We start from the raw sequence: 57,671 nt of genomic DNA on the forward strand, positions 1-57,671 counted from the left end.
GGGCTTCGACGGCTCGCGCCGCGGGGCCGGCGCCCGGGCCGGGCGGGGGGGGCGCGCCCTCGGCCCCGCGGGCGCCCGGACCGCCGCCCCCGGCGGGGGCCCCGTGGGCCCCCGCCGGCCCCACCAACCCCCCGCCCCCCGAGCAGCCGGGCGCCGCCGGCAACCCCGCCGATCCGCCGCAGGCGCAACCGAATCCGCAGACCACCAAGGAAACGCCGCCCGTCAGCGTGCCGATCGATCGGCAAGAACCCGCACCCGCCCCGCCGCCGCCACCGGCGAACCAGCCACCCAACGGCAGCGGCAACGGCTTGTGCTTCGACTCGAATTCCCAGCTGGCCCGCAATGCGGTGGGCCGGCTGGCGCCGAACGCGGGCGGATACCCGTGGGTCATCCTGGAGGCCAGCAACGACCCGATCGCGGCGGGCTGCGCCGGTGTCCTGTCCTGGATGCTGGTGAACTGGAACGGTAGTCATCCCGGCTACCACGTCTTGTTCTTCACCAACGGCACGTACCTGGGCACCGCCACGTCCAAGTACTACGGCTACACCACGGTGCTCGGTAAGACCAAGAACACTGTCTCGGTGCAGTACCGGTGGGTGAAGCCGGAAGACGCGCTGTGCTGCCCGTCCGGCGGACCCACCGTCGTGACCTACACCTTGAACGGCACCGCCGTGACGGCGCAGGGACAGTTCCCGCCGGACCCGGACAAGTAGACCCGTAGCACGAAAAGGCCCTTGTACCTTCGGAATCGAAGGTACAGGGGCCTCTTCTGCCAGCTGGTTGCCGACGGGTCGGGTCAGCGTGCGAGCAATGCGGCGACCGCTTTGGGAGCGGCGAGCCATTCACGGATATTGTTGCGTACCAGCGTTATTCGCCGACAGTCGCAGTAGGCGGTGACACCGTCGGCGTCGATACCTTCGGCGCGGCACAGCGCGACGGCTCGTGGCACGTGCCGGTACTGGGTGACGATGATCGCGCGATCGATGCCGAACAGCTGCTTGGCACGCTCGCAGGTGGCGCGGGTCGACAAGCCCTCGCCGTCGGCGCGCACGAGCGCCGGATCGACACCGTGGCCGACGAGATACTTTGTCATCGAAGCGATTTCGTCCCCCGAGGTCCCGGCCGCATCACCGGACACCAAGATCTCGCCAACCTTGCCCGCTTGCAGCAGTTCGATCGCGACATCGAGCCGCCCGCGCAGGTAGGCCATCGGCGCGCCGTCCGGGCCGACCTTCGCTCCCGGCACGATCACCACCGGAGCCGTGGGCGCCGCATCAGGGCCGAACCGGTGGCCGGAAGAGACCAGCCACAGCCGGACATTCGCGCCGACCACGATCAGCATCAGCCCCGCCACCATGGCGACAGTCGCTCGGAGCAACCCGCGAACCCATCGCCGCTTGCGCTTGCCATCAAGCCGTGGCTTCCTGTCGTCTGCCACGGCAACCTCTTCCAGTCGGTCCGACAGTGCACGTGCCGACAACGCCTGCGGCGCTGGTTTGCCGGCCGCGACAATCGTAGGTGAGGCGGCCTGCAAGTCACCGCAGACGGCCGCCGTGCCACCGTGAACTCAGCGCACCGCCGCTTGCGCACGAGGCAGCGGCGGGCTGCTACTTCGGGTTCGCTACCGGTTGTGCCGCAACACCTTCCGCGTCTCCTGGCTCGTCCCGCTCCACCTGCTCGACCGGCACACCCGACTCGCCCCCTACGACCGAGGCGACCGGCTTCTCCGCGCGGGACCGCGTAATCGCCACACCGGACAGACACAGCAACCCGCCGACCACCGCCAGCGGCCCGGGAACTTCGTCGAGCGCGATCCACGCCATCAGCACCACCAGGGCCGGCACCGCATAGGTGGTCACGCCCATCTTGCCCGCCGTGGTGCGCGACAGCGCGTAAGCCCACGTGGTGAACGCCAAAGCGGTCGGAAACACACCCAGATACACCACACTCAACGTCGCGGACAGCGGCGCAGCGGCAACCTCACTGACCAACTGCCCCGAGAACGGCAAGCAAGCGACCGTACCGATGACACACCCACCCGTGGTCACCTGCAACGCCGACGCATGGGCGAGCGCGGGTTTCTGCGCGACCACCGCCACCGCCCACGCCGCCGCGGCGGTGATACACAGCAGCACGCCGAGCGCAGCCGCACTACCACCGCCCGAATTCGACAGCCCGACAACCACCGCGCCCGCGAAAGCCACCGCGATCCCGGCCATCAGCCGCGCCGGAAACCCCTCCCGCAGCACCAGTCCACTCAGCACCGCGATCATGACCGGCCCGATATTGATCACCATCGCCGCGGTGCCCGCGTCGACGTACTGCTCACCCCAGTTCAACGCCACCATGTACACCCCGAACCAGAGCACCCCGGACACCAGAATGCCGCGCCAGGCGGCCCGCGCAGGCATCCCCTCCCCCATGGCAACCAGGATCAGCACCAGCGCGATGGCCCCGGTCGCCAACCGGCCCAAAGCCAGCGCACCCGGCGAAAAGTCTTCTCCCGCAGCTCGAATGAATACGAAGGCCGAGGCCCACAGCACCACGGTGACCGCAGCTGCGAGTACGGCCTTCCGATCGCTGGATCGAACGACTAGCTCCATTTACCGAACGCTAGATCAACGGCCGCGCGAACTCACGCGGTTTTCGGACGTCGCGCATTACGCGATGCGGGCGCTGGCGAGGTCGCCGTCCAGTAGCGCGGCGCCGAGCGTGGTCACCTCGTGGCGCATGGAATTGCGGTGCCGCCAGCTCTCGATGAGCCCCGCCTCGCGCAGGATCGACGCGTGCTCGCTGGCCGTCGCCGGTGAAACACCCAGGCGGCGGGCGAGTTCGGTGGTGCTGCACCCTTCCGCGATCACCTGCAGGGCGGCGGCCCTGGTCCGGCCGAGCAGGGCGGTGAGCGCCTCGTTGGGCGCGCGCGGACCCCAGACGGCCGCGAAGTCGCCGATGTCGCGCAGCACCGGGACGATCACCGTCATCGGTGCGTCCTTGTCCACCAACGAGTACAGCGTGAGCGGTTCCGGCCAGGCGAACATGGAGGGGATGATGATCAGCCCGCGGCCGTCCAGGTGCTCGTCGTGGCAGGGATGCGTCCTGTGCACTTCGAGCACGGGCGCGCGCCAGCTGACGTAGGGGTGCAGTCCGGCGAACAACCGCTCGACGCCCTCGGTCGCGAGGGGGCGCGCCATCCGTTCGGCCGCCACTTCCAGATAGGACTGGATGTGCGCCCAGCGGCCGGCGAACGCCACCGAGTGGAAGGCCTCGACGGCGTCGGCGACATTGCGACGCGCGGTGCCGTCGCGGTCGGCCAGCTCCGCCGTCCACGAGGGCAGCGGCCGTTGCCCTTTCCCGGCCCGGCGGCGGAGCACGCTCTCCACTTCCATCCGGAGTTCGTCGCGTGAGGCCAGGTGCAATGCTTCGATACCCGCGGACATCGTGCGAGCCCCGCGGGTGGGCGTGATCAGATCGAGGAACGAATCGTCGGCGGGCAGAATATCGGTGAGCACCCCGAAGTTGGCCGGGATCGCGCCGCGTATCTGGCTGCGCCAGCCGGCGAAACCGGCGACGTTGCGGCGCTGCACCACCCGGGTGGCCAGCATCGTCTCCGCGATGGCGCCGAGCGGGGCGCCGATGCGCACCCGCATCAAATCGTCCGGCGTGCAGATGATCCGTTTCATTCGCGGCTACCTCGCCGCCACCCGGCCGAGCCGTCGCAGGCCGCGCCCGATCCCCCGCTGCGCACCACGTCCACCCGATACCGCACCACGGCACCTCCGATCACCAGGAACCCCGCCACCGTACCGCGACGAGCGGATCCATCCGCACCAAAAGCTCCTCGGCGTTCGGCGGCAGCAGCGACTCCTGCGCTACCGGCTCGTCCCGGCGCGCCCCTCTCGACTGCCACCGCTGCCGTCCGCGTTGCCACTCGGCCAGCACGCTGTCGGTCATCCGGGCCACCGCCAACGCGACACCACTCTCGCCCTGCACTGCTACGTCTTTCACCATCTCGAACTCCTCGTTGTCGCTGTTCAGCAGCCTAGGAACGAGCGGGGGGCGCGGTCACCATGATTCGGCCCAGGCCGAAACACCAAGCAACCCGCGGGCGCGGCCAGTCGTTCCCGCCCTCGGCGGGTAGCGCGGGCCATAGTGGTCATATGGGCGACAAGACGACGGTTGCGGCCGTGCTCGAACCCCTGGCGCGGGCCGCGCTGGGGCCCCATTCGCCGGTGCGCTTCGAATTCTGGGACGGCAGCGCCGTCGAACCCTCGGGCGCGTGCGCCGGAACTATTCGCATTCGATCGAAAGACGCGGTGCGCCACATGGTCTGGGCGCCGGGCGAACTCGGTATCGGCCGGGCTTACGTGACCGGTCTGGTGGACCTCGACGGGAACATCTTCGCGATTCTGCGAGCGCTGGCCTCGACCGCGCCGAGCGACGCCGCGCTGGGGCTCGGTGCGGCATGGCAGGCCATCGGCGCGGCGCGGCAGCTCGGCGCGCTGGGGCGGCGGCCGGTGCCACCGCCCGAGGAGGTGCGCCCACTGCGCGGGCCGCTGCACACGAAACGCCGTGACGCGGCGGCGATCAGCCACCACTACGACGTCGGCAACGACTTCTATCGGCTGGTGCTCGGCCCGAGCATGACCTACTCGTGCGCACGATTCGCCGCGGCCGACGACGACGGTAGCGGTGGTGCGAACGCGAGTGTGTCGCTGGAAGACGCCCAGCGCGCCAAACACGATCTGATCTGCCGCAAGCTCGGCTTACGGCCCGGGATGCGGTTGCTCGATGTGGGGTGCGGCTGGGGCTCGATGGCGATGCACGCGGCGGCTACCTATGGCGTGCGGGTGGTCGGCGTGACGATCAGCAGTGCGCAGGTCGAGCTGGCGCGTGCGCGAGTGGCCGAGGCGGGGCTGGCCGCGGCGGTCGAGATCCGCCTGGCCGACTACCGCGATCTGCGTGGCGAGCAGTTCGACGCCATCTCCTCGATCGGCATGTTCGAGCACGTCGGCACGAAACGCGCCGCGGAGTACTTCGAAACGCTGCGCGCGTTGCTCCGTCCCGAAGGCCGACTACTCAATCACGCGATTTCGTCTGCGGGCGGCTCGGTCATGGGCAAGAACTCGTTTGTCGGCCGCTACGTCTTCCCGGACGGTGAGCTGGTGGATGTCGGTGAAGTCGCGTTGGCCATGCAGCGCGCGGGCTTCGAGGTACGCGATGTCGAAGCACTGCGCGAGCATTACGCGCTGACATTGCGCGCCTGGGTGGCCAATCTGGAAAACGCTTGGGACCAAGCGGTTTCGCTCACCAGTGCCGGACGCGCCCGGATCTGGCGGCTCTACATGGCGGCGTCGGCGTTGGGTTTCGAGGACGGCGGGCTAGGGCTGCACCAGGTGCTCGGTGTGCTGCCGGACGCGCAGGGGCGCACCGGAATGCCGGGGACTCGGCGCGCCTGGGGGTGAGCGCCGAGTCCCGCGCGGTCAGGAGCGGGTACGCACCGGTTCGCCGCGGTACCTGGACTGTCCGCCGTTGATCCGCAGCAGCCGCCAGGTCAGCTTCGCCGCCGGGTTCATCAGGTCGATGTCGGCCGCGAGCATTCTGGCCTCGCCGAAGAAGTCGCGCCGGCGCGCGCGGGCTTCGGGGCTGCGCCAGAACAACTCCCGGCGAATGCTCAGCGGAATGTCGAACTCGCGGAACAGCGAGCGCGGCGGCTTCACGATCAGGTCGCAGGCGATGAACATGATGATCGGGTAGGCCAGCGACAGCGTGGCACGCTGCATGCGCCCCAGCTTCGGCACCCGGTGGCGCAGGTACTCGTGCGCGAAGGCGATGTGGCGGGCCTCCTCGGCGATGTGGATCCGCATCACGTCACGCATGATCGGGTGCACGTCGCGGCCCGTGCGCAGCACCTGCTTCTGCACGTGGTCGATGGGCTCCTCGCCCGCGAGCACGGCGACGAAGAACGTGGTCGGGAAGAACCGGCCGAGCAGCGGCACCAGCGGTCCGAGCACCTTCATGATCCGGCCCATGCCCGGCACGTCCGCGCCGATCCGGTTCACCATCTCCTGGAACATCAGGGTGTGGTTGATCTCCTCGGCGACCTCGTGGTTGAGGTACCGGAACTCGGCCGATCCGTTGGGCACCACGGCGAACAGATAGTTCATCACGCCGCCGATCAGCACCTCCTCGAACTGCAGGCCGACCTTGGCGATGTTGGCCTGCCGCCACATGCCGATCTCGATCTTGCGCTCTTCGGGCAGCGCGAGATACCACGGGTGCGCACCGAGCGGGTCGCTGTCCGGCGGCAGGATCCAGCGCGGGTCGTTCGGGGTGACCGCCCACTCGGGCGCATCCCAATCGATCTCGGTGTACGGATCGAAGTGCTTGTTCACCGAACCTTCGGAGAGCGTCGTCAGGATCCCCGCATACGCGCTGCGCGCCGCGGTCCGAGACGGCGCCGTTGCCGACTTTGTAGCCATGACGTCTACCTCATATCCAGTCGAGGTTAATGTGACACAGATTAACCGTAACAGTCTGTCTCATACATTTCTAGACCGAAGCTGGGCGGCCGGAACAAGCAACGGGACACGGTGGCGGTAGCCCTTGGGCGTCCGCCACCATGTCCCGTCGGTCTTGGTTCAGGTGTTTATGCGCAGTTACTCGGCGCTGGTCTGCCGTCGAAGCGGCCGTCGAGCCAGTTGAGCATCGAGGGGAAGCCGAGGACGGCGGCGGTCAGATGGTCGGGGCTGGGGAAGATCTCCGACTCCACTCGCACGCCGGCGCGGCAGTACCGGTGCATCGTGTTCGCAATGGCATCCAGCGGGATGACGTTGTCCTGCGGGGAGTGCCACTCGAAGATCGGCGTCTCGGGCACGCCGTCGTAGAGCTCGACGCTGTTCTCGTCGGCCACCGCCCAAGCCTTCGGGTCGTGCGCGAGGACAAGGTCTTTCGCGTACTCCGGCAGACTGTGGCCGACACCGCGGGCCAGCAGATCGTTGGTGCAGCTGTTGGCGATCGACCTGGCCGCCGCGAGCCCCTTCTCGTTCAACGCGCTGCTGATCGGGATCCGGTCCGGGTATTCACGCTCCATACCGAGCACGGCGGCCATGCCGAGCCCGAACGCCGGGTGCTGGTTGTGCCCGATGGCCCAGCCCATCGTCGTCAGGTTCATCGGGACACCACCCTCGGCGGCGCCGACGATGTTCAGCTCGGGCGCGTACTTCGGCGCCAGCGCGGCGGCCCAGGCGGTCGCCATGCCGCCGCCGGAGTAGCCGGACAGCGCCACCGGGCTCTTGCCGAGGGTGAGCTGCGGCAGCCGCTGCGCGGCGCGGATGCCGTCGAGGGTGATCTGGCCGCCCAATTTCGCTGCGCCGTAAGCACTGTTCGGGCCCAGGTGGTCGGGCAGCGCGACGGACCAGCCGCGCAGCAGCGCGACGTTCAGCATCGGCGCGAACGGGACGATGAAGTTCGGGTCGTTGGCGTAGAGCGAGTGCGAGATCGCGCACTGGGTGCCGAGCCCGTTGATGATGTGCTGGAAGGACAGCAGCGGCGCGTCCGGCCGGTGCCCGATCGGGGTCACCACCGTGGTGGTCGCCGCGATCGGCTTGCCGAGGGAGTTGGTCGAGCGGAACTTGATCAGGGTGACCGAGGCGCCGGGGAAGAAGAACAGCGGCGGCATCGGACGGGCGTCCAGCACGTCGCCGGGGGACTTGGCCGCGATGTCGGCCGGGGCGGCGTAGAACGGATCGGGGTCCGGATTCGGATAGATCGGCTGGGCGTTGGCGGTGCCGGTGCCCGCGGAGGCCATGACCGCGCTGATCGTCAGCGCGCCGAGGGCCGCGAGAATCGGTCTCGGTTTCGGGCCACCGGTTGCCTGCCGGAAAAGTCGTCTACCCACTGGGTTGTACCTCCACTGCATCGCGTTAATTTTCAGATGTCCGGCGAACTGCATTTCACGGGCGCGAAACGACAATAGTCATCGGCTCGCTTCTTGTCGCGGGCGAGCCGGGGCGGAAGTGTCGCAGATTACATAACGCTCTTACATCCGATTTCAGTTGTACTCAAAGTGCCTGGCCCGCAATGGCGAGCGGGTCGCCACCAGCGGCAATGAGCTTGCTGGCCAGGCGATTTGGTCAGCATAGTGGCTCATGGACGGGCCGGTGCAAATGGAACCGCGCAGCGTTTCAGAGCGACTTAAAAGCGTGTTCAGTTTTCCTTGAAACGTTTTTCTGCGTTTACCGTTTATTATCCGAACAGGCGGGAACAACGAACACTCCCCCACGATTGGACCCGATCATGACCAGCGCTGACTTGTTGATCGATGCCTTCGGCCGAGTCCAGGAGCACGTGCACGCGGCGGTGTCCGGCCTGACCCACGACGAGCTCGCCGCCCGGCTCGATCCGGGTGCCAACTCCATCGCCTGGCTGATCTGGCATCTCACCCGCGTCCAAGACGATCACATCGCCGACGTCGCGGACATCGAGCAGGTGTGGACGGCGGCGGGCTGGGCCGAGCGCTTCGGCTTGCCGTTCGACGACACGGCGACCGGCTACGGCGACAGCCCGGATGAGGTGGCCCAGCTCGGCGCCGCGTCGGCGGATCTGCTGCTCGGCTACTACGACGCGGTGCACGCTCAGACGATCGAATACGTCTCGGAGCTCACCGACGCCGACCTGCCCCGCGTCGTCGACACCCAGTGGGATCCGCCCGTGACGCTCGGTGTCCGGCTGATCAGTGTCGTCGACGACGACATCCAGCACGCCGGCCAGGCGGCCTTCATCCGGGGAGTGCTGTTGCGCCGCAGGTGAATCGGCGGCCCGAATTCAGGGTGATCCCTGATGGCCGACGGGGTGCGCGGCTACATACTCATATAGTCGATATCGACTATATGAGTCATGCGGAGACGCCTTATGTCAGTCCAGACCCGTCCCTTGCCGAATCACGCACGGACACCCCACCTTCCGCCGCGCAGTGCGCGAATCATGCTGGCCTGCTTCATGCTGCTCGCGATCGCCGCCGCCATGCTGCCGTCGGTTTTCCCGCCGAGCATGCCCGCGGCCCGAGTTCCGATGTGGTGCTTGCTCGCCGTGCTCAGTGGCTGCCTCGCCGTGCTCCTCACCGTGCGGCCGACCACGCCTCGTGCGGTGGTACTCGGACTCGGTTGGCTGCTGGTCACCACCACCGTGTTGCAGGCGTTCGTCGTCGGCGACCTGACCGCGATGTTCTCGACGTGGCTGGTGGTGCCGATCCTGGCGCTGCTGGCCGGCCAGTTGCCGCCCGAGCCGCGTAAGGCACTGGTCGCCGCGCACGTCATCGCCTCGGCCTGCTGGGTCGGTATCGCCCTCACCGTCGCGGCGATGTCGGTGGTCGCGATGACGACCGGCGACATCGACACCAGCCGGGTGACCTATGAGCTGATGGCGATCTTCGACCTGACGCTGCTGCCGTGGGCGAACTTCGCCACCTTCCTCACCGGCCTCGCCCTCGGCCTCACCACCAGCTGGGGCCTGTTCCGCTACTACTGGGTGGCCGTCAAGCTCACCATCGCGGTGGGAATCCTGTTCGTGGCCTTCGGCTTTCTGCACGACGCACTGGAACGTGCGGCCGCCGAAGCCGAGCATCTGGCCGCCGTCGGCGGCACGACCGCGGATCTCAGCGCGGCCGCCGAGGTGGCGTTCTGGGGTTTCGGCGGTGCGATGCTCAGCCTCGTTGCGGCAGTGCTGCTTTCGCTGTACAAGCCCGGTGGTAAGACCAGGCGCGGTCGTCGGGTGCTGACCGGCGGTCGCGGCGGACAGCCACAGATCCGGGCGACCATCGTCGACACGCGACCGATCGCCGAAGGGACCGTTGCCCTCACCCTTGCCGCCGATGGCGCTGCGACGCTGCCGGATTGGGCACCGGGCGCGCACATCGACCTGGTGCTGCCGTCCGGCCTGGTGCGCCAGTACTCGTTGTACGGTGACCCGGCGGAGACCGGCACTTACCGAGTGGCCGTCCTGCGCGAGCCCAACGGACGTGGCGGCTCCGCCGAGATACACACCTTGCGGGCGGGCACGAGCATCGGTATTCGCGGCCCGCGCAACAACTTTCCGCTCGTCGACGCCGACACCTACCTGTTCATCGCGGGCGGCATCGGCATCACGCCTTTCCTGCTCATGATCGACCGACTGCACCGATCGGGTGCCGACTGGCGGTTGATCTATCGCGGGCGATCCCTGCCGACCATGGCTTTCGCCACCGCACTGACCAAGCAATACCCGGGCCGCGTGACGTTGCTGCCCGCCGACACCCATCCGCGACCGGACCTCGACGATCTGCTCCGCAACACACCCGAGGGTGTCGCGGTGTACTGCTGCGGACCCGAAAGACTCATCAGCGCAGTGGAATCGGCCATGGGCGCGCAAGCAACCCTGCACACCGAACGATTCGCCGCGAGCAATCGCGCCACCGATCGGACGAACGCCCCGTTCGAGGCGGAGCTGCGGCGTTCCGGCGTAGTGGTTCCGGTGCCCGCGAACCGGACCCTGCTCTCGGCCATCCAGGACATCGATCCCACGGTCGACCTGTCCTGCGAGGACGGCGTGTGCGGCAGTTGCGCCACCCGCGTGCTGGCCGGGCTGCCCGACCACCGGGACGATGTCCTGCAAGCCGGCGAGCGCGATCGCGTCGATATCATCTACCCCTGCGTATCTCGCGCACGCGGCGAGCGCATCGTGCTCGACGTGTAGGAGCCGAAGGAGGGGCCGGTGGCCGCCAGGCGCGACCCGCTGCACAATGCGCTGGCCCTCGCCGTGCTCGCGTACCTCATCGAACGACCCATGCACCCTTACGAACTGGGCAAATTACTCAAGGAGCGCAACGCCGGTCGCAGCATCGACTACAAGCACGCCTCGCTCTACATGGTCGTCGAGCAGCTCACCCGGGCCGGATACATCGCGCCGCAGCACACCGAACGCGAGGGTCAGCGCCCGGAGCGCACGGTGTACCGGCCCACCGAATCCGGAACGTCCCGCTTGCACGAGCGGATGCGGGAGCTGGTTTCGGTGCCCGCCAAGGAATATCGGCAGTTCGAGGCGGCCCTGTCGTTGATCGTGGTGCTGCCGCCGCAGGACGTGGCGGACCTACTCGACCGGCGACAACGCGCACTCGCGGAGCAGATCGACCAGCAGCGTGCGTTCGTGCGGGCCGCCGACGACGTCGAACCGCTGTTCCAGATCGAATACCACTACCGGATCGAATTGCTCGAAGCCGAACTACGTTTCATCGAACGCTTCCGCGATCGCATCCGGGCCGATCCCGCGGCCCTCGGCCAGTTCTGGCAGCAACTGCACGCCCGCTAGTCGCGATCAGGCCGGCGGCCAGTTCCGCAGGACCGCGTCGAGGGCGTCCAAGGCGCGCGACCAGGAGTCCTCGACATTGCGCGGGTGACTGTCGTAGCGGCCGGTGGTTTCCAGGCTGACGTAGCCGTAGAAGGTGCCGTGCAGCAGGCGGATCGCGTCGGTCTGGTCGGGCTCGGCCAGGTCGTAGCCGCGCAGGATCGCGCGGGTCATCTCCGAGTGCCGCATGGCCGCGCTGGCGGCGGCCGTCGCCGGGTCGAGATCGAGCTGGGCCGCGGCGTACCGGCCCGGATGCTGCTTCGCGTAGTCGCGGTAGGCGTTGGCGAAGGCGACCAGCGCGTCCTTGCCCGCGCGGCCGGCCAGCGCGTCCGCGACCCGGTCGGCGAGTTCGGCCAGCGCCAGCACCGCCACCTTCACTCGCAGGTCACGCGCGTTCTCCAGGCGGGAGTACAGGCTCGCGTCCTTCACGCCGAGCTTGCGGGCCAGCGCCGAGACGGTCACGTTGTCGAAGCCGATCTCGTCGGCCAGTTCCGCTGCCGCCTGGATCAAGCTCTCGTCGGTCATCCGTGCGCGTGCCAAATTGTTCTCCTCATCGACCAAGGACCTAAAACATTTGCCTAATGTCTCTAGGTAGTTTAGCGTACCTACTTGTTAAATCAGCTAGCGAGTGCGAACGAGAGGAGACCTCCACCATGAATGCTCAGGTTTCCCATTCGACGCGCCCGTCAAAGTTCGGCCGGATCTACCCGCCGGACGAAAGCTGGCTCGCGCGGCAGCGGCCGGAGCAGATCCTGCTGCCCGACCTGCCGATCATCGATCCGCACCATCACCTCTGGTACCACCCCGGATTCCGTTATCTCCTGGAGGAGTTCACGGCCGACACCGGCAGCGGCCACAACGTGATCGGCACCGTGCACGTCGAATGCATGTCGGCGTACCGCACCGATGGGCCGACCGAGTTGCGACCGGTCGGCGAGACCGAGTGCATCGCCACATTGGCCGCGGCCCACGACGCTGCCGGCGGTCCCACCAGGGTCGCCGCCGGAATCGTCGGGCGGGCCGACTTCGCGCTCGGGGCCGACATCGTCGACAACGTCATCGAGCATCACCTCGCCGCCGCGCAAGGCCGATTCCGTGGTCTGCGCTTCGCGGCGAGCTGGGACGCGAGCCCGGACCTCGAGCTCAGCCATCCCGGCAGCCGGCCGCACATGCTCGCCGAACCGGCGGTGCGGGAGTGCGCCCGCGTGGTCGCCGACCGCGCACTGACACTCGACCTGTGGATCCTGTCCCCCCAACTCGCCGACGCCGCCGAGTTCGCCGAGGCGATTCCCGAGCTGCGCCTGGTGCTCGATCACTGCGGCGCACCTCTCGGCTTCGGACCCTATGCCACCGACCGGGCGGCGCACTTCGCCACCTGGGCACGTGGCATCCGCGAGGTGGCGCGACGACCGAACGTCGTCTGCAAACTCGGCGGCCTGCTCGCCACCGCGGCCGCCTTCGACTATCGCACCGCTGCGACGCCGCCGACCTCGGAAGAGCTTGCCGCACTGTGGCGTCCGTGGTTCGACACCTGCGTCGAGGCCTTCGGCCCGGACCGGTGCATGTTCGAAAGCAACTTTCCCGTCGACAAAATGGGAACCCGATACGCGACGCTGTGGAACGCCTTCAAACGGCTTGCCGCCGGCGCCTCGGATACCGAACTGGCCGCGCTGTTCGCGGGGACCGCCCGCCGAACGTACCGGCTGGCGTTGTAGCCGCCGCGACCTCCCTAAGGAACACTTCCATGATCACCATCCCCCTTCGACCCGAAATCATCCGTGGCGCACTCGATTTCGATCGCACCGCCAAAGGGCTGCTGCCGCACCGCCTTCCGGCGAGCGCACGCAAGCAGTTCCCCGACGACTATCTGGCAATGGTCGAGGCCCAGCCCGCCGGTGTGCGGCTGGCCTTCCAGACCAGCGCGACCGTTATCGAGCTGGACACGCTGCCGGTCCGGACCGTTTACCGAGGCGCCCCGGCGCCGCCGGACGGCGTGTACGAGCTGCTCGTGGACGGTCATCCGGCCGGTCGCGGCAGCGTGCCCGGCGGCACCCGCCACCTCGTCGACATGGCCACCCAGGCCAAGGTCACCGAGACCGGCTCGGCGGGCACCCTCCGCTTCGACGGACTGCCCGCCGACCCGAAGGACATCGAAATCTGGTTGCCCCACACCGAAATCACCGAGTTGATCGCCCTGCGCACCGACGCACCGGTCGAGGTGACACCGGACCGTGGCCGCAAAACGTGGCTGCACCACGGCAGTTCGATCAGTCACGGTGCCAACGCCGACCGCCCGACCGGCACCTGGCCCGCCCTCGCCGCCGCTCGCGGCGGGGTCGAGCTGATCAACCTGAGCCTGCGCGGCAACTGCCTGCTCGACCCGTTCGTCGCGCGCGCCATCCGCGATACCCCCGCGGATCTGATCAGTCTCAAGATCGGCATCAACGTGGTCAACTCGGATGTGATGCGGCTGCGCGCCTTCGGACCCGCGGTGCACGGTTTCCTCGACACCATCCGAGACGGGCACCCGAGCACGCCACTGCTGGTCGTCTCCCCCATTCTCTGTCCGATCCACGAGGACACACCCGGTCTGGGCGCCCTCGAATTCGACGGCACGCGAGTAACTTTCCGCGCCACCGGCGACCCGGCGGACCGCGCCACCGGCCGACTGACCCTCAACATCATCCGCGACGAACTCGCCCGCATCACCAAGCAGCGCGCCGCCGACGACCCGAACCTGCACTACCTCGACGGCCGTTCGCTCTACGGCGAGCAGGATATCCAGGAGCTCCCCCTCCCCGATCACCTGCACCCCGACCCNCCACCGCTCCCCTGCTCACCGGGCTCAGCGCGGCGCTGACCGGCTTCGAAAACCACCGGGGCGGCACAGGTTTGTTCGCCGGCTGAGTCCGATCCGATGGATAGTGCCCGTCAGGCGTCGGCGACGAGGTGGCGGGCGCGGGGTTGGTGGTGCCAGGCACCGGACGGGGCGTGGCGGAGGAATTCGGCGCGTAGGTGGGCGATGAAGGTGGTGCCGCGGGCGGTGGCCAAGGGGCGTAGCGGGCCGGAGGTGGTGTGGGTGTCGAAAAACGTTGCCGCGTCGGGGTGGGACATCGGGTAGGAGATGTGCTCGTCGCGTTCGATGCGGGTGCCCTGGGTGGTCAGCGCGGGGGCCAGGCGTTGTTCCCAGGATCTGTCGCCTGCGGGGACCTCGGCGCGTAAGACCTTGGAGAGTAGGGCGAACGGGCCTTCGGTCTCAGTTGCGCTGGGCCAATAGACAACTGACAGTCGGCCGCCGGGGCGTAGCGCGGCGGCCCAGAATCGGATCGCCTGGTCGGGCTCGGGTAGTTGCTGTAAGCCGAAGACCGATACCACCGCCGCGCACTGCTGTGTCCATCGGGAATCCAGGGTCGAGGCGTCCCCTTGTACGACGCTCACCTGGGGGTAGGGGGCGGCGCGTTCGCGAGCCCTGCGCACCATGCCCGGGGACAGGTCGAGGCCGACCAGCTCACGGTGCGGGAAATGCTCGATCAGCGCGTCCAGCTCTGGAAATGTCCCGCAGCACGGGACGAGAACCGGCCCGGCAGGCAGGGCGTCGACGGTGACCGCACGCACGGCCGCAGCCACCCACGGGGCGAAGCGCGGGACGTAGTACGCCTCATACCCGGTCACCGCCTCGTCCCAGCCCCTGGCGCGGCGGGCGAGTTCTTCATCACGGTCGGTCACGTTGTACCCCTTGCCTTTTCACTCGTGCCGGGGCCGGACGTGCACGCGCTCACCCTGCAAGCCGAACAGAATGAGCAGCTCCACCGCCTGCCCGTCGGCCGAACCGAGCCAGTGCGGCAGCGAGGTATCGAACTCCGCGGCCTCACCGGGCGGCAGCGTGATGTCCTGCTCGCCGACTATCAAACGCAGTTTCCCATTGAGCACGTACAGCCACTCGAAACCGCTGTGCGTTTTCAGCGTCACCTCGGCCGGCTGCTTCCTGGCCGGGATGAGCATCTTGTAGGCCTGGGTGCCGCCGGGCCTGCGGCTCAGCGGAATGAACGTCATGCCGTGGCGATGGATCGGGTGCAGGTGGATCCGCAGGTCGCCGGTGCGTGGCGCGCCGACCATGTCATCGATCGGGACGTCGTAGGCGCGGGCCAGCGGCAGCAGCAACTCCAGGGTGGCCCGCCGCCGCCCGCTCTCCAGGCGGGACAGCGTGCTCTCCGAGATGGCGGTCTTCGCCGCGAGCTCGGCCAGGGTGATGCCGCGCTGCCTGCGCAGCGCGCGCAGCCGCGGCCCGACCGCATCCAGTACGTCGTCGATGTCATCGGCCATGCCCCCATCTTGCCGAGACGGCAAGTTCGCGTGCAATCACGAGCGGCCCGCAGCCACAGTGAACGCATGGCCACGCACTCCACCGATACCGTCGCCGCCCGCTTCTGGGACGAGCATTACCGCACGCCACGACCCATCCGCACCGGGCGGGTGAACCCCGTGCTCACCGAGATCGCGGACGCACTGACCCCCGGCACCGTGCTCGACCTCGGCTGCGGGCCCGGCGACGACGCGCTGTGGCTCGCCGCGCGCGGCTGGCAGGTCACCGCGGTCGACATCGCGGCCACCGCGGTCCGGCGCCTCGCCGAAAAGGCCCGGGCGCTGGACTTGCACACCAGGATTTCCGCGCAGTGCGTCGACCTGGCCGAGGACTTTCCCGCGGGCACGTTCGACCTGGTGTCCGCGCAGTACTTCCACACACCGTTCGCGCTGCGCCGGGCGCGCGTCCTGCGCACCGCGGCACACGCACTGGCCCCCGGCGGCCGCCTCCTGGTCGTCGACCACGGCTCCACCGCACCGTGGTCCTGGAATCAGGATCCCGACGTCCACTACCCCACCCCGGACGAGGTGTGCGCCGAGCTGGCCCTCGATCCCACGCAATGGTCCATCGAGCGCGCGGATACGCCGCGGCGGCGGGCGACCGGCCCCGGTGGCCAGACCGCAACCGTCGTCGATCACGTCCTGGTCATCCGCCGCACCACACCTTGACCCCCAACGACTTTCACCCTGAACGGAGGGGCCGACCATGCCCACACCACGACGCCGCCGCGACGCGGGCCCGCCGCAGACCGGCCCCGGCGAAAAGGAGGTGCTGCTCGGCTTTCTCGGCTACCTGCGCGACGCGGTAGTCGCCAAAACCGACGGCGTGCCGGAACCGCAGATCCGCACCCCCGGTGTCGACTCCGGGACGAATCTGCTCGGCTTGATCAAGCACCTCACCCAGGTCGAGCGCTACTGGCTGCTCGAGCACCCGGTCACCGACTGGGCGGCCACCTTTCATCCGACGGCCGACGAGCGCGCCGAGCAACTCCTCGATGCCTACCGGCAGACCAACGCCGCGGCGAACGAGGCCATCGCCACCTGCACCGACCTCACCGCACCCGGCCCACGACCGGGTGGACGCCGCGCCGCACCGGCCTGGCGCTGGACGCTGACCCACATGATCGAGGAGACGGGCAGGCACGCCGGGCACGCCGACATCCTGCGTGAACTCATCGACGGCGCCACCGGGCGCTGAATCCCCTTGTAGCAGAGAGACACCCATGCGTTATCCGAAACGTCCTGCCCGCCTGATCGCTGCCGCCGCGGCCGCGCTCGTGCTGATCACCGGGTGTGGATCCACCACCGACGCGGCAAGACCGGCGGACCCGGTGGCCGCACAGCAGGCCTCCGGTTTCGACGCCGCCACCCGCGACGACGCGGAGTTCAACCGCACCTTCCGGCACGAGTTCGCCGACGTCGACGGCGTGCGCATGCACTACGTCACCGGCGGCTCCGGCCCTGCCCTGGTGCTGCTGCACGGCTGGCCGCAGACCTGGTTCGAGTGGCGCGCGATCATGCCCGCCCTGGCCGAGCACTACACCGTGTACGCGCTCGACCTGCCCGGTCTCGGTGACAGCACCGGGTCCCCGACGTCCTACGACAAAGCGACCCTGGCCCGCTACGTGCACACCCTCGTCGCCGAGCAGCTCGGACTGCGCGAGGCCAGGGTCGTCGGGCACGATCTGGGCGCGGCGGTGGCGTTCCAGTACGCCGCTCAATTCCCGCGAGACATCAGCAAACTCGGCTATTTGGATCTGCCGCTACCGGGGCCTGCGGTCAGCGGTGCGCAGTATCGGAATATGAGCTGGCACATCGCGTTCCACGCGCAACGGCAAGTCCCCGAGGCCGTGGTCGGCGACGATGTGCGCGAGTACCTCAGCCTGTTCTATCCGCAGGTCGCCTTCGGCGGCACCGCATTCGGCGGTTCGGGCGCGGCGTCACCGTTCAGCGACGCCGAAATCGATGAGTACACCCGCACTTACCGGCGTCCCGAGGTGCTGCACGGCGGGTTCGAGTTGTATCGCACCCTCGACCAGGATGTCGCCGCCAATATCGCGGCGTCGCCCATCAGTACACCGACGTTGGTGCTGACCGCCGCCGGACTGGTCGACTCGACCATGGCGACCGTCGCGCCGCGCATTGCCACGGTGACCCGCGCGGTCGAGGTGCCGCGGGCAGGGCATTGGCTCGCCGAGGAGAACCCGAAGTTCGTCACCGACGAACTACTCGCCTTCCTCGGTTCCTGACCGCGCACGCTGTGCTGTTTGCGCTCAAACGTGTTGTCGCGCTTAACCATCTGAAGCCACGGTGATGTTCGTCGACAAGCGGAGACAAACACAACAAGATGTCCACCGAGGTGTTCTGTTGTCGTCACTTCGCGGATAGCTGGTGGGTCTGGACTGATTCGCAGAAAGGGGCCCAGGTCATGCGCCGTAATCCGATTGTCTCGATGACTATTGCCGCGATTGCCGCCGGGGTGGTGGCCGCACCCGCCGCCGCCGGCGAGCCGAACGGTCCGGCCGGGTCGCGACCGCCGTACCCCGTCTCCTACCTGTTCAGCGACGCGGTAGACGCCGAGATGGACCACCCCGGCGCCCCGCCGGTCGGCGCCAACGACTGGAGCTGCAAACCCACTGCGCTGCATCCTAATCCGATTGTGCTGGTGCACGGCGGGCCGGAGACGGTGCGCCTGGATTGGGGTGCGCTCGCGCCGTTGCTGGCGAACAACGGCTACTGCGTCTACGCCCTGAGCTACGGCGCGCTCCCGGGAATGCCCGGGCCGCTCGGCGCGCTCGGCGGGCTGCTGCCGATCGAGCAGAGCGCACAGCAGTTGCGCGACTTCATCATCAAGGTGCGGGCGGCGACTGGCGCGCAGAGCGTCGATATCGTCGCGCACTCGGAAGGCAGCCTGGTCACCGACTACTACGCCAAGTTCCTCGGCGGCGCGAACAAGATCGACCGCTTCATCTCGATCGGGCCGGGCTGGAACGGCACCAGCTCGCTCGGGTTCGGCGCCCTGTTCACCGCACTGGCCGCCCGGCTGCGGCTGACGCCCGCACTCACTGCCGTCGTGGACCCGGTCTGTGCCGCCTGCTTGCAGATTCAGACCGGCTCGGACTTCCTACGCAAGCTCGCCAGCGCGGGCAGCACGGTGCCCGGCGTCACCTACACCAACATCGTCACCGAGCACGATGAGTTCGTGGTGCCGTACTCCAGCGGAATCGTGCAGGGGCCGAACGTTTCCAACCACGTCGTCCAGGATTACTGCACCGGCGACTTGACCGACCATCTGCTGCTGCCCTACGACAAGGTGGTCGCTCAGCTCGTATTGAACGCGCTGGACCCGGACAACACCGCCCACCCGACCTGCACCACCACCCCGCCCAACAGCTGAGCGCGCACGAACAAAAAAGTGCCGCCGGACTCCTCGTCGAGTCCGGCGGCACCGCTGGGGGTGGGGGGTTACCAGGCGCCCTTACCTACGAGCTTTCCGAAGATCTCGTCGAAGCCGTTGCTCCACGGGTCCCAGGTCGCATTGTTCGCCGGCTTGTCGAAGCCGTTGCTCCAGGGATCCCAGGAGGACTCGCCGGTATTGGCCTCGGCGTTAGCCCACGGGTCCCATGACGAATCACCCCAGGGGTTCCAGGACGCTTCGCCACTATCCGGCGTGGTCTCGGAGCCGTCGCCCCACGGGTCCCAAGACGAATTGTCACCATTGTCCGAATTATTGTCGGAGCCGTCGCCCCACGGATCCCAGGACGAATTGTCGCCATTGTCCGAACCGTCACCCCAGGGATTCCACTGATCGCAGGGCGGATTACCGTCGCCGCCGGAAGGGGTATCGGGCTTGTCCCCGCCGGGTGTATCCCCGCCGCCGGGCTTGTCCCCACCGCCGGGCTTATCCCCGCCCGGCTTATCGCCCCCGCCGGGCTTATCCCCGCCCGGCTTATCGCCCCCGCCGGGCTTGTCCCCGCCCGGCTTACCCGGCTTGTCCCCACCGGCCGGCTTCTCGTCCGGCGATCCGTTCGAAGTGCCGAAGTTCTGCGTCCAGTAGGGCGTGCCGTTGCCACTCTTGGCATAGCCGACGCCTATATCCCGCAGGCCGCAGTTGAGGATATTGGCCCGGTGGCCCGCACTGTTCATCCACGCGTTGACCACCTCGGTCGCGCTGCGCTGACCGGCGGCGATGTTCTCCGCCCAGGTCTGCGCTCGATAACCGGTCGCCCTGATCCGATCCCCCGGATCGCCTTTCGACGAGTTGTGATCCATGAAGCCGCCCGCGGCCATATCCTCCGAATGGCCTTGCGCTGCTTGGGTAAGACGGCTTTCAACTTTGAGAGCGGGACAACCCGCTTTGGCACGTTCATTATTGGTCAGACTGACCACCGCGTCGGCGGGCGCCTGCGATTCGGGCGCCGCCTGTGCGGCGGGTGCTCCGGCAACGGCGCAGAAAGCGACCGCAGAGAAGCCGACAGCGGTGGAAAAAGACAGCATTGTAGCGGGGGAGAAACGCACAATTTCCTTCGAGAGTTGTCGAACTTTTAGAACAAATATCAGCCGACCGGGCTCGGCTCGAGCGCGAGCGGTTTCCAGTCGGCATCGGCGTCGGCAGCGTCGACGACGTCGGCGTAATCAGCGACGCTTGTGTCGTCGCCGTCTTCGGTGTAACCGGTGTCATCACCGTCGTCCGCGTAACCGGCGGCGTCAGGCTCCTCGGAGTAATCGGTGATCTCCGGGTCGTCGGCGTAACCGGCGGCATCGGCGTCATCAGTGGCTTCGGCCGTCTCGGCGTCCCCGGAATCTCCTGCCGCGCCGGAGTAGATGCCGACGCTGGTCTCATCGGAGCCGTCGCCGGCATCGGGGTCGCCGGTCTCCTCGGTGTCGCCCCCGGCATCAGAGTTGTCGACGACATCGGAGTCGGCGTCGGCATCCTCGGCGTAATCGGCGGCAGGCGCGGCAGGCGCGGGCGCCGCGTGCCGCCCCTTCGGGCTCGGCGGATTGGCACTGGTGATCAACTGGATCAACCCTTTCGCCAGCACCGGCCCGACCTCCTTGGCCAGCGCCTCCAGCACGGTGCGCAGCGGCGCGGGCAATGCCGCACTGCCCGTGGCGAGCGAGTCCACGAGGGTGCCCAGCGGCGACCCGTCACCCTTCGGCGCGGGTCCCGGCTTCGCGGTGCCGCCCGGCTTGGGCGCCGGACGCTCGCTGCGCGGCGCCGGTCGTTCGGCCCGGACGGGCGCGGCGACGTTCGGTCGTGCGTGCTGCTGATAGGCCGCGGGCACCACCGCCGGGGACACCACCTGCTTCGGCGGGGCGATCCATACGTCGTCACCCGCGCCCGAGGTGGAGTTCGTCCCCTCCGCGATGGCCTGCCCGGCGCCGCCCTGGGTCGAGACCGCCAGGCCGATCAGTGTCGCCGTCGAGAGCACCGCCAGTCGCGCGGGAACGACATTATTTCGCGGCGCGCTGTGCTTCCCCATCAGATGCCTTCCTTCGAAATGCTGGATCGCTGGCGAAGCCGACAGCCCACCGCTGGGTACGACCTGATCCGAACTGCCGGTCGGGAGCCGTTCGACCGCCGCTCTGCGGTCATCTACGCGGTACTGCGGGCTGTCGGCTTCCATTTCGGAGCGTAGAACTCGGCGGGTGTGACCAACAAGCAGAACGGACATTCTTACATCGAATCAAGGGCCGATTAACAGTCGCACCGATGCCCGATCACAGCCATATCACAGGAACTGCCTTTGCAGATCACCACCGGATCACAGCACGGCTCGCAGCAACCCCGTTCGACGCCTACTGTCGAATCATCGAGACGCTCCGACCGGGTGTCGATAACTGCCCCCAGCAGGGCATTGTTAGGCGGGCTAATATCCGTTGAGATTTTCCTTGAATCAGCACCTAACCAAGGCCATTCGTGGTCAAAATGGTTCCGTGACGCGCATCCTGCGAGCCCGAAGGAAGGTCGTACGCCATCAGTTGCAGACGGAACGTTCGTCCGCAATCGACCCAGGTCGGGGCGTGGCCGAGTCATGCAATTGAAGCAACAATGTGATCTGGGTTACACGGAGGTTTAGCTTGGCGTAACGTTTGACGTAGCAGTCGTCGCAGTAGATACTGCTTGCACACAAGTCGGCGCAACACCTCGATGGCAGCCATTCCGGCTTCGCCACAATTCGCGGATGAACGCACAGTTAACGAAAGATGTGATGTGATTGCCGGTCCATGTCGACCGGCGCGTGCCATGACTCGGTGACGGAATGCCACTTAATTTTCAGTGATGGACCGAAGGTGCTGCGGATGAGCCGACGGCTCGATACAAAGGTTGCCGATGTCTGATTACCCCTTGCTTACTTCCAATACGATCACGCTCCGACAGTTCGATTACTTTGTGAACGCAGTGCAGCTGGGTTCACTGTCCGCCGCCGCGCGGCGGTTCGGAATAACTCCCTCGGCGATGTCGCAACAGATCGACGCGCTGGAGACCTCGCTCGGCCGGAAGGTGTTCGATCCCCGGTCGCGCCGGTCGAGGCTCACCAAGTTCGGCAGAGAGTTCTTCGCCCAGGCCTCCGATGTCGTCGAGTCCGCCCGGCAGGCCATGGCCATGGGGCAGACGTTCGGCGACGGCGTGATGACGGTCGGCACGACGCCGACGATCGCCCAGAAGCTGCTGCCACCGTTGATCTATCGGATGCGCCACGAACGAAATATCGACAGCATCGAGGTCAGGGCGTTCACCGACCTGCGCGAGCTGAACGCGACGCTCGAAGAGGGCGCCCTGGATCTCGCCGTGGGACCGCTGGAGCAGACCAGCTCGCGGGTCGTGCACTGCTTCGGCGAGGAAGAACTCGTCGTCGTCTGCCATCCCAGTCAGCGCAGCAGTTTCGACGGCTCGTGGAAACAACTGGTCGAGGCGCCGTGGATTCGGTGCGGTGCGAACTCCGATCTCACCGATACGGTGTCGCGCGAGGCTGGCCGGGCGGGCGTGCATGTGCGATTCGCCGTCCGCGCCCCCGATGTGACCACCGCACTGAGCCTGGTGGAACACGGCGTCGGCGTCGCGCTGGTGCCGAAGATGGCACTGCACGGATCGGCCCGGCTGCTGTCCATCATTCGGCTGTCCCGTCCGATTCGCCGGGAATTGACGGTGCACGCGCGCGACAAGTCGATGCATGTGGAGAAGTTCCTCGAGGTCATCAGCGACTCGGAACTCGTCCGGAAGTTCGGCGCGGCGGGACTGTTGGAGATCCGGCGCCCGGAACCCGAAGTGTCGCACCGCACTCCGGTGCCGGTCGGCCCGCTGCCTTCGTAATAACCAGCCGCACTCCTGTTTCCGGCAACAGCACGACATCCGTTGCGCGAAGGCACTACCCGGAGAACAAGTCAGGCCCCGCCGAAGCGGGGCCTGACCTATATATGTGGAGCTGAGCCGAGACTACTTGGCCGGAGCCGGCGGGTTGAACGGCTGGTTGATCGTGGTGAAGTACTGGATCACCGCGCCGATCGCCACCGGAGCGGTGATGAAGATCTGGCCCGCGATCGTGCCGAGCGCGCCCATGGCGGCCGCACCGGCGAGGCAACCCGCGGCGATACCACCGAGGAACGGACCGAACAGGCCGACGATGGTGCCACCGATCACGGCACCGCCGACGACGCCGCCGAGGACACAGCCGACGGCCGCGCCGCCGAGGCCGCCGACCAGGGTCGCGATGCTGGCGCCGAGGCTGATGGTGGCCGTCATCCGGCTCCAGGCCGCCTGCTCACGGTCGTACTCGGTCTTCCAGGGGGCCTTGTCCTCGAAGGGCAGGGCGACCGGGGTGTAAACGGCCTTGCCCATGTCCAGCTGCGGGGTCAGCTTCGCGGTGCGGCCGGAGATGTCCGCGGCGATCGGGAAGGTGAAGTCGTCGAGCCGGAACTGCAGCGGGGTGCCCGCGACGACGTTGCCGTTGGCGGCCTTGATCTTCAGCGCGCCGTCCTCGACGACGAGCGAGCCCGCGTCCAGGGAGACGATCGCCTGGGTGTCGGTGGTCTCGGCGGTGAAATTGATCGGCGCGTCGACTTCCGCCGCCGGTGCCGCGTTGACCGTGCCGGCCGTGACGCCTAGCGCGGCGATCAGCAGCGAGGCCGTCGCGGCAAAGTTCCTCATCAACATTCTTAGTTCCTTCTCAGGTGTGGTCGGGATGCGTTGAGCTTAGGTTAGGCAGACCTAAACCTGTCAACAGGTACGTTTTTCGCTGTCCGCTGCAGCCCTGGTCGCATGGCGGACGGAGGACCGTGAGTGTGTTACGCGCCACCCCGCAGGCAGATGAGCCGTGTGGTCCGATCGCACGAACCCGGCATGACGCAACTGGGGAAACGCGCCCAGTCGGGGCAGCAGTCCGTCACTTCGACAGTGTGGAACCGATCCCCGCGATGTCGACGAGCGAACCCGCCGGCTCGTCGGTTATGACTGATCCGCGGGCACGAGAACCTCGAGCCAGGCGCTCAGCACCGGCTCGGCCGCCAGAGTCGCGAAGTCCGCCTGTTCCGCGCCACCGGAACGCCACTTCTCGACCAGCGACATCAATCGCACCGAATCCAAGCCCGCGTCGGTCAGATCCGCGTCTTCGGGCACCTCGTGTGGCGCCACACCCAACGCGGCCGCGACATCGGCGATCACGTCCTCGCGGCCGAAGGTAACCGGCTCGCTCATATTTCTCCTCGAGATTTCCAGCGCCTGATCAGGCCGCATTCGATTGCCGCAGCGCGAATTCCAGCGCGTCGGTGGTGGTCACCGCGCCACAGCGGCGCGCGACATAGTTCATGGCCATCACGTGCTCGTCGCGCCCGAAGTCCGCGGTCGCGTCCAGCACCACGAACGGCTTGATGTCGTTCATGAACGCGTCCGCGGCGCTGAGCATGCAGCCCATGTGCGCGTACACGCCGGTGATGACGAGCTGATCGCGGTTGTAGTGATTGAGCAACTCGCGCAGGTCGGTCCGCTGGAAGGCGGAGTAGCGCCACTTGGTGACCTGGATATCGGCCGGGCCGGGCGCCAGTTGGTCGATGATCTCGGCGGACGGGCCGTTACTCAGTCCGCTACCCCAGAAATCCGCGAGAATGCCACGGCGCGAGGGATGCTGGTCGCCGGGCTGCATGGTGTAGATCACCGGAACGCCTGCGGCGTTGCACTGCTCGCGCAGGCGCGCGATGTTCGCGGTGACGGTCGCGATCGGGTCGAGGTCGGGCTGGTAGGCGTCGATGAAGTAGCGCTGCATATCGTGGATCAGCAGCGCGGACCTCGACGGATCCAGCGACCACGGCACCTGATTCGCCTCGACGTCCTCGCGCGCCGGAATCGAATACGGCGCTATCGGCGGGATGGCCAACGGGCATTCTCCTGTTCGATGATGGGGACGCCCACCCGTCGAAGGTGGCGCCGCCGTCGACGCGCAGGTCGTGCATGGTGATGTGCCGGGCACCGGGGGTTGTCAGGAAGTAGATGCTCTCGGCGACGTCCTCGGGCTGTGCCACCCGGCGCAGCGGGATGCCGAGACGGAAGTTCGCCGGGTCACCCGCCAGGACGTGATCGCGGGCAGCGGCGGACAATTCGGCCGCGTCCTCGGTCCACATGCCGCGCAGCATGGGCGTATCGGTGGAGCCCGGTGACACCACGTTCACCCGGACACCCGCGGCGGCCACCTCCAGGCCGAGCGCCATGGCGAAGGCCGTCGCCGCCGCCTTGGACGCCCCGTAGGCGGCCATGCCGACCCGAGGGGTCGTCGCCGCGTTCGAGGTGACGACCACGATCGAGCCGCCGCCGTTCGCCGCGAGCACCGCGGCGGCCCGCCGGGTGACATTCATCGTCCCGGTGGCGTTCACCGCCAGGCACCGATCCCATTGCGCGCCGGTCAATTCCGACACCGCACCGGTTTCCAGGACGCCCGCCGCATGTACCACGGCGTCGATCGGGCCGATACGATCCATAGCGGCCGCGAAGGCGCGGTCGACGGAGTCGGCGTCGGTCACATCGACCTGTTCCGCATGGGTGATGCTCGCCGTCCTGGTCGCGCGGATCGCACCGGCGGTGTCGTGCACCGCCGGATCCTGGTCCCACAGCACCACCGGCGCCGCCGACCTGGCCGCGAAGATCTCCGCCGCCGCCCGGCCGATACCACCGGCGGCGCCGGTGACTATCACACCGCTGGCGGCTTTACTCTTCCTAGACATATGCTTAGCCTAACCTTAATTTTCCACGGAAGTAAATCATCGACGTTTCGGCTAGAAGGAGCTCGACAGTGCCGTCTCAATCCGACCTAACCCCTTGGCCGGCAACCGAAGCCACGCAATACCGCGAGCTGGGGTACTGGACCGGCGAGACCTTCGGCGACATGCTCAGCTCTCGCGCAGGCACAACGCCGAACGCGATCGCCGTGGTAGACGACCGGAATCGCTGGACCTACGCCGAGCTCGAGCAGCGCGCCACATCGCTGGCGTCCGGTTTCCTCGAACTCGGCATCCGGCCTGGTGATCGAGTGCTGGTCCAGCTACCCAACATCGCCGAATTCGTCGAAGTGATCTTCGGACTCTTCTACGCGGGTGCGCTGCCGGTGTTCTGCCTGCCCGCGCACCGGCAGTCCGAGCTGGTCCCGATCGCGCAGGCCAGCGGCGCGGTGGCGATGGTCACCTGTCATCACCACCAGAGGTTCAATCACGCCACCCTCGCCGCGATCCTGCGGGACCACGCCCCCGCCCTGCGGCACGTGATCGTTGTCCCGGACAACGACGGAACCGCGCTGCCCGGCGGCATCCGCGCCCTGGACGACCTGCGGGCCGCCCCGCGCGACCTGCGGACGGTCGACGCCTCCGATATCGCGTTCCTGCAGCTGTCCGGCGGCAGCACCGGAACACCGAAACTCATTCCGCGCACGCACGACGACTACCTCTACAGCGTGCGCCGCAGCGCCGAGCTCTGCCTGCTCGACAGCACCAGCGTCTACCTCGCGGCCTTGCCGGTGGCGCACAACTTCCCGATGAGTTCGCCGGGAATTCTGGGTGCGCTGTACGCGGGCGGCACCGTGGCGCTGGCCATCGACCCCTCCCCCACCACCGCGTTCCAAGCGATCGAACGGTTCGGGGTCACCATCAGCGGACTGGTCCCGCCGCTCGCTCGGCTCTGGGTCGAACGCGCGGAAGCCAGTAGCAAGTACGACATTTCGAGCCTGCGGGTGCTGCTCGTCGGTGGCGCCCGCTGCCCGGACGAGCTGGCCCGGCGCATCGGCCCCGCCCTCGGCGCCACTCTGCAGCAGGTGTTCGGCATGGCCGAGGGCCTGGTCTGCTACACCCGGCTCGACGACCCGGAAGAAGTGGTGCTCTCGACCCAGGGCCGCCCGATGTCCGAGCACGATCAGGTCGCGGTGGTCGACGAAGCGGGGAACCCGGTACCGCCCGGCACCGACGGACTGCTGATCACCAAGGGGCCGTACACGATTCGCGGCTACTACCGTAATCCCGAGGCCAACGCGTCGTCGTTCACCGAGGACGGCTGGTACCGCACCGGCGATGTCGTCAACCTGCGTGCGGACGGCAATCTGGTGGTCAAGGGCAGGCTCGGCGACCGCGTGAACCGCGGCGGCGAGAAGATCTCGGCCGAGGAGATCGAGGCGCATCTGCTGGATCATCCGTTGATTCGCGACGCCATCGTCGTCTCGGTGCCCGACGAGCGGCTCGGCGAGCGCAGCTGTGTGTTCGTACTGGCCGCCGACCCGGCGACGCCGCCCGCACTGGGCCAGATCCGCCAGTTCGTGCGGGAGCGCGGCGTGGCCACCTGGAAGATTCCCGATCTGCTCCAGGTGGTGGACAGCTTCCCGGAGACCGGCGTGGGCAAGATCAGCCGCCGCTCCCTACGCGCAGCGCTCGCCATGCAGGCGACCGCAACCTGACCCGGGCCGATCGCGTCAGGAGCTGCTGTCGCTATGTCGAGCTCAGGCGCTATCGGGGAGCGGAGGTGGGCGAGCTCGAATCCACAAGCAACGGATGATGCCCTTATCGTGTGTTGTTGTGTGCGGTGAGACGAGCGAGACCGGTCGGAACGGGGGTGGCGGCGAAGACCCTTCGCCCCGAGCGCTCTTCGTGACCAGGTTCGCCGAACTCTGGGAGGCCGCAGGCAATCCCACGCTGACGCGAGTCGCGGCCGCGACCGAGGAACGCAGGAAGGCCGCCGGCACACCGGCACAGAGCCATCGGTCGTTGATGCAGCGCATCAGCGATTGGCGGACCGGGCGCAACGTGCCCTCCCGCTTCGAATCGCTGGATCCGGTGCTGGTGACACTGATTTCGCTGGCCCGGCAAGCATCCGGTCCCGTGCCCGCACCCTTGTCGAACCGGTCGGCCTGGCGGCATTTGTGGAAGGCGGCCAGCACCCAGCCGGTGCGCCCCACGTTGCTGACCTCGCTGCGACGGGATGTGCCCACCTTCGTCGGGCGTGACGTCGAGGTGCAGCGGATCCTGGATGCGGCAGCACCGGGCCGGGTGGTCGCCATCCATACCGTCGACGGCATGCCCGGCGTCGGGAAAACCACCTTGGTCACCCATGCGGCGCACCTGCTGTCGGACTCGTTCCCCGACGGCAGGTTCTTCGTCGAACTGAACACCCATACCCCCGGACAGCAGCCGGCGGATCCGGCCGAGGTGCTGGCCACCCTGCTCACCGGCCTCGGCATCGCCCCCAGCCACATTCCCGACACCCTCGACGCACGCCGTGACCTGTGGCGCGACCGCGTCGCCGCCAAGCGAGTTCTGCTGATCCTCGACGACGCCCGCGACCACAACCAAATCGAACCACTGCTCCCCACCGGACCCGACTGCCTCACCTTGATCACCAGCCGCCGCAGGCTCGTCGCCCTCGACAGCGCCGTCCCATTGCCGCTGGACACCCTCGACCCCGACCAGGCACAAGACCTGTTCTGCCAACTGGCGCAACGCAACCCACAGGGCGACGACATCGCGGCAGCCGCCGAGATCGTCCGACTATGTGGGTACTTGCCACTGGCGATCGTGCTACTGGCCGGCCGAACCGCTCACCATCCGGTGTGGACGCTCACCGGACTGGCCGAACAGTTCCGCGCCGCCCAGGACCGGCTAGGGGAACTCGACGCCGGCCAACGCGCGGTGCGTGCCGCCTTCACCGCTTCCTACGAGAACCTGCCACCCGGCAGGCAGCAACTGTTCCGCACGCTGGGACTGCACCCGGGCACCGAATTCGACGCCTACGCCGTCGCCGCGCTGAACGACATACCGCTCGCCGAGGCCCGCACCGAACTCGATGCGCTGTACACCGACCACCTCGTCGAGGAGACCACCCCCGGCCGGTACTGCTTGCACGACCTGGTGCGCGAATACGCGCGCGCCCTCGCCGCGTCGTCCGGCGACGGCACCGCGCCGGTGCAACGATTGCTGGACTACTACCTGAGCACCGCCACAGCAGCCGACCAATGGCTCACCCGCAAACCTCGCCCCACCGACGACCACCACACCCCCACCAAGACCGGTGCCCTGGTGCGGGAATTCGGCAACGAGATGCATGCGCTGGCGTGGCTCCGGATGGAGCGAACCACCCTATTCGCTTGCCTCGAATACACCGCCGACCGCGATCCTGCACGGATGGTCGGGCTGACCGAGGTGCTGGCGGAATTTCTGGAGCGCGAAGGGCCTTGGTCATCGGCTCTTCGCTGGCACGAGCGCGCCGCTACGGCCGCGGACCGTCTCGGCGACCGCCTCGGCCGAGCCAACGCCCTCACCAACCTCGCCACCGTGCAATGGCAGACCGGCAACTACGACCACGACGCCGACCTGCTCCAGCAACTGCTGACCCTGTACCGGGAGAACGGCCACCGTCTCGGCGAAGCCACAACGCTGCGCAACCTCGGCATGGTGCAGTGGCAGGCCGGAAACTACGACCGGGCTGCCGACCTACTTCGGCAGTCCTTGATCCGGTACCGGGACACCGGTTATCTCCTCGGCGAAGCCAGAACACTGGCCGGCCTGGGCGGTGTGTGCCGAGACAACGGCGACTACGAGCAGGCCGCGCACCTGTTCCACCAAGTTCTGTCCCTGTACCGGGAGAACGGTCATCGCTTCGGCGAAGCCAGCGCCCTCGGTTTCCTCGGCACCGTGCGCCGGTACACCAGGGACTACAACCAGGCTGCCGACTTGCTGCTGCGCGCCGTGACGCTGTTCCGGGAGCTCGGCGATCGCCTCGGCGAAGCCAGAGCCCTCAGCTGCCTCGGCAAGGTGCGCCGGGACACCGGGGATTACGGGCAAGCCACCGACTTCTCCCGACAGGCCCTGACCTTGTTCCAGGAGACCGGCCACCGCATCGGGGAAGCCGACGCACTCGTCAACCTCAGTGCCGTATGCCGGGAAACCGGTAACCACGAGCAGGCCACCGACCTCTCCCGGCAAGCCCTGGCCCTGTTACGGGAGACAGGCTATCGCGTCCAGGAAGTCGAGGCATTGAACAACACCGCGAAGGCGCTGTTGGCGGCCGGCGAGCCGGTTGAGGCCTTGACGATGTTCACCCACGCGCGGCGCGTAGCCCGCGACATCGGCAGCCGAATCCAACAGGCCAGCGCCATGGAAGGCACCGCCCGCTGCCGCGCCGCCCTCGGCGACACCGCTACCGCCGGCCTGCGCCCCGCCATCGACAGCTACCGCCGCCTCGATACCTCCGATCGTCCTACTGGGCGATTACTGCCGGACGAGGTAACACGCTAGGGTAGGCAAACCTAATTGCTTGAGGGAAACCCCTGTGCCTGCCCGGCGAAACCTTCTCCGGCGGCCCTGCTACAGCTCGGAAATCGTGGAGAAATAACCAGATGGAAGGTATGCGCGCACGGCCTAGGCGCTGGCCGGGGTGGCTGCTGGCGGCTGCCGTACTGATCGCTGCCTGCTTGCTCAGTCTCATGATCGGGACCAAGGCCATTCCGGCAGGGCAGGTATGGGATGCGCTCCGGGGCGCAAGCGAGTCGGCGGACGCGCTGGTCATCACCGAGTACCGGGTGCCGCGCACGCTGCTCGGACTGCTCGCCGGACTCGCGCTCGGCGTGGCCGGCTGCCTCATGCAGGGGCTGACGCGCAATCCGCTGGCCGATCCGGGACTGCTCGGCATCAATGCCGGGGCGGCCTTCGTCATCGCGATAGCGGTCGCTTTTCTGGGCGCCACCGAGATCACGTCGTACGTGTGGTTCGGCTTCATCGGTGCCGCGGTGGCCTCGGTCGTGGTCTACCGGCTGGGCACCGCGGGCAGGCAGGGGACGGATCCGGTCCGGCTGACGCTGGCCGGGGTCGCCACCACGGCCGTGCTGTCCGGCCTCACCAAGGGGTTGATACTGCTGAACCCCAAAGCCTTCGACCATATGCGGAACTGGGATGCCGGAGCGCTGACCGGGCGCGGCTACGACGTGATCACCGGCGCCACGCCGTTCATTCTCATCGGCCTGGTGGCGGCGGTGATCGCCGCGCGCTCGCTCAATGCCGTCGCCCTCGGTGACGACCTCGCCCACGCGCTGGGAGTGCACATCAGGCGGACCCGGCTGCTCACCGTCACGTCGCTGACCCTGTTGTGCGGCACAGCGACTGCCGCGGTGGGGCCGATCACCTTCGTCGGCTTGGCGGTGCCGCATATCGCTCGCTGGATCGTCGGACCCGACCAGCGCTGGGTCATCGCCTACTCCATGCTGCTCGCGCCGATTCTGGTGCTGGGCGCGGATATGCTGGGCCGCGTCCTCGTTCGGCCCGATGAAGTGGCGGCGGGATTGGTGACCGCCTTCCTCGGTGCACCCATCCTGATCTGGCTGGCGCGGCGTACCCGGGTGAGCGAGCAATGACCGCCATCGATTTCGGGCGCTCGGTGCTGGTGGTCCGAACCCGGCGCCTCGCCGTTCGGGTGAGTGTTCGCACCGTGGTGGTGTGCGCGATTCTCGTCACCGCGGCACTGGCCGTGGCCGTATTGTCGCTCGGCACCGGCGATTACCCGATTCCACCGGATCGGGTGCTGCGTGCACTGTTCATCGGGGATCAGCGATTCGACCGACTCGTGGTGTGGGACTGGCGACTTCCGCGCGTGGTGCTGGCCCTGGCGTTGGGCGCGGCCCTCGGGGTGAGCGGCGCGATCCTGCAATCGGTCACCCGGAATCCGCTCGGCAGCCCGGATCTGGTCGGCTTCAACACCGGCGCTTACACCGGTGCGCTCATCGTCATGCTGACGCTGGGCGGCGGCGGATTCCAGACCTCGGCGGGCGCGTTCCTCGGCGGACTGGCTGCCGCCCTCGCCATTCAGCTGCTGGCCTTCCGGCACAATGTCACCGGCTTCCGGCTCATCATCGTGGGCATCGGCGTCAGCGCCATGCTGGCCTCGGTCAATACCTGGCTCATCCTGCGCGCCGATCTCACCGCCGCCATGTCGGCGGCCGCCTGGGGCGCGGGGTCGCTGAGCAGGGCCACCTCGGCGCAGGTCGTGCCCACGCTCACCCTGCTTGCGGTTCTCGGCGTGGCCGCTGTCGCCACCGCGTCCCGCTTGCACATCATGGAATTGGGTGACGATCTGGCGCAGGCGTTCGGCATCCGGGTCGGACGTGACCGCGTGCTACTGATCGTGCTGAGCGTCGCGTTCTGCTCCGTCGCCACGGCCGTCGCCGGCCCGATCGCCTTCCTGGCTTTGGCGGCACCGCAATTGGGCCGCCGCCTGGCGCGCACCGCCTCCACCGCATTGGCTCCCGCCGCTGCCATGGGTGCGCTGCTGCTGGTGACCTGCGACTGGATCTCGCAGCGGATATTCGCACCCACCACGCTGCCCGTCGGCGTCGTCACCGTCTCGGTGGGCGGGGTGTATCTGGCATATGTGCTGATCGCCGAGGCGCGACGGAATTAGGGGAACGACGATGAACGACAAGCACAGCACACAGCAGGATCGGGTCCGCTTGCGGGCCGACCGGGTGCGCCTCGGCTATCGCGGCCGAACCATCAGCGACCAGCTCTCGGTGGACATTCCGGACGGGGCCTTCACGGTGATCATCGGCCCCAATGCCTGCGGAAAGTCCACCTTGCTGCGCGCGCTCGCTCGCTTGCTCACCCCGGACGACGGTGCCGTGCTGCTCGACGGCAAGGCCATCACTGCCTACCCAGCCAAGGAGGTGGCCCGCAGCATCGGTCTGCTCCCACAATCCTCGACCGCCCCGGACGGCATCCGGGTCGCGGATCTGGTTGCGCGCGGCCGTTATCCGCACCAGACCCTGCTCCGCCAGTGGTCGCAGGCGGACGAAGCCGCGGTCACCGCGGCCATGGCGGCCACCGGTGTCACCGACCTGTCGGCCCGCTCGGTGGACGAGCTCTCCGGTGGCCAGCGGCAACGCGTCTGGGTCGCCATGGTGCTGGCGCAGGAGACGCCGATCATTCTGCTCGACGAGCCGACCACCTACCTGGACATCGCGCATCAGATCCAACTGCTGGATCTGTGCCGCTCGCTGAACCGGAACTCCGGCCGGACCGTGGTCGCCGTCCTGCATGACCTGAACCACGCCTTCCGCTACGCCGATCACCTGATTGCGATGCGGGACGGCCGGGTGATCGCCGCCGGTGCGCCGCGCGAGATCGCGACCGCCGAGCTGGTGCAGGAGGTCTTCGCCCTGGGCTGCCGGATCATCGACGACCCGGAAACCGGTGCGCCACTCGTGATTCCGCTGGCGGAGAACGCGGCGGGCGTGAGCTGACGCGGCACCGAGCGGTGACCGTCCAGTGGGGCGGGTCACCTTTTTCTGTTGAAACTTAATTTAGGTTAACCTATCCTCAGTCCTCCCTGCTGGACTCTCATCGAGCCCGGGTGGACCGAGGGAGGGGGCGCAAGACGTAGCTGGTGAAGGAGTTGCCATGGGAGTGGTGGAACGGGACGAGAGCACGGGTCATCCCGGATTGCCGCTCACCGGAGCGCAACTGGGCATCTGGAACGCCCAGCGATTCGATCCGGAATCCGGGCGTTACCTCGTCGGTGAGGTGCTGGAGATCTCCGGCGAGCAGCCCATCGACGTCGATCTGCTGGCGGAGGCCATCCGGCGCACCGTCGCCGAATCCGAGAACATGCGGCTGCGGTTCCGCGAAACCGGCGACGGCCCACGGCAATTCGTGACCGATGCGGCAGCTGAATTGCGGCCGACCATCGACCTGCGGGTAGCCGCCGAGCCATTGGCGCTGGCGCACGAAGCGGTAGCCCTCGAACGCCACCGTGCCGCTGAACACTGCCGCGGTATGGTCGATCGCCAGCTGTACAACTACACACTGATCCGGCTGAGCGACACCGAGGTCTGGTGTGTGCAGCTCTATCACCACCTGATCGTCGATGGTTACAGCGCTGCCCTGCTGTCCCGCCGCGTGGCCGGGCACTACACCTCCATGCGGCGCGGAACCAAGCCGCCGAGACAGACTTTCGGCACCATAGCCGCCCTCGTCGCCGAGGAGCAGGAGTACCGCGCGGGCGCACAGTTCGAACAGGACCGCCAGTTCTGGCGCGACCAGCTGACGCCATGGCCGGACCTGGACGGTCGCGGCCGCCATGTCGGCGGCGCCGTCGAGCACACGATCCGCGGCGAAGGCATCCTCTCCGCCGAGACCCTCGCACTCCTGAAGGAATGCGCCGACAACTACGGCGTCACCTGGGCCGACGTCCTGATCGCTTGCTACACCGCCTATCTCCAGCGCGAGCTCGGCAGCTCCGATGTGGTCCTGTCCATGCTGCTCATGGGCCGAGTGGGCCGCGCCGCCCTGACCACTCCGGCCATGGCCGTGAATGTGCTCCCGCTTCGCCTGCCCGTCCGCGCCGACGACCGCCTCGGCGAGCTCGCCGTGCGAGTAGCCGCCACCCTGCGCGAGGTCCGGGCCCACCAGCGCTACAGCGGCGACGACCTGGCCCGCGACTTCCACGGTTACGGCGCCGGTGAACTGCTGCACGGCGTCGGCATGAACCTCAAAATCTTCGATTTCGCCCTCGACTTCGACGGCTCCCGGGGCGTGCTGCGCAATGTGGCGGGCGGCCCACCCGAAGATCTCGGCCTGGTGGTCACTCCCCTGCCGGACGACACCGTCCTGCTCGGCTTCGAATCCGACGCGCGCACCAACGACGGCGACTCCGTCCGCCGCCGCGTCGACGGCCTGCTGCGGGTCATCGACGCCTTCATCGGCGTGGACAAACCGCCCGTCGGCGCCCTCGAACTGCTCGACCGCGCCGAGCGCGACCGACTGCTGGCCGCACGCTCGGCACCGGCCGACGCCGCGCCCATCGAGCTGGTGCCGAATGCCCTGCACCGCATGGTCACCGAGCACCCCGGCGCAATCGTGCTCGCCGCCGATGGCGTGGAGTGGACCGCCACCGAGTTCATGCACCGGGTCGATCGGCTCGCGCACTACCTGCGCGCCAACGGAATCCGCCCGGATTCGATCGTCGGCGTAGCCCTCCCGCGCTCGGCGGATTTGGTGGTGGCCCTGTTCGCGGTGTGGCGGGCAGGCGGCACTTTCCTGCCCCTCGACCCGGAACACCCGATACCGCGATTGCTCGACATGATCGACGACGCCGCACCGGAATTGGTGTTGAGTACCGGGTCGCTGGCAGCGGACCTCACCCCGGCGAATCGAGTCCGTGTGGTGGATATCGACAGCGCCGAGTATCAGGCCGAGCTGACGGAACATTCCGGCGTGCTGTCGGTAGACGAGTTTGCGGCGCAAGAGCATTCGAAGCGTGGCGCCTATCTGATATACACCTCCGGGTCTACGGGCCGGCCGAAGGGCGTGCTGGTGGACCACGGTGCGCTGGCGCAATTGGTGGCCGCACATCGAGGCGGAATGTACGCCGAAACAGCGGCGCGGGCCGGGGGCCGGGCGCTACGGGTGGCGCATACGACGTCGTTCGCCTTCGACGCGGCGCTGGATCCGTTGCTGTGGATCCTCGACGGGCATTGTATTCGGGTGTACGACAGTCAGATTCGGCGGGATCCCGCCGCGCTCGTCGCGGCGTTCGGGCGGGATCGGATCGATGTGATCGATGGGACGCCCGCCTTTGTCGCCGGGTTGATGGAGCACGGACTCGCGCGTATCGCGCCGCAGCTGCTGGCGCTCGGCGGGGACGCTTGTTCGCCGGAGTTGTGGCAGAGCATTCAGCGAGCGGGGATCACTGCGGTCAATCTGTACGGGCCGAGCGAGTCCACTGTCGATGCCATCGCGGCGTCGGTGCACGGCGAGGTGCCGGCTATCGGGCGGCCGTTGCCCGGGTCGCGGATCTATCTGCTCGACAACGGATTACAGGCTGTCGCGGATGGACGGGTCGGGGAGTTGTACGTGGCCGGGCAACAGCTTGCCCGTGGCTACCTCGGTCGTCCCGATGCGACATCGGATCGGTTCGTCGCCGATCCATACGGTCCGCCGGGGGCGCGGATGTACCGCACCGGTGATCGGGCGCGGTGGATCCCTGGACGCGGCTACCAGTACCTGGGGCGGGTCGACAATCAGGTCAAGATTCGCGGGCACCGCGTCGAGTTGGGCGAGGTCGAGGCGGCGCTGGACGCGCTACCCGAGGTGCGGGCCGCTGCTGCCGACATTCGGGAGATCGCCGGGCGGCCCACCTTGATCGGGTATGTGGTGCCGGCCGGCGCCACTGTGTTGAAGTCCGTCGAATTGCGCTCGCGGCTGGCGGATGTGGTGCCCGACCATCTGGTGCCGTCGCGCCTGGTCGTGCTGGACGCGCTCCCGCACACGGTCAACGGGAAGCTGGATCGGCAGGCCCTGCCCGAACCACCGTCCGATGCGGGTGGGCGGTCACCGGAAACGCCCGCCGAAGCGGCTGTCTGTGCGATCGTCTCGACCGCGCTCGGCCATGACGCGGTCAGCGTCGACGATGACTTCTTCGGTGTCGGTGGCGACAGCATCACCGCCATCAGTGTGAGCAGCAGGTTGCGCGAGCAAGGGTTGCTCCTGTCGCCGCAGGACCTGCTGACTCGGCGTCCACTGGCCGAGCTCGCCGCCACCGCTGCCGCGGCGGCGTCCGGCCCCGAATCCGCCGCTGCCCCTGCGGCGGCGCGCGGTATCTCGATGGCGCTACCGCAGCAGGGCATCGACGAGCTGACGGCGCGGTACGGTCCGGTCGCCGACGTGCTGCCGCTCTCGCCACTGCAGGAAGGGCTGCTGTTCCACGCGCTGCGCGATGGTGACGACGACATCTACACCATGACAGCGCGTTTCGAGCTGGCCGGTGCGGTCGAGCCGGATCAGCTGCGGACGGCCTTCGAGCGGATGCTGGCTCGCCATCCGAATCTGGGTGCGGCGTTCTGCTACCAGCAGTTCGACGAGCCGGTGCAGGTGCTGCCCAGCTCGCCCGAATTGGGTTGGCGTGTCGAGGATCTGCGCACGCTCGCGGCCGAAGAGGTCGACCGGGTCGCCGGCGATCTGGAGCGGCAGGCCGGTGGCGAGCGGTTCGACATCTCCGCACCACCGCTACTGCGGGTCCTGCTGATCCGCATGACCGACACCTCCCAGCGCCTGATCCTGATGGCGCATCACTTGCTTGCCGACGGCTGGTCGGTGCCGATCATGCTGCGTGAGGCGCTTGTGCTGTACCACGGCGACGGCGAAACACTGCCGGTCCCCGGCTATTACGGCGACTATCTGGCTTGGCTCGGGACCCGCGACACCGAAGCGGCGGTGCAACGCTGGCGCGACTATCTCACCGGGTTGCCCGCACCGTCTCTGGTCGGCATCGTCGGACAGCGCTCGCACGCCGTGGGTCTGCGGGTTCCGCTGCCCGACGACTTCGGCGCCACCCTGGAGAAGGTGAGCAGGCACTTCGGGCTCACCATGAACACCCTGCTGCAAGGCGCCTGGTCGATGGTGCTGGCCGACCATCTCGGCCGCACCGACGTCGTCTTCGGCACGGTCGTCTCCGGCCGTCCGGCGGAGCTGGCGAACGTCGAGACCACGGTCGGGTTGTTCAGCAATACGGTTCCCGTTCGGCTGCACCTGGATTCGCGGCGCTCCTTGCCGGATCAGCTCACCGACTTCCAGCGGACCTCGTTCGAGATGCAGACCCAGGGCTACCTCGGTCTGGCCACCGTCGAACGGGCCGTCGGTCTCGGCCGCTTGTTCGACAGCCTGGTCGTCTTCGAGAACTTCCCGAAATCCGGTCTGCGACAGCCGGAACACCATCAGCTGCGGGTGGCCGATGTCGCCGTGCACAGCCTCACCCACTACCCGATCGTGGTGACCGCGCGGCCCAATGAAACGTTCGACCTACTGCTGCACCATGATCCGGCGGCAGTGCCGGAGGCGGTCGCCACCCAGCTCACGGACCGGCTCGGCGCGGTGCTCACCGCGCTGACCGCCGATCCCGAGGCCACCGTTGCGGCGGTCATCGAGACGGCTCGCCCGCGGCAAACCCACGGCGAAACCCTCGCAACCTGGGGCACGACGGCGATCGATCCCGCCGCGTCCGCTGTCACCGCCGAGGGCGTCACGGTCGACTACGCCGACTTCCATGCCCGGGTGAACCGCCTGGCTCGCTGGCTGATTTCACGGGCTATCGGCCCCGAAACAGTGGTCGCGGTAGCCATGCATCGCTGCCTCGACTCGGTGGTCGCCGCCCACGCGATCATGCGTTCCGGCGGCGTCTACCTGCCGATCGATCCGGAACAGCCGGCACAACGGATCGACAACATTCTCGAAACCGCTACTCCGGCATTGGTTCTCAGCACCTCGGCCGATGATTTCGCTACCGGCCGAGCCCAGGTCGTCGCCGTCGACCAGCTGGATACCACCGGATTCGCCGACATCGAGATCGCCGATGCCGAGCGGGTTTCCCCACTGCGTCCCGCGAACGCCGCCTACCTGCTGTTCACCTCCGGCTCCACCGGCGTCCCGAAGGGCGTCACGGTCGCCCACGAGTCGATCGTCAACACCTTCGAATGGCTGCAGCGCCAACAGCATTTCGGCCCGGCCGACACCGTCCTCTACCGCACCCCGCCCACCTTCGACGCCTCCCTGCTGGAACTGTTCCTCCCCCTGCTGGTCGGCGCCCGCATCGTCGCGACCCGGCCCGATGGCCACAAGGACCCGTACTACCAGGCGCAGCTGATGCGCGACGAGCGGGTGACCACCGTCCAGATGACGACCTCCATGCTCACCGTGCTGGCCGAGGAGACCGACCTCACCGGCAGCCGGCTGCGCTGCGTCATCACCGGCGGCGAAGCCCTCCCGCCCGCCACCGCGCACCGCGTCCGCGCCGACACCGGCGCACAGGTCAACAACCTCTACGGCCCCACCGAGGCCGCCGTGTGCATCACCTACCACGAGACCACCGACGCCGACACCCTGTCCGTCCCCATCGGCCGCGCCGCGAGCCGAGCAGGCGTCCGCGTCTTGGACGAGCGGCTACGCCCGGTCCCGGCCGGAACGGTCGGCGAGTTGTATCTCACCGGTGTGCAATTGGCCCGCGGCTACTTCGCCCGCCCGGACCTCACGGCAGGCGCGTTCATCGCCGACCCGTACGGCCACGGCGACCGGATGTACCGGACCGGCGACCTGGTGAAGTGGACCCCCGCCGGTGAACTCGAGTACGTCGGCCGCGGCGACAGCCAGGTGAAACTGCGCGGCCAGCGGATCGAACTCGGCGATATCGAGTCGGCACTGCTCACCTGCGCGGGTGTGGCCCAGGCCGTCGTGCTGCTGCGGGAGGACACCCCGGGCGATCAGCGCCTGGTCGCCTATCTCATCGCCCGGTCCGGGGTCGAACTCGACACCGAGGCGGTGCGCGAACAGCTGCGTACGGCGTTGCCCGCCTACATGATTCCGGCCGCCCTGCTGGTGCTGGACCATATTCCACGCACCGCCAGCGAGAAGATCGACCGCAAGGCGCTGCCGGCGCCGGATTACGCCGCACCCGAGCAGGTGGCAACGACGACCGTCGTCCGCGAAACGGGTCAACTCGACGTCGTGCGCGACGCGGGTCAACTCGACGTCGTGCGCGAGGCCATGGCCGCAGTGCTCTCAGTTCCCGAGATCGCCGCGGACGACGACTTCTTCGCCGCGGGCGGCCACTCGCTCTCGGCCGTGCGCTTGATCGGACGGCTCGGTCGTGCGGGCATCGCGGCGGTGCTCGACGATGTGTTCGCCGCACCCACCCCGCGCGCGCTCGCGGCGCGCCTCGGCACAGCCGCGTCGGGCGCGTCGCCGTCGGTCGATGGACTCGCGATGCTGGGCCGCCGCCTCGATCACGTGCTGGAACTGCGCACCGGCGGCTCGGCCGCACCGCTGTTCTGCGTCCACCCGGTGGGCGGCACCGCATGGCAGTTCGGTCCGCTGGCCCGGCTGCTGCGCGCCGACCGGCCGATCGTGGGTCTGCAGCTACCGGTCTTGAGCGACAACGATTTCCACGCCCGCACGCTCGACGATCTCGCGAGGCACTACCTGGCCACCATCCGCCGCATCCAGCCGCGGGGTCCGTATAGTCTGCTCGGCTACTCACTGGGCGGCAATATCGTGCATGCACTGGCCGCGGCCATGGCGGCCGAGGGCGACGAGCTCGCCTACGTGGGTCTGGTCGATTCGCATCCGCTGAGCGATCTCACCGACCGGGCCGTTCGCAGCCTCACCGACCCCGCCGAGCTGGACCGGCTGCTGCCCGAAATTCCCGAGGACCAGCCGGAGCTCGCGGCGGCCATCCGCGCGGCCGCGACGGCGCTGCTCCGCATGGTCACCGAGTCCGAATCACCGCGCTACGGCGGCCCGATGGCCCTGTACTCCGCCGACACCGGCACCGAACCCGGACGCGCCGAGGCCCAGCTGACCGGGTGGCGAGCCGCCGGCGCCCAGCTGGTGGTCCGGCGACTCCCCTACTCGCACTTCGACATCGTGTCCCCCAAGGGCTGGACCGAGGTCGCGGCGCTGCTCGACGTGGATCCGGCGATTCGCGCATGACCTCTCCCCCGACAAGACAGAAAGAACACCCATCCATGTCACTTCACCGAATGACGGCACGCGTTCGTGCCGCCGCCGCTCTGCTCATCCTCGCGCTGGTCGCGGTGCTGGCGGGCTGCGGCAACTCCGCCTCCGACGAGGCGAGCAAGTCCGGCACCCGCCAGGTGGAAACCGCGAAGGGCGTCGTCACCGTGCCCGCCGATCCGCAGCGGATCGTAGTCGTGAACGGCGCGCTCGCCGGCTACCTCTACGACCTCGGCGCGAAGGTGAAGGCCGCGGATCCGCGCGCTCTGGGCGTCACGCTCAAGCCCGGTGAGTTCCCCCCGGCCTGGGCCGCGGACGCCAAGCAACAGGGCACCGAGGCGGTGCCGTCCGGCGACAGCATGAACCTGGAGTTCATCGCCGCCCAGCAGCCGGATCTGATCATCGGTGGCGGACCGGGCTACCCGGGCCAGCAGTCGATCAACGACTACGACAAGCTCACCGCTATCGCCCCGACCGCGCTGGTGCCGTCCAACATCACCAACTGGCAGGACCAGTTGAAGTCGGTGGCCGACATCGTGAACCAGTCCGCGAAGGTGGACAAGCTGATCACCGCGTACAACGACAAGGTCGCGAAGGTGAAGGCCGGTATCAAGGTGCCGCAGGGCGCCACCGCGGTGATGCAGTCCCGCAAGGACAACAAGCCCACCCTGGTCGCCCCCAACACCCCGCTGGCCGCACTGCTGTCCTCGGTCGGCATCACCATGGACGACCAGGTCGAGGCGAAGGCAGGCAACCCGCCCCGGCCCGCGGCCGGCGACTGGGTGAGCTTCAGCCCCGAACTGCTGAGCACCGTCGTCGACGCACCGGTGCTGTTCGTGGTCACCCTCGACGGCGGCCGCAACATCGCCCAGCTGAAGGAAGACCCGATGCTGGCCCAACTGCCTGCGTTCCGGGCAGGCCAGGTCTACGAACTGCCGACCACCAGCCAGCGTCCGGATTACCGCAGCGCCATGTCCACCCTCGACCTGCTGGCGGAGCGCTTCAAGTGACACCCCTCGGCGGCCTGCTGATCGATACCTCGCCCCTGCGCGCCAGCCGGGAATTCCGCAACGCCTTCGCGGCCCGGCTGATCTCGGTGCTCGGTATCGGGCTGCTCATGGTGGCCCTGCCCGTGCAGGTCTACCAGGCCACCGGATCGACCCTGCAGGTCGCCGGCGTCACCACGGTCACCGCGATCGCCCTGTTCGCCGGGAGTCTGGCGGGCGGGGTGATCGCGGACCGGTTCGACCGGCGCGACGTCATCCAATGGTCGCGCAGCGCGGCCGGTCTCGGGTTTCTCGTGCTCGGTGTGAACGCGCTGCTGCCGCATCCGTCACTGGCCGTCGTCTACGCCGCGGGCGTGGTCGACGGCCTGGCCGGCGGGGTCAGCGGATCGGCGCTCATGGCGCTCGTCCCCATGCTGGTGGGACGGGACAAGGTGGCGGCCGCCGGTGCGCTGACCTCGCTCACCACCGATCTGGGCACCATGATCGCCCCGGCCATCGCCGGCTTGCTGATCGCGAAAACCGGGGTGGCGCTGCCGTTCTTCCTCTGTGCGGGCGCTACCGCGGCCACCGTGGGACTCATCCGGTCCATCGGGCCGCAGCCGCCGCCCGTGCGAGAGATCGCGCATCCGCTGCGTGAACTGGCCGTCGGCATCACGTTCGCGGCCCGGCACAAGGTCATTCGTGCGGCCCTGCTGACCGGCACCATCGCCATGATGGTGAGCGGTCCGCTGGTCTTGCTGCCCGCGTTGGCCGACGACGAACTCGGTGTGGGGGAGACCGCTCTCGGCCTGCTCTATGCCGCACCCGGTGCCGGCGCGGTACTCGGCTCGCTCACCAGCGGGTGGATCGGCCGCAATCGCCGTCCGGGCCTCGCACTGCTGATCTCCTTGGCGCTCATGCCGATCGGAGTCATCGTCGCCGGCCTCGCACCGCACGCCGCGCTCGTATTCCTCGGCCTGGCCGGGTTCGGTATGGCCCGTGCGCTGAACATGGTGCTGCGCTACGCGATTCTGCAGCGGGACGCCCCCGAAGAGCTGCGCGGCCGCATCTCGGGCCTGCTCATGGTGCAGTCCGTCACCGGTGCCGCCGTCGGCTCCATGGTGGCTGGAGTCGTCGGCCAATTCTTCACGCCTGGAACCGCTCTCGTGGTCTACGGGCTATCCGTATTGGTACTCGCCGCGGTGACGTCGCTGGCCGCCGCGCCGCTGTTGAGAAAGGAGAAGCCATGATGGATCGTGCCGCCTACGCCGAACGCATCGTCGAGGTGCTGTCGAGTGAGCACGGGGCAAAAGTCGGATATCCGATCGGATTGTGCGATGTGGAGGTGATCCGCACCGAACAGGTCGGCGCCGGCCTGCTGCGCATCACCTTCGGCGGCGAGGATTTGGCCGGATTCCACAGCTACGTGCCGGATGAGCATGTGCGGCTGATCTTTCCGGACGAGCAGGGTGTGCTGCTGCTGCCCCGCCGGGACGGACTCTCCCTGGAGTGGGGCTCACCGCGACCGGTATCGCGCGAATACACAGTGCGCCGCTTCAGCGCCGAGGACCGCGAACTCGATATCGACTTCGCCATTCACCCCGGCGGTCTCGCCTCGGAGTGGGCGTTGCAGGTTCAGCCGGGCACCAGGATTCACATCGCGGGCCCGCCCGGCGGTGAAGTAGTGCCGAAGACCTACGACAAGTATCTGTTCGCCGGTGACATCACCGCCCTGCCCGCCATCGCTCGCTGGCTGGAATGGTTGCCGCGCACCGCATCCGGGTGGGCGGTCATCGAGGTGCGCGGATCCGAGGAGGAGATTCCCCTCGATCCGCCCGCCGCTGTCGACGTGCGCTGGGTGCATCGCGGCGATGCCGCACCCGGCACCGGGGACGCCTTCGAAAAGGCCGTCCGCAGTATCGAAGTTCCTACCGGAGAACGGGTTTACGCGTGGCTGGCCGGCGAGTCGGGCGTATTGAAACCCCTGCGCCGCTGGGTGCGCAACGACCTCGGCATCGCGAAGAAGGACTACCTGATCGCCGGGTACTGGAAACGCGGCATCGCCGACTACGACCGAGACGAATGAGGAATGTGGTCCGCGTCCGAGGGCAGGACCGCCGGCCCCGCGCAAACCAGCCGACCACACCTCATCCCCCTCAGCGGGCGGGTTTGTATGGGTTCTTCAGAAAGTGGTCCACCACCGTGCGGCCGAGGGTGTAGCCGTTGTCCAGCGAGAGGCGGAAGCCCGCGGACTGCTGTTCGAGGTGCTCGAGCACGGTTTGGCCGGGATAGGGCTGGTCGAAGTTGCTGACGGTGCGCAAGGACAGGTAGCGGTCCAGATAACCGTGCCGGTCCAGGACGGCGGCCGTCGCGTTGTCCTCCATCTGCGTGGTGCAGTAGTTGCCCTCGCCGTTGGTGCGCACGCCCATGATGTGCCGGGCGGTGTCGGAGAGTTCCTTGCCGGAGAACCAGTCGTCGCCGGTCATGGTGTCGCACTTGGCCACCGACGGTTTACGGCCCGCCTGGCCGAACAGCGCGCGTTCGGCGGCGGCCTCGGGGCTGTCGGCCAGCGTGGCGTGCTCGGTCAGGCCGAAGGCGGTGTCGATCAGCGTGTCGTTCAGCCGATAGGCGGCGGTGTTGTAGCTCTCGACGGGGCGGTAACCGTGCGGCAGGCTCGGCGCCTCGGCGGGCACGAGGTGGTTGCCCAGGTCGAAGTCGACGACCCAGCGGGCCCAGGTCGCGGAGCCGAGGGTGACCTGGTCCGGCGGCGCGCCCGCGGTGCCCACGGTGAGGAAGTGGGCCTTCGTGAAGTCGAGTTTCGGGCTGTCCAGCAGGGCCATCATGGTGGCCGCGGCGTTGGTCTTGCCCTGCCCGGTCTCGGCGACGCACAGTCCGTCTGCGTTGCAGTGCACCGGTTTGTACGCGGTCGGCACCTCGACGGTGATCGGCAACGACTCCCGTTGCAACCACGGTTCGGTCTCCGGATCGAACATCGTGATGACCAGAACGCCGACCTCGACCGGGTCCGCGGCGGGCTTTCCCCCGTCGCCGCAGCCCGCGGTCATGGCGACCGAGGTGAACACCGTCAACGCAACTATCCAGCGACGTAGGGGCACCCGAGGATCCTATGCCAAGCCCCCTTGCACGCCGCGCTGCGACCGTGACCTGCACGGACGTCGAGCCGCTCGAACCGGGGCCGACCCGACGAGCCCGGCAGGGCACCCATGTAGGTTGGACGGCAGGTTCTCTTGCGACACAAGCGGAACCACCGGACCGGCTACCTGCTGTTTCGGTGCGCACCGCTTGCCAGGGCGATCAGCAGCACGCTCATAAGTCGAGAAGTCAGTGGAGCGCGGCCAGGGTCCGCGCCGAGTGAAAGGCCCTTCAGCATGACGTCTTCGGCGGGATCGAACGCACGCGCCCACATCGGGGTCACCGGCCTCGCGGTGATGGGGAGCAATATCGCGCGCAACTTCGCCCGGCACGGACACACCGTCGCACTGCACAACCGCAGCATCGCCAAGACCGACGCGCTGCTCGAGGCGCACGGCGACGAGGGCGACTTCGTGCGCACCGAGACGATCGAGGAGTTCGTCGGCGCGCTGCAGCAGCCGCGCCGGGTGCTGATCATGGTCAAGGCCGGTGACCCGACCGATGCGGTGATCGAGGAACTCGCCGCCGCCATGGACGAGGGCGACATCATCATCGACGGCGGCAACGCCCTGTTCACCGACACGATCCGCCGGGAGAAGTCGCTGCGCGAACGCGGCCTGCACTTCGTCGGCGCGGGCATCTCCGGCGGCGAGGAGGGCGCGTTGAACGGCCCGGCCATCATGCCGGGCGGGCCGAAAGAGTCCTACGAGGTGCTCGGCCCGCTGCTGGAGTCGATCGCCGCGCAGGTCGACGGCACCCCGTGCTGCACGCACATCGGGCCGGACGGCTCGGGCCACTTCGTGAAGATGGTGCACAACGGCATCGAGTACGCCGACATGCAGCTCATCGGCGAGGCCTACCACCTGTTGCGCGACGCGCTCGGCTTCGACGCCAAGCAGATCGCCGACGTGTTCACCGGCTGGAACCAGGGTGAGCTGGAGAGCTACCTCGTCGAGATCACCGCCGAGGTGCTCAACCAGGTCGACGCCAAGACCGGCAAGCCGCTCGTCGATGTCATCCTCGACGCGGCCGAGCAGAAGGGCACCGGCCGCTGGACCGTCAAGGCCGCGCTGGACCTCGGCGTCCCGGTGACCGGCATCGCCGAGGCGGTGTTCGCCCGTGCCCTGTCCGGGGCGACCGGCCAGCGCCGCGCCGCCGTCGGACTGGCCGCGGGCCGGCTCGCCGACAAGCCTGCCGACGTCGAGCAGTTCACCAAGGACATCGAGCGCGCGCTGTACGCGTCCAAGGTGGTCGCCTACGCCCAGGGCTTCGATCAGATCGCCGCGGCGAGCACCGAATACGACTGGAACCTGCGCCCCGGCGACCTCGCCACCATCTGGCGCGGCGGCTGCATCATTCGCGCCCGCTTCCTGAACCGCATCAAGGACGCCTACGACACCAACGCGCAGCTGCCGAGCCTGATCCTGGACCCGTTCTTCCAGGCGGCCATCGAGAACGCGATCGACAGCTGGCGCCGCGTGGTCTCGGCCGCCGTCCAGCTCGGCATCCCGGTGCCCGCCTTCGCCTCGTCGCTCGCGTACTACGACGGCCTGCGCGCCGAGCGCCTCCCGGCCGCCCTCACGCAGGCCCAGCGTGATTACTTCGGCGCGCACACCTACGAGCGCATCGACATGCCGGGCAAGTACCACACGCTGTGGAGCGGCGACCGCAGCGAGATCAAGGCCGACTGAACCTCGACTCGAATGGCCCGGCCGACCATCGGCCGGGCCGTTCGGCTACTGCGCCTGGTACTCCACGCTGCACTCGCCGTTGGTGTAGTTCTGGCCCTCGCCGTGGTTGAACACGCTGAGGGTCAAGGCAAGTCGGCCGGGTTTCGTCTCGAACGCGGGAATGGACAGGACGTTCTCTGGGCCTTTCACCAGCGCGGAGGTGTCCGCCACACCACTTTTGCCGGTGTCGATATTCGCCCAGACAACGGAGAATTTCTGTTCGTAGGCGATATCCGTTCCGGCATTCGTCTGGAGCTGGAGATCGAGCGAGCCGTTACCGGAGGTCGCGAATACATCACTGGACGCCGGGGTGGAGAAGTCGCCCGCCGGGACCGGGTAGGACATGGTGCACAGTTTGTCCGACGGCGCGGGCGGGGCGGCGACAGCGGCGGGAACACCGACCATCGTGGCCGTGATACCCGAGATAGCGGCGATTACCGATAAGCCCGAGAGTGTTCGTGATTTCATCAAACCGTCCCATCGAATATCGAGATGTACTGGTCCAACCTGGTCGCCGCTCCGGCCGATAGGTCCAGCGGCGGCGGGTTACCCTTTCGAGACTAGCGATCGTCAAGATGACGTGACAGTGCCTCGGTGCCGAAAGATGCGCTAGCAGAGGGTTTCCCAGCCGACACGGCGTCAATATGTTTGCACCACAGCCTTTCTGGCTATCACTAGCGGAAACGATGCGCGACGTTCGCTCCGGAACCCACCCGCATGCCGCTCCTAGGGGTCGATCAGGGGCGTCATCGGACGTAGCGGGCAGCGTATTGTGATATATGACACCCTGTTCGGCGAAATTGCTGGCAGCTTGCGGTTCTCGCCGTGGCGGCCCGGACAGTCGTGTCGAGTTCGGCCGTATGTGGCGTGGCCGACGCGAACTTCGGGCCGGAGGGCGGCATTATGTCGGACATGCGCGTACTTATTCAGCTTCGCCCTTCCGTCGATCTGATTACCGCAGTGGCCGATCGCGCGGTTCCGGTCGCCTCCGCCGACATCGCCGGGCATCTGCCCGGCCTCGAGCTCGATCATTCCTTCGCTCCCGTGGCGATACCGAAAAGTGTTGCCGCCGTGACCGAATCCGATCAGTTGAGTTATGCATTGCAACCGGATAATGCGTCGGTGGTGGTGCGCGGCGTTATCGACGACGACAGCCTCGCGGAAAGTTTGTCGCAATTGTCTGCCTCGCGCGGCGTCACCGGAGTATTCGCCGATCCCGCCATTCAGACCAATCTCACCTGTGGCGACACGCCCGCCGTCGGCAACTGGCACGATGTCGAAACTCTGCTGCACCACGGCGATCTGACGGCCGCTGGCTTGGACGGTAAGTCGGTGGCACTGGCCATCGTCGACACCGGCATCAATGCCGCCCGGGTCAAGCAGGTGCGCGGCGGGCCGGTGACGATCGACAAGGCGCGGAGCTGGAACCCGCCGGGGGTCAGTGGGACTGCGGGCGAGTTCCCCGTCGACCACGGCACGATGTGCGCGTTCGACGCGCTGATCGGCGCACCGAAGGCCGCGCTGATCGATATCCCGGTGCTGCGCAGCAGGCGACCGGGCGGCACGGTGATGGAGGGGCTGCTGTCGGACGCGCTGGCCGCCTACGCCCACCTGCGCACGGTGCTCACCGATCAGCCTGCCGCATCGCGCGCCCTGGTGATCAGCAACAGTTGGGGTTCGTTCTCCCCCAGCTGGGATTTTCCGGTCGGGCAGCCGGGCAACTACTCCGACAATCCGGCGCACCCGTTCAACGTGATCGTCGGCTCGCTCGAAACCGCGGGCGCCGACATCCTTTTCGCCGCGGGCAATTGCGGGCGGGACTGCCCGGACGGCCGCTGCGCGTACAAGGACAAGCCGATCGGCGGCGCCAACTCGCATCCGAGTGTCCTGTCCATCGGCGGTGTGGACACCACCGGCCAGCGGGTGGGCTACTCGTCCCAGGGTCCGGGCCGCCTGACCGCACGCAAGCCCGATGTCTGCGCCTACACCCACTTCCTCGGGTCGACGGCCTTCGGCGCGACCGACCCGGACACCGGCACCTCCGCGGCGTGCCCGGTCGCGGCGGGGCTGGTCGCGGCCATCCGCACCGAATGGTCGGCGACCGAGTTGCCGCCCGCCCAGCTGCGGGCCCTGGTGCAGCGGACCGCCGCCGCGCAGGCCGGGGGTTACAACTACGACTACGGGTACGGCGTCGTCGACGCGGCCGCGATCCTCGCGGAACTGAAACGAACCACGGCCCGCGCGTAACGTAGGGGCATGCCGTTGCTCACCATTCGGCTCCTCCGGGAGGCGACCCTGACCGCCGCGCTGCGCGAGCTGAAGCTCACCGTCGACGACGTCGATATCGCCTTCGGTCTGGTCCCCGTGGACCCCGAGGCCGGGCTGTACGCCCTGCGGGTGACCGATGCGGCGGCGGCTCGGGTGAGCACCTATGGACCCGATATCCAGATTTTCGCGGACCCGCGCATCGAGCCGGGCAACGGATCGGGCGCCGAGCCCAGCGCGTGAGCGGCGCTGCCCGGCCCGCCGGCCACGAACCCGCACCCTCGGTTCGTGGCCGACCAGCTCGTCACTTGAACATCGAAGACATCCAATCCTTGACTGCTGCTTGATATTCGGCGGTGTTGCGGGCCATATTCACCGAATGCCCGCTACCGGGCAGCACGTAGGTGCGCAACTTGGCGGCGGGACTGAAATACGGCGCCTCACCGGCGGCCAGGGCCGCGTTGTTTGCACATGTGTTCAGGCACAACCGATCCGCACTTCCGTTGACGACCATCACCGGTACGTCGATGAAGTTGGTTGTGGGCGGCAGGGTGGAGGTCAGGCCGTCGGGATATTCGGTCAGCGAGAAGACTTCTTTGGTCGCCTCGTCGGTCGCGAGCACCGCGGGGTCGTAATTGCCCTCACCGTAGAAATCGAAGGCACGCGTGCCGGGCCGCGTGGTCAGATAGCCGGGGTCATACCCCTGCCCGGCAAAACGCGGATCCTGCGCCGCTGGATAGTAGGTGCCGACCACGCTGAGCGTTCCGGCCATGTTCAGGCTGTGCGAAAACCCGGTCAGCAGCACACCGTCGACGTCGTGGTAGGTGCTGGCCTCGATGACCGCGATACCGGAGCTGAGCGAATGCCCGCCGGTGATGACCTTCCGGAACGGCTGCACGCCGGGCAGCCCCTGCCGGACCGCGCCGACGAGCTGATGCAGGGCCTGCACCGAACCGGTCGCGGTCAGCGACGCGCTCGGCGGCCGAGTGCTGTCTCCGTTACCGAACCGATCGACCACCAGTGTCGCGTACCCCGCGGCATTCATCGCGCGCCGAAAGTTATAAGTCTCTGGGGCGTAAGGGAAATCCCAGTAGGTGTGGTTGTAATTGGAGCCCGGCATCAGCACCATGACGATGTCCGTCGGCGTGGCCGGCATACACAAGTCGGCGGCTAGATTTCCGATCGGTGGCACCGGAAAGGAAATCGCAGTGCATCTTTCGGATAACGCGGGGTGATCAGCACGGGCGATGCCCGGCGTGAGACAGAGGATTGTTGATACGACAAATAACCAGATCGAAGCCCGCACGCGACGCTCTCCCCTCGGAGATACACGAGGGTAACCATTGTGGCACCCATTGTTGAGTCATCAACCCGGAGGCTAACCCGCGAACTGATCCATGCGCAATACCTATCACCGAGATTAGGGGCAGATCCCCCACTGTCGGCGACACCGACGGAGATACATTGCCCCACTTGGTAAACCGCGCCACCGAGCCGCCGCCGCAGCGCGGGCCGTCAGCGTGTCCACCGGCACCCAGCGAATGATGGCCCCCGGCAGCGGGTTTCGCAGCGATCATGTGGTAATGCGGATCGCCCGCGCACCCGTCCCAGCGTAGGTCGTAACGGAAGGGCAACGACTCGTATCGAGCAGCGCGCACAGCAAACCGTCGGTCTAGTATCCGCCCCATGGGTACGCGAGCAGTGCACTTCGTAGGAAGTTTTCCGGCTGAGAGCACTGATGAAGCGATGAGAGCAATGCTCGACAGCGCGGGTCCACGACTACGGACACTGCCCACCGGCGAGACGCGACGCTACGAGTTCTACATTCGCCCGATCATCGAAGATCTGGTAACGCAAGGCGCTTTGGAGTCGAAGAAACCCGGCCAGTGGACCACCAGCCGGAACCGCACTATCTATCGCGCCGCGGGCGGCAAGAAGCTCACCGGCGACATGATGGATCTCGGATATCTCCGCGAGGCCGAGGAAGCCGTACCGATATTCGCCGCACTGCGCGCGGCACGGGATTTACCCGGCCTGGCGCTACAGATCGGGATGCCGACCGATTTCACCATGGCGTTCATCGCGATGGGCGCTGCCGGACTACTGCGAAACAAAAAGGCCTTCACCGACGCGACGGTGCGCGATATCGCGGCGATCCGCGCCGGTGACGACGTCGTCATCCAGCTCGAAGCCACCGCGGAGCTGGTGCTGATGGCCGCGACACAGCCGCTGCACCGGCTGGTCAACGGCGCACTCGGCCTGGGCAGAGGCATCGCCGAATTGGCGGCGGCGGCCCCGCCGGGCACCCGCATCGGCGTACACCTGTGCCTCGGCAGCCTGAACAACAAGGCCAGGGCGACCCTGCGCACCGCTCGACCGCTGGTCGATCTGGCCAATTCGGTCGTCCGGCATTGGCCGGCGGACCGGCGCCTGGAATACATCCACGGACCGTTCGCGGCCGGCGACAAACCACCGTCCACCGAGCCGAAATTCTATGCGCCCCTTGACAAGCTGACGCTGCGCGAGGGCACGGCCTTCTATGCGGGCCTGGTGCACGACCTGCCGACCGTGGCGCAGCAGCGGCAGACCTTGCAGCTCATCGAGCAGGCCCTCGGCCGACCGGTCGACGGCGTAGCCACCGCCTGCGGTCTCGGCCGCCGATCACGGCCGATGGCCGACGAGCTGATGGCACGAGCCAATACACTAACGGCGAGTGAGTAATTCGCGAGCACGCTACCCGGCCCGCATCGACGCCGGTCGAACCATGTCCAGACGCACCATCCAGTGCTGCTGATCGCTACGATTATGGTCGAGGATCGGGAGGAAACCTTGTCTGACATAGATCGAGCACCAGGACTCAATCCGAAGGTACCGAGCTCGGCCCGGATCTATGACTACCTACTCGGCGGCAAGGACAACTACGACGTCGACCGCGAGGTCGCGGAACGCATGCTCACCATCGCCCCCGACACCAGAACCCTGGCCCGGTACATCCGGCAGTACTTGGTGAAGGCGGTGGAGCTGGCCGCCGACGCCGGTGTGCGCCAGTTCATCGATCTCGGCGCGGGCATTCCGACCTCCCCCAGCGTGCACGAGGTGGCCGGCAAGATCGACTCGTCGATCCGGGTGGCCTACGTCGACAACGACCCGGTCGTGCACGCGCATTGCGACGCGCTGCTGGCCCATTCGCCCGGCGTGACGGCGTTGCAGGCCGACATTCGCAGACCGGCGACGATCATCGACCGGCTGCGGCTCGAAGCCGGGATCGACTTCGACCAACCGGTCGCCGTGCTGATCATCGGCGTGCTGCATTACGTGATGGACGACGAGGACCCGGCCGGGATCGTCGCCGCGTTCCGTGAGGTGATGGCGCCGGGCAGCTATCTCGCGATCACCCACGGCTCCAACGAGACCCATCCGGACTTCATCGGCCAGTCGCAGGAGGACACCAACGCCACGCCGTCCCAGGTCGTCTACCGATCCCGGGAGCAGACCGCGAAGTTCTTCGACGGGTTCGAGCTGATCGAACCGGGTGTGGCGCCGGTGCAGGAATGGCTCGACGACCGCCTGCCCGCCACCCGGCTGGTGATCTACGGCGCCATCGGCCGCAAGGACTGACCCTCAACCCCGACGGCGACGGTGCGCGCTGGACGGCCCGATCGGCGGCAGCCGGAAACCGATGCGCGCGCCGGGTCCCGGCTCGGCGAAGACGGTGCCGTGGTGTGCGGCGACGATGTCTCCGACAATGGCGAGACCGAGCCCGGAACCCGGTGTGCCCTGGGTGTTCGCGGCGCGATAGAAGCGATCGAAGATCGCGGTGGTGTCGTCCGGGGCGATGCCCGGTCCGTGGTCGCGCACCGTCAACTCGGTGTGCCGGATCTGCACCTCGACCGGGGTGTCCGGTGGGCTGAACTTGATCGCGTTGCTGAGCAGGTTGTCCACACACCGCGCCAGGGCCCGCGGCCGCGCCAGCACGGGGCCGGGATCGTCCGCCGTGACGGTGATGGCGCGCCCGCTGCGATGCCGGAATCGTTGCGCGCAGTCCTCGGCCAGTGTGGGCAGGTTGACCTCGGTGGGTTCTTCGGCGGTGTGCTGATCAGTGGCGAGTTCGACCAGTTCGGCGACCAATGCGTCGAGCGCCGCGGACTCCTCGACCAGGGTGCCGAGCACCTTGGTCTCATCGTCGTGGTCGAGTCGGCCACGCGCCCGTTGCAGCAGTTCGGCGCTGCCGCGAATCGAGGTGAGCGGGGTCCGCAGCTCGTGGCTGGCGTCCTGGACCAGCCGCTGCTGCTGGGCCCGGGAGCGGCGCAGCGCGCCGAGCATCGTATCGAAAGATCCGGTGAGCCTGCCGATTTCGTCCCGGCCGGTGGGCGGCAGCGGCACCGACAGGTCCTGGGTGGAGCTGATCTGCTCGGTCGCGGCGAGCAGCCGCCGGACCGGCCGCAGGATGCGGCCGATGGCCAGCCAGCTCAGCAGCGCCGACAGCGCCACCGCGATAGCGGTGATACCACCTGTGCGCCAGAGGAATTCGTTGTCGATGCGCTCGGGTTCCTGGTACCGCTGCGCCACCATCACCGCGCCGCCGCCGGGGCGCGGCTTGGTGAGGATGCCGTAGGGCATTCCGTCCAGCTCGATGTTGTATTCGGCGGTGCCGCTGCCGGTTCTGGCGACCGCGCGGTCGGCCTCGGCGACCGGCAACGATACGTGCCCCGGTATCAGCGGGTGTGCGGCGCCGTCGGCCGACAGCAGTTGCTCGATGGTGTCCGACCGCTCGGGCAGCACGGCGGGCAGCACCGCGAGCACGGCGTCGGCGCGGTCGTTGAGGCTGCGGTCGATCTGCGCGGCGACCAGCTCGGAGACCCCGCGGTAGGACGTCGCTAGGGTGACGACGATCGCGGCCACCACGGCCACGATGACGACGAGGGTGATCCTGGCGCGCAACATCAGGCGGGCCGCACGGCGTAGCCGACGTTGCGGACGGTGTGGATCAACCGCGGTTCGCCGTTCTGCTCGGTCTTGCGCCGCAGGTAGCCGATGTACACATCGAGCGAGCGGGACTCGGTGTCGAAGTCGAAACCCCAGATGTGCTCATAGATCCGACTGCGGGACAACACGATTCGCGCATTACGCAGCAGCAGCTCGAGCACGTCGAACTCGGTCTTGGTCAGCTCGATCGGCCGCTGCCCGCGAAAAACTTCGCGCGTCGCCGGATGCAACGTCAGATCGGCGACCGAAAGCACGGCCGCGTCCTCGTCCGGAGCGCTACGCCGCAGCAGCGCCCGCAGCCTGGCCAGCAGTTCATCGGTCGCGAACGGTTTGGCCAGATAGTCGTCCGCTCCCGCGTCCAGCCCCGCCACCCGATCACCGACCTGATGCCGCGCGGTGAGCACCAGAATCGGCAGCCGGTCCCCGCGTCGGCGCAGCAACCTGCACAGCGACAACCCGTCCAACCGCGGCATCACCACATCGACCACAGCCAGATCCGGCTGTATCTCCTCAAGCACCTCCAAGGCTTGCTGCCCGTCCGCAGCCAGATGAACGCGGTACCCCTCGAAGCGCAGCAACTGATCCAGCGTGCTGCGCACATGCGGATCGTCCTCGACAACAAGCACGGACGCGGCAGCCACTGGCGAGCTCGATCTGGTCACGCTGACATTGTTGCTGGCCAGTAGCGAATCCAACGCCCCCAGCACCCCCTTCGTGACCGCCATCACCCGTCTGCCAAGTGACCAGAATTCCCGCACCCTCTCTCGGGATCCGCACTGCCTACGGGCTCCCGAAGTCGGTGCGGATCCAGAGAGGGTGCGGCGCCGTTCGGGCCGGGCGGATTCTTACGTGATTTTGTCGCGGGCCTCGCTGAGCGTTGACGTCTGCCGCGCAGGATTCCTCTCGACTCCGCTGAATACGGGAGATGTTGCAACGAAGGGAATTTCGATGATGCGCAAGGGAATGCGGTCGCTCGCGGGCTTGGTGGCCGCGCTGGCCGCCGCGACGCTGATCACCGGATGCGGCAGTGACAGTGCGCCGCCACCCGGTCCGGACTGGTGCCCGACGGTGCCGGGGCATCAGGTCCAGTGCGGCGTGGAGTCACGGCCGTTGGTGGCGGATCGGCCCGAATTGGGCACTGTCGCAGTGAGTTACGCGTTGATCCGGCGCAGCAACCTGGACGTGCCTGCCGCAGGCACCGTCACCCCGAATCCCGGTGGGCCCGGGGTACCGCTGATCTCGCACGCCGAACAGGCCACCCAATTGGCCGCGCAGCTGCTCGACGATCACGACCTGCTGCTCATCGACCCGCGCGGCACCGGCCTGTCCAGCCCGGTGGACTGCGGCGCCGACGAAGCCGGATACGAGCTCGGCACCCGCGAGTACCAGCAGCAGACGGTGGCGACGTGCGGCGAACGGCTCGGTGCGCGGGCGGCGGGATACACCTCGGCGGCGACAGCCGACGACTTCGACGCCGTGCGAGCCCGGCTCGGCATCCCGAAGCTGGTGCTGTACGGCATTTCCTACGGCACCTACCTGATGCCGGTCTATGCCGAACGCCACCCCGACCATGTGCAGTCCATCGTGCTGTCCGGTGCCTACCCGCCCGACTTCGACCTCCTGTCGCGGCCCAACGCCGAAGCGGTATCGCTTGCGCTACAACGCATCTGCGACCGCAGCCGAGCCTGTGACGGCGCGACCGCCGTCGCCGACCTGTGCGCGGTGGCCAAACGACTGGCCACCACTCCTTTGTCGATCACCGGCCCGAATCCGTTGCAGCTCAGCGAAAGCAAGCTCGCCACCCTCGCCTTCGAGGTAGCGACCACCAGTGTCGGCGCCGATCCGCAGCAACCAACCCTGCTGGGCATGCTGCCCGCCGCGCTGCACACGGCGGCCAACGGCGATGACACCGCCTTACGACAGTGGGCCGAACGTGCCGCCGCCGAGCCGACCGCCGAGAGCATCGATCTCTACCTCACCGTCGCCTGCAACGATTACCCCAACCTCTGGTCACGCGAGTCGGCCCTGCCCGAGCGTGAGCGGCAATACCGCGAGGGTCTCGCCGCGGCAGGCCCCGACGGCGTCGGTGCCTTCAGTGCCGCGGGCTTCAGCGCCGGACAACGCGACGGCGGCGACGCCTGCATCCGGTGGCCCGCGTTCACTCGCCCGCAACCGGTGCACGCCCGCGAAGCGCTGCCGAACGTTCCGGTGCTGGTGCTGTCCGGCGACCTCGACGCCATCACTCCCGACGCGAACGGCCGGCGCGTAGCGGCCGGGTTCCCGCAGGCGACCTTCCTGTCGGTCCCCAACACCGGTCACGTACCCGACCTCGAACCCACCGGCTGCATCACCGGCATCGTCAACCGCTTCGTCCGCACCGGCACCCCGGGCCCGACCTCCTGTGTGGACGCCATCCCGCCGATCGCCGTCACCCCCGTGCCGAAGTAATCGAGCGCGCTGGAACAAACAGACACGGTGCGGCTGATCGCGAATCGATCAGCCGCACCGTCCGTCGTTCCACCGGCGAACGGAAGGAGCTGGGCTACAAGAACTTCCCCAATATCCGCCACCGTGTCCCCAGTCACTCCCCACCTCTTGCGTGACCACCATCACTCCGTTACCTTGTGCAATGTCACACGTCACATGACATCCGGTCTGGTTCTCCGGCCCGGACATTCGCGCAGATGGAGGCTTCCCATGTCCGAACCGATCACCTCAGCCGCGACCAAGCCCTGGCACGGGATCCTGGTCGCGACGACCCTGCCGTTCGCTGAGGACTACTCGGTCGACTACGACGCCTACGCTCAGCACGTGCAGTGGCTGGCCGCCAACGGCTGCCACGGGGTGAGCCCGAACGGATCGCTCGGCGAGTACCAGACCCTCGACGACGAGGAGCGGGCCAGGGTGGTGACCACGGCCATCGCGGCCGCACCGGACGGCTTCACGGTGATGCCGGGCATCGCCGCCTACGGGGCGCTGCAAGCACGCAAGTGGGCCGAGCAGGCCGCCGAAGCCGGGGCACATGCCGTGATGTTGTTGCCGCCCAACACCTATCGCGGCGGGCGCGACTCGGTGCTTGATCACTACCGCACGGTGGCCGCGGTCGGCCTGCCGATCGTGGCGTACAACAACCCGTTCGACACACGCATCGACCTGACCCCCGACATCCTCGCCGAACTGCACGGCGAGGGCCTGATCGTCGCGGTCAAGGAGTTCACCGGCGACGTGCGGCGCTTCTACGAGATCAAGGAACTCGCACCCGAACTCGATGTGCTCGTCGGTTCCGATGACGTACTGCTCGAACTCGGCATCGCCGGCGCGGTCGGCTGGGTCGCGGGCTACCCGAACGCCATCCCGCGGGCCACGGTCGAGCTGTACAACGCCGCGATCAGCCGGGACCTGGACAAGGCGCTCCCGCTGTACCGCGAACTGCACAAGCTGCTGCGCTGGGACTCCAAGCCGCAATTCGTGCACGCGATCAAGCTGTCGATGGACCTGGCCGGGCGGCAAGGCGGCAAGTGCCGCCCGCCGCGGGTTCCGCTGGCGCCCGAGCTGATCGCGAAGCTCACCGAGGACACCCGTGACGTGCTCGCCAAGGGTTACCGGTAAGCAGTCGGTAGATCATCGGGTGCAGACGAAAGACGAGGAGCTAACGATGACCGAAAGCGCGGTCGAATCCGTTCGCGACACCACGGCCGACGAGGTCGATGCCATTGCCACCGCAGCAGCAGCGGCGGCGGGACCCTGGGCGGCCATGACGCTGACTGACCGGGCCGGAGTGTTGCGCGGCATCGCCGACCAG

At 67.8% G+C, this 57,671-nt stretch carries 48 protein-coding genes and 1 pseudogene (1 of these 49 only partly in view); 29 read left to right on the top strand and 20 right to left on the bottom strand.

From position 1 onward, the window contains the following. The coding region (locus DBO33_RS44255) for an LppP/LprE family lipoprotein (protein WP_234391188.1) at positions 1–713 on the top strand (713 nt) is incomplete at its 5' end. Positions 714–796: 83 nt separating this feature from the next. Here DBO33_RS44255 and DBO33_RS33850 read toward each other — a convergent pair. The 4 genes from DBO33_RS33850 to DBO33_RS33865 form a co-directional block, all read right to left on the bottom strand. After that, positions 797–1,378, bottom strand: coding sequence for a SanA/YdcF family protein (locus DBO33_RS33850; RefSeq protein ID WP_234391189.1), 582 nt, complete (start codon positions 1,376–1,378; stop codon positions 797–799). Positions 1,379–1,607: 229 nt separating this feature from the next. Continuing rightward, positions 1,608–2,603, bottom strand: coding sequence for a DMT family transporter (locus tag DBO33_RS33855; protein WP_107658670.1), 996 nt, complete (start codon positions 2,601–2,603; stop codon positions 1,608–1,610). A 57-nt stretch (positions 2,604–2,660) separates the two neighbouring features. Further along, positions 2,661–3,680 (bottom strand): ArsR/SmtB family transcription factor, encoded by a 1,020-nt coding sequence (locus DBO33_RS33860; RefSeq protein ID WP_107658671.1) that lies wholly within the window; start codon positions 3,678–3,680, stop codon positions 2,661–2,663. A 100-nt stretch (positions 3,681–3,780) separates the two neighbouring features. Further along, positions 3,781–4,008 carry a hypothetical protein gene (locus tag DBO33_RS33865; protein WP_107658672.1) on the bottom strand — a complete coding sequence of 76 codons (228 nt, stop codon included), beginning with the start codon at positions 4,006–4,008 and terminating at the stop codon, positions 3,781–3,783. Positions 4,009–4,157: 149 nt separating this feature from the next. Here DBO33_RS33865 and DBO33_RS33870 point away from each other — a divergent pair, with 149 nt between their 5' ends. Beyond that, positions 4,158–5,462, top strand: coding sequence for an SAM-dependent methyltransferase (locus DBO33_RS33870; protein ID WP_107658673.1), 1,305 nt, complete (start codon positions 4,158–4,160; stop codon positions 5,460–5,462). A gap of 18 nt (positions 5,463–5,480) precedes the next feature. Here DBO33_RS33870 and DBO33_RS33875 read toward each other — a convergent pair whose 3' ends face one another. After that, positions 5,481–6,479 (bottom strand): AurF N-oxygenase family protein, encoded by a 999-nt coding sequence (locus DBO33_RS33875; RefSeq protein WP_199856833.1) that lies wholly within the window; start codon positions 6,477–6,479, stop codon positions 5,481–5,483. Positions 6,480–6,646: 167 nt separating this feature from the next. After that, on the bottom strand, positions 6,647–7,897 hold the full coding sequence (locus tag DBO33_RS33880) for a lipase family protein (protein WP_456093886.1): 1,251 nt from the start codon (positions 7,895–7,897) through the stop codon (positions 6,647–6,649). A 398-nt stretch (positions 7,898–8,295) separates the two neighbouring features. Between DBO33_RS33880 and DBO33_RS33885 the strand changes: the two genes are divergently transcribed. From DBO33_RS33885 to DBO33_RS33895, 3 genes are all read left to right on the top strand, one after another. Further along, entirely contained in the window at positions 8,296–8,808 is a 513-nt protein-coding gene (locus DBO33_RS33885) for a mycothiol transferase (RefSeq protein ID WP_107660828.1), read from the top strand. A 102-nt stretch (positions 8,809–8,910) separates the two neighbouring features. After that, entirely contained in the window at positions 8,911–10,728 is a 1,818-nt protein-coding gene (locus tag DBO33_RS44260) for a PDR/VanB family oxidoreductase (RefSeq protein WP_234391190.1), read from the top strand. A gap of 18 nt (positions 10,729–10,746) precedes the next feature. Further along, positions 10,747–11,340 carry a PadR family transcriptional regulator gene (locus DBO33_RS33895; protein ID WP_107658674.1) on the top strand — a complete coding sequence of 198 codons (594 nt, stop codon included), beginning with the start codon at positions 10,747–10,749 and terminating at the stop codon, positions 11,338–11,340. Between the two features lie 6 nt (positions 11,341–11,346). Here DBO33_RS33895 and DBO33_RS33900 read toward each other — a convergent pair whose 3' ends face one another. Further along, positions 11,347–11,916 (bottom strand): TetR/AcrR family transcriptional regulator, encoded by a 570-nt coding sequence (locus tag DBO33_RS33900; protein ID WP_107658675.1) that lies wholly within the window; start codon positions 11,914–11,916, stop codon positions 11,347–11,349. A 113-nt stretch (positions 11,917–12,029) separates the two neighbouring features. Between DBO33_RS33900 and DBO33_RS33905 the strand changes: the two genes are divergently transcribed. Beyond that, entirely contained in the window at positions 12,030–13,091 is a 1,062-nt protein-coding gene (locus DBO33_RS33905; RefSeq protein WP_107658676.1) for an amidohydrolase family protein, read from the top strand. Between the two features lie 353 nt (positions 13,092–13,444). After that, positions 13,445–14,236, top strand: coding sequence for a GDSL-type esterase/lipase family protein (locus DBO33_RS33910; RefSeq protein ID WP_456093896.1), 792 nt, complete (start codon positions 13,445–13,447; stop codon positions 14,234–14,236). A gap of 71 nt (positions 14,237–14,307) precedes the next feature. Here the strand turns inward: DBO33_RS33910 and DBO33_RS33915 are convergent, their stop codons facing one another. After that, positions 14,308–15,102, bottom strand: a complete 795-nt coding sequence (locus DBO33_RS33915) for a class I SAM-dependent methyltransferase (RefSeq protein ID WP_107658678.1) — start codon at positions 15,100–15,102, stop codon at positions 14,308–14,310. Between the two features lie 18 nt (positions 15,103–15,120). Continuing rightward, positions 15,121–15,699, bottom strand: a complete 579-nt coding sequence (locus DBO33_RS33920) for a helix-turn-helix domain-containing protein (protein WP_107658679.1) — start codon at positions 15,697–15,699, stop codon at positions 15,121–15,123. 66 nt (positions 15,700–15,765) lie between these two features. Between DBO33_RS33920 and DBO33_RS33925 the strand changes: the two genes are divergently transcribed. From DBO33_RS33925 to DBO33_RS33940, 4 genes are all read left to right on the top strand, one after another. Continuing rightward, entirely contained in the window at positions 15,766–16,407 is a 642-nt protein-coding gene (locus DBO33_RS33925; protein ID WP_107658680.1) for a class I SAM-dependent methyltransferase, read from the top strand. A 37-nt stretch (positions 16,408–16,444) separates the two neighbouring features. Beyond that, a complete protein-coding gene (locus DBO33_RS33930) occupies positions 16,445–16,936 on the top strand; it encodes a DinB family protein (protein ID WP_107658681.1) in 492 nt (163 codons plus the stop codon). 25 nt (positions 16,937–16,961) lie between these two features. Then, positions 16,962–17,987: an alpha/beta fold hydrolase gene (locus DBO33_RS33935; RefSeq protein WP_107658682.1), complete on the top strand. Its 1,026-nt coding sequence runs from the start codon at positions 16,962–16,964 to the stop codon at positions 17,985–17,987. A gap of 203 nt (positions 17,988–18,190) precedes the next feature. Then, positions 18,191–19,135, top strand: coding sequence for a lipase family alpha/beta hydrolase (locus DBO33_RS33940; protein WP_159080658.1), 945 nt, complete (start codon positions 18,191–18,193; stop codon positions 19,133–19,135). Between the two features lie 68 nt (positions 19,136–19,203). On the opposite strand, the gene DBO33_RS43675 is transcribed toward DBO33_RS33940, so the two are convergent. Beyond that, complete coding sequence (locus DBO33_RS43675; protein WP_199856834.1) at positions 19,204–20,235, bottom strand: CAP domain-containing protein; 1,032 nt, start codon at positions 20,233–20,235, stop codon at positions 19,204–19,206. Positions 20,236–20,294: 59 nt separating this feature from the next. Next, the gene (locus DBO33_RS33950; RefSeq protein ID WP_159080659.1) at positions 20,295–21,221 is read right to left on the bottom strand and encodes a hypothetical protein; all 927 of its coding nucleotides are present in this window, start codon (positions 21,219–21,221) and stop codon (positions 20,295–20,297) included. A gap of 851 nt (positions 21,222–22,072) precedes the next feature. Here DBO33_RS33950 and DBO33_RS33955 point away from each other — a divergent pair. Beyond that, entirely contained in the window at positions 22,073–23,053 is a 981-nt protein-coding gene (locus DBO33_RS33955) for a LysR family transcriptional regulator (RefSeq protein WP_107658685.1), read from the top strand. A 123-nt stretch (positions 23,054–23,176) separates the two neighbouring features. On the opposite strand, the gene DBO33_RS33960 is transcribed toward DBO33_RS33955, so the two are convergent. From DBO33_RS33960 to DBO33_RS33975, 4 genes and pseudogenes are all read right to left on the bottom strand, one after another. Then, positions 23,177–23,893 carry a hypothetical protein gene (locus DBO33_RS33960; protein ID WP_107658686.1) on the bottom strand — a complete coding sequence of 239 codons (717 nt, stop codon included), beginning with the start codon at positions 23,891–23,893 and terminating at the stop codon, positions 23,177–23,179. A gap of 291 nt (positions 23,894–24,184) precedes the next feature. Then, on the bottom strand, positions 24,185–24,433 hold the full coding sequence (locus DBO33_RS33965) for a phosphopantetheine-binding protein (RefSeq protein WP_107658687.1): 249 nt from the start codon (positions 24,431–24,433) through the stop codon (positions 24,185–24,187). Positions 24,434–24,461: 28 nt separating this feature from the next. Then, on the bottom strand, positions 24,462–25,109 hold the full coding sequence (locus DBO33_RS33970; protein WP_107658688.1) for an isochorismatase family protein: 648 nt from the start codon (positions 25,107–25,109) through the stop codon (positions 24,462–24,464). Between the two features lie 55 nt (positions 25,110–25,164). Then, positions 25,165–25,950: pseudogene (locus DBO33_RS33975) on the bottom strand (SDR family NAD(P)-dependent oxidoreductase); the annotation flags it as partial. A 161-nt stretch (positions 25,951–26,111) separates the two neighbouring features. Between DBO33_RS33975 and DBO33_RS33980 the strand changes: the two are divergent. The 9 genes from DBO33_RS33980 to DBO33_RS34020 all read left to right on the top strand — a co-directional run bounded on the left by DBO33_RS33980 (position 26,112) and on the right by DBO33_RS34020 (position 43,821). Next, complete coding sequence (locus DBO33_RS33980; RefSeq protein WP_234391440.1) at positions 26,112–27,662, top strand: (2,3-dihydroxybenzoyl)adenylate synthase; 1,551 nt, start codon at positions 26,112–26,114, stop codon at positions 27,660–27,662. Between the two features lie 190 nt (positions 27,663–27,852). Then, a complete protein-coding gene (locus DBO33_RS33985) occupies positions 27,853–30,495 on the top strand; it encodes an ATP-binding protein (protein ID WP_159080661.1) in 2,643 nt (880 codons plus the stop codon). A gap of 110 nt (positions 30,496–30,605) precedes the next feature. Further along, the gene (locus DBO33_RS33990) at positions 30,606–31,607 is read left to right on the top strand and encodes an iron chelate uptake ABC transporter family permease subunit (RefSeq protein ID WP_267897907.1); all 1,002 of its coding nucleotides are present in this window, start codon (positions 30,606–30,608) and stop codon (positions 31,605–31,607) included. Then, positions 31,604–32,650 (top strand): FecCD family ABC transporter permease, encoded by a 1,047-nt coding sequence (locus DBO33_RS33995; protein WP_107658692.1) that lies wholly within the window; start codon positions 31,604–31,606, stop codon positions 32,648–32,650. The genes DBO33_RS33990 and DBO33_RS33995 overlap by 4 nt, the downstream gene beginning before the upstream one ends. Before the next feature lie 10 nt (positions 32,651–32,660). Continuing rightward, entirely contained in the window at positions 32,661–33,488 is an 828-nt protein-coding gene (locus DBO33_RS34000) for an ABC transporter ATP-binding protein (RefSeq protein ID WP_107658693.1), read from the top strand. A 157-nt stretch (positions 33,489–33,645) separates the two neighbouring features. Further along, positions 33,646–40,725 (top strand): amino acid adenylation domain-containing protein, encoded by a 7,080-nt coding sequence (locus DBO33_RS34005; protein WP_107658694.1) that lies wholly within the window; start codon positions 33,646–33,648, stop codon positions 40,723–40,725. Positions 40,726–40,775: 50 nt separating this feature from the next. Beyond that, positions 40,776–41,759 carry an ABC transporter substrate-binding protein gene (locus DBO33_RS34010; RefSeq protein WP_234391192.1) on the top strand — a complete coding sequence of 328 codons (984 nt, stop codon included), beginning with the start codon at positions 40,776–40,778 and terminating at the stop codon, positions 41,757–41,759. Continuing rightward, positions 41,756–42,985: an enterobactin transporter EntS gene (entS, locus tag DBO33_RS34015; RefSeq protein ID WP_107658696.1), complete on the top strand. Its 1,230-nt coding sequence runs from the start codon at positions 41,756–41,758 to the stop codon at positions 42,983–42,985. The genes DBO33_RS34010 and entS overlap by 4 nt, the downstream gene beginning before the upstream one ends. Then, complete coding sequence (locus DBO33_RS34020) at positions 42,982–43,821, top strand: siderophore-interacting protein (protein ID WP_325050769.1); 840 nt, start codon at positions 42,982–42,984, stop codon at positions 43,819–43,821. The genes entS and DBO33_RS34020 overlap by 4 nt, the downstream gene beginning before the upstream one ends. Before the next feature lie 70 nt (positions 43,822–43,891). On the opposite strand, the gene DBO33_RS34025 is transcribed toward DBO33_RS34020, so the two are convergent. Next, entirely contained in the window at positions 43,892–44,851 is a 960-nt protein-coding gene (locus DBO33_RS34025; RefSeq protein ID WP_107658697.1) for a purine-nucleoside phosphorylase, read from the bottom strand. A gap of 273 nt (positions 44,852–45,124) precedes the next feature. Here DBO33_RS34025 and gndA point away from each other — a divergent pair, with 273 nt between their 5' ends. Further along, positions 45,125–46,579: an NADP-dependent phosphogluconate dehydrogenase gene (gene gndA, locus DBO33_RS34030; RefSeq protein ID WP_107658698.1), complete on the top strand. Its 1,455-nt coding sequence runs from the start codon at positions 45,125–45,127 to the stop codon at positions 46,577–46,579. Positions 46,580–46,624: 45 nt separating this feature from the next. Here the strand turns inward: gndA and DBO33_RS34035 are convergent, their stop codons facing one another. Next, on the bottom strand, positions 46,625–47,086 hold the full coding sequence (locus DBO33_RS34035; protein ID WP_159080662.1) for a hypothetical protein: 462 nt from the start codon (positions 47,084–47,086) through the stop codon (positions 46,625–46,627). Between the two features lie 444 nt (positions 47,087–47,530). Between DBO33_RS34035 and DBO33_RS34040 the strand changes: the two genes are divergently transcribed. Both DBO33_RS34040 and DBO33_RS34045 read left to right on the top strand, forming a co-directional pair. Continuing rightward, entirely contained in the window at positions 47,531–48,865 is a 1,335-nt protein-coding gene (locus tag DBO33_RS34040) for a S8 family serine peptidase (protein WP_107660831.1), read from the top strand. A gap of 9 nt (positions 48,866–48,874) precedes the next feature. Next, the gene (locus DBO33_RS34045; protein WP_107658700.1) at positions 48,875–49,126 is read left to right on the top strand and encodes a hypothetical protein; all 252 of its coding nucleotides are present in this window, start codon (positions 48,875–48,877) and stop codon (positions 49,124–49,126) included. Positions 49,127–49,187: 61 nt separating this feature from the next. Here the strand turns inward: DBO33_RS34045 and DBO33_RS34050 are convergent, their stop codons facing one another. After that, complete coding sequence (locus DBO33_RS34050; protein WP_234391193.1) at positions 49,188–50,012, bottom strand: alpha/beta hydrolase; 825 nt, start codon at positions 50,010–50,012, stop codon at positions 49,188–49,190. A gap of 617 nt (positions 50,013–50,629) precedes the next feature. Here DBO33_RS34050 and DBO33_RS34055 point away from each other — a divergent pair. Next, positions 50,630–51,604 (top strand): hypothetical protein, encoded by a 975-nt coding sequence (locus DBO33_RS34055; RefSeq protein ID WP_234391194.1) that lies wholly within the window; start codon positions 50,630–50,632, stop codon positions 51,602–51,604. Positions 51,605–51,712: 108 nt separating this feature from the next. Then, complete coding sequence (locus tag DBO33_RS34060) at positions 51,713–52,501, top strand: SAM-dependent methyltransferase (protein WP_234391195.1); 789 nt, start codon at positions 51,713–51,715, stop codon at positions 52,499–52,501. Between the two features lie 3 nt (positions 52,502–52,504). Here the strand turns inward: DBO33_RS34060 and DBO33_RS34065 are convergent, their stop codons facing one another. After that, on the bottom strand, positions 52,505–53,827 hold the full coding sequence (locus DBO33_RS34065; protein ID WP_107658703.1) for a HAMP domain-containing sensor histidine kinase: 1,323 nt from the start codon (positions 53,825–53,827) through the stop codon (positions 52,505–52,507). Then, positions 53,827–54,531, bottom strand: coding sequence for a response regulator transcription factor (locus DBO33_RS34070; protein WP_234391196.1), 705 nt, complete (start codon positions 54,529–54,531; stop codon positions 53,827–53,829). Before DBO33_RS34070 ends, DBO33_RS34065 begins: the two co-directional genes overlap by 1 nt. Before the next feature lie 286 nt (positions 54,532–54,817). Here DBO33_RS34070 and DBO33_RS34075 point away from each other — a divergent pair, with 286 nt between their 5' ends. From DBO33_RS34075 to DBO33_RS34085, 3 genes are all read left to right on the top strand, one after another. Next, positions 54,818–56,317: an alpha/beta fold hydrolase gene (locus DBO33_RS34075; RefSeq protein ID WP_234391197.1), complete on the top strand. Its 1,500-nt coding sequence runs from the start codon at positions 54,818–54,820 to the stop codon at positions 56,315–56,317. 249 nt (positions 56,318–56,566) lie between these two features. Then, complete coding sequence (locus DBO33_RS34080; protein WP_107658706.1) at positions 56,567–57,478, top strand: dihydrodipicolinate synthase family protein; 912 nt, start codon at positions 56,567–56,569, stop codon at positions 57,476–57,478. A 46-nt stretch (positions 57,479–57,524) separates the two neighbouring features. Beyond that, positions 57,525–57,671 carry the 5' portion of an aldehyde dehydrogenase (NADP(+)) gene (locus DBO33_RS34085; RefSeq protein WP_107658707.1) on the top strand. 1,326 nt of this gene lie beyond the right edge of the window, so only the first 147 of its 1,473 coding nucleotides appear in the window; it begins with the start codon at positions 57,525–57,527; its stop codon lies beyond the right edge, outside the window.

Origin of the sequence: Nocardia suismassiliense (assembly GCF_900269665.1) — a bacterium.
Lineage (GTDB): Bacteria > Actinomycetota > Actinomycetes > Mycobacteriales > Mycobacteriaceae > Nocardia > Nocardia suismassiliense.

What these genes read in the sequence shown, in the direction of transcription:
- DBO33_RS34040 (WP_107660831.1), top strand. Translation starts at nt 47,531, where the DNA reads ATGCGCGTACTTATTCAGCTTCGCCCTTCCGTCGATCTGATTACCGCA.
- DBO33_RS33965 (WP_107658687.1), bottom strand. Translation starts at nt 24,433, where the DNA reads ATGAGCGAGCCGGTTACCTTCGGCCGCGAGGACGTGATCGCCGATGTC.
- DBO33_RS34020 (WP_325050769.1), top strand. Translation starts at nt 42,982, where the DNA reads ATGATGGATCGTGCCGCCTACGCCGAACGCATCGTCGAGGTGCTGTCG.
- gndA (WP_107658698.1), top strand. Translation starts at nt 45,125, where the DNA reads ATGACGTCTTCGGCGGGATCGAACGCACGCGCCCACATCGGGGTCACC.
- DBO33_RS33955 (WP_107658685.1), top strand. Translation starts at nt 22,073, where the DNA reads ATGTCTGATTACCCCTTGCTTACTTCCAATACGATCACGCTCCGACAG.
- DBO33_RS33870 (WP_107658673.1), top strand. Translation starts at nt 4,158, where the DNA reads ATGGGCGACAAGACGACGGTTGCGGCCGTGCTCGAACCCCTGGCGCGG.
- DBO33_RS33920 (WP_107658679.1), bottom strand. Translation starts at nt 15,699, where the DNA reads ATGGCCGATGACATCGACGACGTACTGGATGCGGTCGGGCCGCGGCTG.
- DBO33_RS34005 (WP_107658694.1), top strand. Translation starts at nt 33,646, where the DNA reads ATGGGAGTGGTGGAACGGGACGAGAGCACGGGTCATCCCGGATTGCCG.
- DBO33_RS33940 (WP_159080658.1), top strand. Translation starts at nt 18,191, where the DNA reads ATGACTATTGCCGCGATTGCCGCCGGGGTGGTGGCCGCACCCGCCGCC.
- DBO33_RS33860 (WP_107658671.1), bottom strand. Translation starts at nt 3,680, where the DNA reads ATGAAACGGATCATCTGCACGCCGGACGATTTGATGCGGGTGCGCATC.
- DBO33_RS33925 (WP_107658680.1), top strand. Translation starts at nt 15,766, where the DNA reads ATGGCCACGCACTCCACCGATACCGTCGCCGCCCGCTTCTGGGACGAG.
- DBO33_RS33960 (WP_107658686.1), bottom strand. Translation starts at nt 23,893, where the DNA reads ATGTTGATGAGGAACTTTGCCGCGACGGCCTCGCTGCTGATCGCCGCG.
- DBO33_RS34055 (WP_234391194.1), top strand. Translation starts at nt 50,630, where the DNA reads ATGAGAGCAATGCTCGACAGCGCGGGTCCACGACTACGGACACTGCCC.
- DBO33_RS34050 (WP_234391193.1), bottom strand. Translation starts at nt 50,012, where the DNA reads ATGGTGCTGATGCCGGGCTCCAATTACAACCACACCTACTGGGATTTC.
- DBO33_RS33855 (WP_107658670.1), bottom strand. Translation starts at nt 2,603, where the DNA reads ATGGAGCTAGTCGTTCGATCCAGCGATCGGAAGGCCGTACTCGCAGCT.
- DBO33_RS33990 (WP_267897907.1), top strand. Translation starts at nt 30,606, where the DNA reads ATGCGCGCACGGCCTAGGCGCTGGCCGGGGTGGCTGCTGGCGGCTGCC.
- DBO33_RS33930 (WP_107658681.1), top strand. Translation starts at nt 16,445, where the DNA reads ATGCCCACACCACGACGCCGCCGCGACGCGGGCCCGCCGCAGACCGGC.
- DBO33_RS33980 (WP_234391440.1), top strand. Translation starts at nt 26,112, where the DNA reads ATGCTCAGCTCTCGCGCAGGCACAACGCCGAACGCGATCGCCGTGGTA.
- DBO33_RS34000 (WP_107658693.1), top strand. Translation starts at nt 32,661, where the DNA reads ATGAACGACAAGCACAGCACACAGCAGGATCGGGTCCGCTTGCGGGCC.
- DBO33_RS34035 (WP_159080662.1), bottom strand. Translation starts at nt 47,086, where the DNA reads ATGAAATCACGAACACTCTCGGGCTTATCGGTAATCGCCGCTATCTCG.
- DBO33_RS33950 (WP_159080659.1), bottom strand. Translation starts at nt 21,221, where the DNA reads ATGGGGAAGCACAGCGCGCCGCGAAATAATGTCGTTCCCGCGCGACTG.
- DBO33_RS33885 (WP_107660828.1), top strand. Translation starts at nt 8,296, where the DNA reads ATGACCAGCGCTGACTTGTTGATCGATGCCTTCGGCCGAGTCCAGGAG.
- DBO33_RS34075 (WP_234391197.1), top strand. Translation starts at nt 54,818, where the DNA reads ATGATGCGCAAGGGAATGCGGTCGCTCGCGGGCTTGGTGGCCGCGCTG.
- DBO33_RS34045 (WP_107658700.1), top strand. Translation starts at nt 48,875, where the DNA reads ATGCCGTTGCTCACCATTCGGCTCCTCCGGGAGGCGACCCTGACCGCC.
- DBO33_RS34010 (WP_234391192.1), top strand. Translation starts at nt 40,776, where the DNA reads ATGACGGCACGCGTTCGTGCCGCCGCCGCTCTGCTCATCCTCGCGCTG.
- DBO33_RS33935 (WP_107658682.1), top strand. Translation starts at nt 16,962, where the DNA reads ATGCGTTATCCGAAACGTCCTGCCCGCCTGATCGCTGCCGCCGCGGCC.
- DBO33_RS34080 (WP_107658706.1), top strand. Translation starts at nt 56,567, where the DNA reads ATGTCCGAACCGATCACCTCAGCCGCGACCAAGCCCTGGCACGGGATC.
- DBO33_RS33875 (WP_199856833.1), bottom strand. Translation starts at nt 6,479, where the DNA reads ATGGCTACAAAGTCGGCAACGGCGCCGTCTCGGACCGCGGCGCGCAGC.
- DBO33_RS33905 (WP_107658676.1), top strand. Translation starts at nt 12,030, where the DNA reads ATGAATGCTCAGGTTTCCCATTCGACGCGCCCGTCAAAGTTCGGCCGG.
- DBO33_RS33995 (WP_107658692.1), top strand. Translation starts at nt 31,604, where the DNA reads ATGACCGCCATCGATTTCGGGCGCTCGGTGCTGGTGGTCCGAACCCGG.
- DBO33_RS43675 (WP_199856834.1), bottom strand. Translation starts at nt 20,235, where the DNA reads ATGCTGTCTTTTTCCACCGCTGTCGGCTTCTCTGCGGTCGCTTTCTGC.
- DBO33_RS44260 (WP_234391190.1), top strand. Translation starts at nt 8,911, where the DNA reads ATGTCAGTCCAGACCCGTCCCTTGCCGAATCACGCACGGACACCCCAC.
- DBO33_RS33865 (WP_107658672.1), bottom strand. Translation starts at nt 4,008, where the DNA reads ATGGTGAAAGACGTAGCAGTGCAGGGCGAGAGTGGTGTCGCGTTGGCG.
- DBO33_RS34065 (WP_107658703.1), bottom strand. Translation starts at nt 53,827, where the DNA reads ATGTTGCGCGCCAGGATCACCCTCGTCGTCATCGTGGCCGTGGTGGCC.